The organism is Bartonella sp. HY406 (assembly GCF_025449315.1).
GTDB lineage: Bacteria > Pseudomonadota > Alphaproteobacteria > Rhizobiales > Rhizobiaceae > HY038.
On sequence record NZ_CP104893.1, the window covers coordinates 230,686 to 288,356 of the forward strand.

General features: G+C 40.7%; 55 protein-coding genes, 2 pseudogenes and 1 riboswitch (1 of these 58 running past the window's edge). Of the genes and pseudogenes, 36 read left to right on the forward strand and 21 right to left on the reverse strand.

Features of this window, described 5'->3' with window-relative positions; all coding sequences use genetic code 11:
- The first annotated feature begins 301 nt into the window (after nt 1–301).
- From N6B01_RS00855 to argE, 4 genes are all read left to right on the forward strand, one after another.
- On the forward strand, nt 302–1,570 hold the full coding sequence (locus N6B01_RS00855) for a flavin-containing monooxygenase (RefSeq protein WP_262079473.1): 1,269 nt from the start codon (nt 302–304) through the stop codon (nt 1,568–1,570).
- Nucleotides 1,571–1,651: 81 nt separating this feature from the next.
- Nucleotides 1,652–2,074 carry a RidA family protein gene (locus tag N6B01_RS00860; RefSeq protein WP_182418468.1) on the forward strand — a complete coding sequence of 141 codons (423 nt, stop codon included), beginning with the start codon at nt 1,652–1,654 and terminating at the stop codon, nt 2,072–2,074.
- Between the two features lie 9 nt (nt 2,075–2,083).
- The gene (locus N6B01_RS00865) at nt 2,084–2,758 is read left to right on the forward strand and encodes a DUF1028 domain-containing protein (RefSeq protein WP_262079474.1); all 675 of its coding nucleotides are present in this window, start codon (nt 2,084–2,086) and stop codon (nt 2,756–2,758) included.
- The gene (gene argE, locus N6B01_RS00870) at nt 2,751–3,899 is read left to right on the forward strand and encodes an acetylornithine deacetylase (protein WP_262079475.1); all 1,149 of its coding nucleotides are present in this window, start codon (nt 2,751–2,753) and stop codon (nt 3,897–3,899) included. The genes N6B01_RS00865 and argE overlap by 8 nt, the downstream gene beginning before the upstream one ends.
- A gap of 156 nt (nt 3,900–4,055) precedes the next feature.
- Here argE and N6B01_RS00875 read toward each other — a convergent pair whose 3' ends face one another.
- The 7 genes from N6B01_RS00875 to N6B01_RS00905 all read right to left on the reverse strand — a co-directional run bounded on the left by N6B01_RS00875 (nt 4,056) and on the right by N6B01_RS00905 (nt 11,419).
- Nucleotides 4,056–4,982, reverse strand: a complete 927-nt coding sequence (locus N6B01_RS00875; protein WP_182418471.1) for a LysR family transcriptional regulator — start codon at nt 4,980–4,982, stop codon at nt 4,056–4,058.
- 611 nt (nt 4,983–5,593) lie between these two features.
- Complete coding sequence (gene ptsN / locus N6B01_RS00880) at nt 5,594–6,055, reverse strand: PTS IIA-like nitrogen regulatory protein PtsN (RefSeq protein ID WP_182419577.1); 462 nt, start codon at nt 6,053–6,055, stop codon at nt 5,594–5,596.
- A gap of 68 nt (nt 6,056–6,123) precedes the next feature.
- Nucleotides 6,124–6,711, reverse strand: a complete 588-nt coding sequence (gene hpf / locus N6B01_RS00885) for a ribosome hibernation-promoting factor, HPF/YfiA family (RefSeq protein WP_182418473.1) — start codon at nt 6,709–6,711, stop codon at nt 6,124–6,126.
- A gap of 151 nt (nt 6,712–6,862) precedes the next feature.
- Nucleotides 6,863–8,362 (reverse strand): RNA polymerase factor sigma-54, encoded by a 1,500-nt coding sequence (rpoN, locus tag N6B01_RS00890; protein ID WP_262079476.1) that lies wholly within the window; start codon nt 8,360–8,362, stop codon nt 6,863–6,865.
- Nucleotides 8,363–8,572: 210 nt separating this feature from the next.
- On the reverse strand, nt 8,573–9,790 hold the full coding sequence (rlmN, locus tag N6B01_RS00895; RefSeq protein ID WP_410007217.1) for a dual-specificity RNA methyltransferase RlmN: 1,218 nt from the start codon (nt 9,788–9,790) through the stop codon (nt 8,573–8,575).
- A gap of 493 nt (nt 9,791–10,283) precedes the next feature.
- Nucleotides 10,284–10,796, reverse strand: a complete 513-nt coding sequence (locus N6B01_RS00900; protein ID WP_262080695.1) for an invasion associated locus B family protein — start codon at nt 10,794–10,796, stop codon at nt 10,284–10,286.
- A gap of 233 nt (nt 10,797–11,029) precedes the next feature.
- A complete protein-coding gene (locus N6B01_RS00905; RefSeq protein WP_262079477.1) occupies nt 11,030–11,419 on the reverse strand; it encodes a YkvA family protein in 390 nt (129 codons plus the stop codon).
- A gap of 504 nt (nt 11,420–11,923) precedes the next feature.
- On the opposite strand from N6B01_RS00905, the gene N6B01_RS00910 reads away from it, so the two are divergent.
- Both N6B01_RS00910 and N6B01_RS00915 read left to right on the forward strand, forming a co-directional pair.
- Entirely contained in the window at nt 11,924–12,844 is a 921-nt protein-coding gene (locus N6B01_RS00910) for a sulfite exporter TauE/SafE family protein (protein ID WP_182418476.1), read from the forward strand.
- Between the two features lie 3 nt (nt 12,845–12,847).
- On the forward strand, nt 12,848–13,672 hold the full coding sequence (locus N6B01_RS00915; protein ID WP_262079478.1) for a TIGR02186 family protein: 825 nt from the start codon (nt 12,848–12,850) through the stop codon (nt 13,670–13,672).
- Nucleotides 13,673–13,744: 72 nt separating this feature from the next.
- On the opposite strand, the gene mutS is transcribed toward N6B01_RS00915, so the two are convergent.
- Complete coding sequence (gene mutS, locus N6B01_RS00920; RefSeq protein ID WP_262080696.1) at nt 13,745–16,408, reverse strand: DNA mismatch repair protein MutS; 2,664 nt, start codon at nt 16,406–16,408, stop codon at nt 13,745–13,747.
- Between the two features lie 280 nt (nt 16,409–16,688).
- Nucleotides 16,689–17,129, reverse strand: coding sequence for an RT0821/Lpp0805 family surface protein (locus tag N6B01_RS00925; RefSeq protein ID WP_262079479.1), 441 nt, complete (start codon nt 17,127–17,129; stop codon nt 16,689–16,691).
- Nucleotides 17,130–17,272: 143 nt separating this feature from the next.
- Here N6B01_RS00925 and pdxH point away from each other — a divergent pair, with 143 nt between their 5' ends.
- Both pdxH and thiC read left to right on the forward strand, forming a co-directional pair.
- Entirely contained in the window at nt 17,273–17,896 is a 624-nt protein-coding gene (pdxH, locus tag N6B01_RS00930) for a pyridoxamine 5'-phosphate oxidase (RefSeq protein ID WP_262079480.1), read from the forward strand.
- A gap of 114 nt (nt 17,897–18,010) precedes the next feature.
- A riboswitch (TPP riboswitch) is annotated at nt 18,011–18,128 on the forward strand.
- 99 nt (nt 18,129–18,227) lie between these two features.
- Nucleotides 18,228–20,036: a phosphomethylpyrimidine synthase ThiC gene (gene thiC, locus N6B01_RS00935; RefSeq protein WP_262079481.1), complete on the forward strand. Its 1,809-nt coding sequence runs from the start codon at nt 18,228–18,230 to the stop codon at nt 20,034–20,036.
- A gap of 60 nt (nt 20,037–20,096) precedes the next feature.
- Here the strand turns inward: thiC and N6B01_RS00940 are convergent, their stop codons facing one another.
- A complete protein-coding gene (locus N6B01_RS00940) occupies nt 20,097–20,633 on the reverse strand; it encodes an invasion associated locus B family protein (RefSeq protein WP_182418480.1) in 537 nt (178 codons plus the stop codon).
- A 602-nt stretch (nt 20,634–21,235) separates the two neighbouring features.
- On the opposite strand from N6B01_RS00940, the gene N6B01_RS00945 reads away from it, so the two are divergent.
- The 8 genes and pseudogenes from N6B01_RS00945 to dut all read left to right on the forward strand — a co-directional run bounded on the left by N6B01_RS00945 (nt 21,236) and on the right by dut (nt 27,632).
- On the forward strand, nt 21,236–22,420 hold the full coding sequence (locus N6B01_RS00945; protein WP_262079482.1) for a Re/Si-specific NAD(P)(+) transhydrogenase subunit alpha: 1,185 nt from the start codon (nt 21,236–21,238) through the stop codon (nt 22,418–22,420).
- A gap of 110 nt (nt 22,421–22,530) precedes the next feature.
- Nucleotides 22,531–22,827 (forward strand): annotated as a pseudogene (locus tag N6B01_RS00950) (proton-translocating transhydrogenase family protein); the annotation flags it as partial.
- Nucleotides 22,828–22,837: 10 nt separating this feature from the next.
- Entirely contained in the window at nt 22,838–24,244 is a 1,407-nt protein-coding gene (locus N6B01_RS00955; protein WP_262079483.1) for an NAD(P)(+) transhydrogenase (Re/Si-specific) subunit beta, read from the forward strand.
- Nucleotides 24,245–24,454: 210 nt separating this feature from the next.
- On the forward strand, nt 24,455–25,117 hold the full coding sequence (locus N6B01_RS00960) for a hypothetical protein (RefSeq protein ID WP_262079484.1): 663 nt from the start codon (nt 24,455–24,457) through the stop codon (nt 25,115–25,117).
- A complete protein-coding gene (locus N6B01_RS00965) occupies nt 25,117–25,614 on the forward strand; it encodes a hypothetical protein (protein ID WP_262079485.1) in 498 nt (165 codons plus the stop codon). Before N6B01_RS00960 ends, N6B01_RS00965 begins: the two co-directional genes overlap by 1 nt.
- Nucleotides 25,611–26,087 carry a hypothetical protein gene (locus N6B01_RS00970; protein ID WP_262079486.1) on the forward strand — a complete coding sequence of 159 codons (477 nt, stop codon included), beginning with the start codon at nt 25,611–25,613 and terminating at the stop codon, nt 26,085–26,087. Before N6B01_RS00965 ends, N6B01_RS00970 begins: the two co-directional genes overlap by 4 nt.
- 128 nt (nt 26,088–26,215) lie before the next feature.
- Nucleotides 26,216–27,136, forward strand: a complete 921-nt coding sequence (locus N6B01_RS00975; RefSeq protein WP_262079487.1) for a hypothetical protein — start codon at nt 26,216–26,218, stop codon at nt 27,134–27,136.
- A 31-nt stretch (nt 27,137–27,167) separates the two neighbouring features.
- Nucleotides 27,168–27,632: a dUTP diphosphatase gene (dut, locus tag N6B01_RS00980; RefSeq protein WP_262079488.1), complete on the forward strand. Its 465-nt coding sequence runs from the start codon at nt 27,168–27,170 to the stop codon at nt 27,630–27,632.
- Between the two features lie 74 nt (nt 27,633–27,706).
- Here the strand turns inward: dut and secB are convergent, their stop codons facing one another.
- Nucleotides 27,707–28,186 (reverse strand): protein-export chaperone SecB, encoded by a 480-nt coding sequence (gene secB, locus N6B01_RS00985; RefSeq protein ID WP_182418487.1) that lies wholly within the window; start codon nt 28,184–28,186, stop codon nt 27,707–27,709.
- Between the two features lie 120 nt (nt 28,187–28,306).
- Nucleotides 28,307–28,834: an FxsA family protein gene (locus N6B01_RS00990; protein ID WP_262079489.1), complete on the reverse strand. Its 528-nt coding sequence runs from the start codon at nt 28,832–28,834 to the stop codon at nt 28,307–28,309.
- Between the two features lie 519 nt (nt 28,835–29,353).
- On the opposite strand from N6B01_RS00990, the gene ugpB reads away from it, so the two are divergent.
- From ugpB to N6B01_RS01015, 5 genes are all read left to right on the forward strand, one after another.
- Nucleotides 29,354–30,679, forward strand: coding sequence for a sn-glycerol-3-phosphate ABC transporter substrate-binding protein UgpB (ugpB, locus tag N6B01_RS00995; RefSeq protein WP_262079490.1), 1,326 nt, complete (start codon nt 29,354–29,356; stop codon nt 30,677–30,679).
- A 104-nt stretch (nt 30,680–30,783) separates the two neighbouring features.
- Nucleotides 30,784–31,668: a sn-glycerol-3-phosphate ABC transporter permease UgpA gene (gene ugpA, locus N6B01_RS01000; RefSeq protein ID WP_262079492.1), complete on the forward strand. Its 885-nt coding sequence runs from the start codon at nt 30,784–30,786 to the stop codon at nt 31,666–31,668.
- Between the two features lie 11 nt (nt 31,669–31,679).
- Entirely contained in the window at nt 31,680–32,531 is an 852-nt protein-coding gene (ugpE, locus tag N6B01_RS01005; RefSeq protein WP_262079493.1) for a sn-glycerol-3-phosphate ABC transporter permease UgpE, read from the forward strand.
- Between the two features lies 1 nt (nt 32,532).
- Nucleotides 32,533–33,576: a sn-glycerol-3-phosphate ABC transporter ATP-binding protein UgpC gene (gene ugpC, locus N6B01_RS01010; RefSeq protein ID WP_262079494.1), complete on the forward strand. Its 1,044-nt coding sequence runs from the start codon at nt 32,533–32,535 to the stop codon at nt 33,574–33,576.
- Between the two features lie 378 nt (nt 33,577–33,954).
- Nucleotides 33,955–35,061 carry a substrate-binding domain-containing protein gene (locus tag N6B01_RS01015; protein ID WP_262079495.1) on the forward strand — a complete coding sequence of 369 codons (1,107 nt, stop codon included), beginning with the start codon at nt 33,955–33,957 and terminating at the stop codon, nt 35,059–35,061.
- A 153-nt stretch (nt 35,062–35,214) separates the two neighbouring features.
- On the opposite strand, the gene N6B01_RS01020 is transcribed toward N6B01_RS01015, so the two are convergent.
- The 4 genes from N6B01_RS01020 to N6B01_RS01035 all read right to left on the reverse strand — a co-directional run bounded on the left by N6B01_RS01020 (nt 35,215) and on the right by N6B01_RS01035 (nt 37,661).
- Nucleotides 35,215–35,469, reverse strand: coding sequence for a hypothetical protein (locus N6B01_RS01020; protein WP_262079496.1), 255 nt, complete (start codon nt 35,467–35,469; stop codon nt 35,215–35,217).
- A gap of 148 nt (nt 35,470–35,617) precedes the next feature.
- On the reverse strand, nt 35,618–36,784 hold the full coding sequence (zapE, locus tag N6B01_RS01025) for a cell division protein ZapE (protein ID WP_262079498.1): 1,167 nt from the start codon (nt 36,782–36,784) through the stop codon (nt 35,618–35,620).
- Between the two features lie 228 nt (nt 36,785–37,012).
- Nucleotides 37,013–37,375 (reverse strand): cell division protein ZapA, encoded by a 363-nt coding sequence (locus N6B01_RS01030; RefSeq protein ID WP_182418496.1) that lies wholly within the window; start codon nt 37,373–37,375, stop codon nt 37,013–37,015.
- A 13-nt stretch (nt 37,376–37,388) separates the two neighbouring features.
- Entirely contained in the window at nt 37,389–37,661 is a 273-nt protein-coding gene (locus N6B01_RS01035; RefSeq protein ID WP_182418497.1) for a DUF4164 domain-containing protein, read from the reverse strand.
- A 456-nt stretch (nt 37,662–38,117) separates the two neighbouring features.
- On the opposite strand from N6B01_RS01035, the gene tkt reads away from it, so the two are divergent.
- The 4 genes from tkt (at nt 38,118) to N6B01_RS01055 (ending at nt 43,895) form a co-directional block, all read left to right on the forward strand.
- Nucleotides 38,118–40,100, forward strand: a complete 1,983-nt coding sequence (tkt, locus tag N6B01_RS01040; RefSeq protein WP_262079501.1) for a transketolase — start codon at nt 38,118–38,120, stop codon at nt 40,098–40,100.
- Nucleotides 40,101–40,386: 286 nt separating this feature from the next.
- Nucleotides 40,387–41,394 (forward strand): type I glyceraldehyde-3-phosphate dehydrogenase, encoded by a 1,008-nt coding sequence (gene gap / locus N6B01_RS01045; protein ID WP_182418499.1) that lies wholly within the window; start codon nt 40,387–40,389, stop codon nt 41,392–41,394.
- 156 nt (nt 41,395–41,550) lie between these two features.
- A complete protein-coding gene (locus tag N6B01_RS01050) occupies nt 41,551–42,741 on the forward strand; it encodes a phosphoglycerate kinase (protein ID WP_262079503.1) in 1,191 nt (396 codons plus the stop codon).
- 125 nt (nt 42,742–42,866) lie between these two features.
- Nucleotides 42,867–43,895, forward strand: coding sequence for a class I fructose-bisphosphate aldolase (locus N6B01_RS01055; RefSeq protein ID WP_262079504.1), 1,029 nt, complete (start codon nt 42,867–42,869; stop codon nt 43,893–43,895).
- A 125-nt stretch (nt 43,896–44,020) separates the two neighbouring features.
- Here the strand turns inward: N6B01_RS01055 and N6B01_RS01060 are convergent, their stop codons facing one another.
- Nucleotides 44,021–44,527 (reverse strand): GNAT family N-acetyltransferase, encoded by a 507-nt coding sequence (locus N6B01_RS01060; RefSeq protein WP_262079505.1) that lies wholly within the window; start codon nt 44,525–44,527, stop codon nt 44,021–44,023.
- Nucleotides 44,528–45,151: 624 nt separating this feature from the next.
- Between N6B01_RS01060 and lptC the strand changes: the two genes are divergently transcribed.
- From lptC to N6B01_RS01105, 9 genes and pseudogenes are all read left to right on the forward strand, one after another.
- Complete coding sequence (lptC, locus tag N6B01_RS01065; RefSeq protein WP_262079507.1) at nt 45,152–45,817, forward strand: LPS export ABC transporter periplasmic protein LptC; 666 nt, start codon at nt 45,152–45,154, stop codon at nt 45,815–45,817.
- Nucleotides 45,818–45,892: 75 nt separating this feature from the next.
- The gene (locus N6B01_RS01070) at nt 45,893–46,465 is read left to right on the forward strand and encodes an LptA/OstA family protein (RefSeq protein ID WP_262079509.1); all 573 of its coding nucleotides are present in this window, start codon (nt 45,893–45,895) and stop codon (nt 46,463–46,465) included.
- Nucleotides 46,466–46,553: 88 nt separating this feature from the next.
- Nucleotides 46,554–47,285: pseudogene (gene lptB / locus N6B01_RS01075) on the forward strand (LPS export ABC transporter ATP-binding protein); the annotation flags it as partial.
- A 521-nt stretch (nt 47,286–47,806) separates the two neighbouring features.
- On the forward strand, nt 47,807–48,094 hold the full coding sequence (locus tag N6B01_RS01080; RefSeq protein ID WP_182418506.1) for an integration host factor subunit beta: 288 nt from the start codon (nt 47,807–47,809) through the stop codon (nt 48,092–48,094).
- Nucleotides 48,091–48,402, forward strand: a complete 312-nt coding sequence (locus N6B01_RS01085; protein ID WP_262079513.1) for a LapA family protein — start codon at nt 48,091–48,093, stop codon at nt 48,400–48,402. The genes N6B01_RS01080 and N6B01_RS01085 overlap by 4 nt, the downstream gene beginning before the upstream one ends.
- A 205-nt stretch (nt 48,403–48,607) precedes the next feature.
- Entirely contained in the window at nt 48,608–49,801 is a 1,194-nt protein-coding gene (locus N6B01_RS01090) for an RsmD family RNA methyltransferase (RefSeq protein ID WP_410007244.1), read from the forward strand.
- A complete protein-coding gene (locus N6B01_RS01095; RefSeq protein ID WP_182418508.1) occupies nt 49,798–50,649 on the forward strand; it encodes a TrmH family RNA methyltransferase in 852 nt (283 codons plus the stop codon). The genes N6B01_RS01090 and N6B01_RS01095 overlap by 4 nt, the downstream gene beginning before the upstream one ends.
- Entirely contained in the window at nt 50,646–51,125 is a 480-nt protein-coding gene (gene lspA, locus N6B01_RS01100; RefSeq protein WP_182418509.1) for a signal peptidase II, read from the forward strand. Before N6B01_RS01095 ends, lspA begins: the two co-directional genes overlap by 4 nt.
- An 85-nt stretch (nt 51,126–51,210) precedes the next feature.
- Nucleotides 51,211–51,768, forward strand: a complete 558-nt coding sequence (locus tag N6B01_RS01105) for a hypothetical protein (protein ID WP_262079515.1) — start codon at nt 51,211–51,213, stop codon at nt 51,766–51,768.
- 17 nt (nt 51,769–51,785) lie between these two features.
- Here the strand turns inward: N6B01_RS01105 and N6B01_RS01110 are convergent, their stop codons facing one another.
- Nucleotides 51,786–52,583, reverse strand: a complete 798-nt coding sequence (locus N6B01_RS01110; RefSeq protein ID WP_262079517.1) for a putative antibiotic biosynthesis monooxygenase — start codon at nt 52,581–52,583, stop codon at nt 51,786–51,788.
- Nucleotides 52,584–52,740: 157 nt separating this feature from the next.
- Between N6B01_RS01110 and N6B01_RS01115 the strand changes: the two genes are divergently transcribed.
- Entirely contained in the window at nt 52,741–54,054 is a 1,314-nt protein-coding gene (locus tag N6B01_RS01115; protein ID WP_182418512.1) for a dicarboxylate/amino acid:cation symporter, read from the forward strand.
- Nucleotides 54,055–54,143: 89 nt separating this feature from the next.
- Here N6B01_RS01115 and N6B01_RS01120 read toward each other — a convergent pair whose 3' ends face one another.
- The gene (locus N6B01_RS01120) at nt 54,144–55,034 is read right to left on the reverse strand and encodes a LysR family transcriptional regulator (RefSeq protein WP_410007218.1); all 891 of its coding nucleotides are present in this window, start codon (nt 55,032–55,034) and stop codon (nt 54,144–54,146) included.
- Between the two features lie 124 nt (nt 55,035–55,158).
- On the opposite strand from N6B01_RS01120, the gene N6B01_RS01125 reads away from it, so the two are divergent.
- Nucleotides 55,159–56,148, forward strand: a complete 990-nt coding sequence (locus N6B01_RS01125) for an aldo/keto reductase (RefSeq protein ID WP_262079518.1) — start codon at nt 55,159–55,161, stop codon at nt 56,146–56,148.
- A gap of 142 nt (nt 56,149–56,290) precedes the next feature.
- Here the strand turns inward: N6B01_RS01125 and N6B01_RS01130 are convergent, their stop codons facing one another.
- Both N6B01_RS01130 and N6B01_RS01135 read right to left on the reverse strand, forming a co-directional pair.
- Nucleotides 56,291–56,965 (reverse strand): methionine ABC transporter permease, encoded by a 675-nt coding sequence (locus tag N6B01_RS01130; protein ID WP_182418514.1) that lies wholly within the window; start codon nt 56,963–56,965, stop codon nt 56,291–56,293.
- Nucleotides 56,958–57,671 carry the 3' portion of a methionine ABC transporter ATP-binding protein gene (locus N6B01_RS01135; protein ID WP_262079519.1) on the reverse strand. The gene runs 321 nt beyond the window's last position, so 714 of the gene's 1,035 nt are visible here — the last part of the coding sequence; the start codon falls outside the window, past its right edge; the stop codon is at nt 56,958–56,960. Before N6B01_RS01135 ends, N6B01_RS01130 begins: the two co-directional genes overlap by 8 nt.

Genomic DNA, 57,671 nt, shown 5'->3' on the forward strand with positions numbered 1-57,671 from the left:
AATGAAAAAAGCAAATTTGTTCCTCATATTTCGCCCTGTTATGACAGGTTTTTCAACAAATCATCATATTTAGAATGTGTTTCACTTAATCAATGCAGACCCTTGCAGTTGTAGCGGGGTCTCATGGCGTATAGCTTGGCGGAAAAATGAACATGCTATTTGTTTCATCAGCAATAAGAACCAGTGAAAAACTAATTTCTAACCTCAGTATTTTCTAGCTTCGTCCTAGGTTTATTATATTTTACCTTTTGAATGCAAATTTATAACCTCTCTAGTTATAGCAATAATAGGAGAGGAACTCATGGCTGAACAAAAGCGGGTTATTGATACGCTTGTCATTGGTGGAGGACAGGCAGGAATTGCAGCAAGTGAACATTTAAGCAATAATCATATTGAGCATATCGTACTTGAAAAAAATCGCATTGCCGAAGCTTGGCGCACCGGACGCTGGGATTCATTGGTTGCCAATGGTCCTGCTTGGCATGATAGTTTTCCTGATATGGAATTTAAGGGTGGCGATCCCGATGCTTTTATCCCCAAGGATGATATTGCCCAATATATGGAAGATTATGCCAGCCAAATTAACGCACCAATTGAAACAGGTGTTGAAGTCACCCGTGTCATGCCCAATGAGGGACGCTATGGTTATACTGTACAGACTACCAATGGCGTTATTGAAGCGAAAAATATTGTTATCGCAACCGGGCCTTTTCAAAAGCCAATTATTCCAGCTATTGCCCCACTTGGCTCTGATCTTTATCAAATTCACTCTGCCGACTATTATAATCCGCAACAATTACCTGAAGGTGCGGTATTGGTAGTTGGCGCTGGCTCATCTGGTGTGCAAATTGCCGATGAATTGCAAAGAGCGGGCAAAAAAGTATATCTTTCAATTGGCGCCCATGATCGCCCACCGCGTTCCTATCGTAACCGTGATTTTTGCTGGTGGCTTGGCGTTTTAGGGCTTTGGGATGCCCCTGCTAATGCGCCGGGTAAAGAACATGTAACCATTGCAGTAAGTGGCGCGCGCGGCGGTCATACGGTAGATTTTCGTAATCTTGCCCATCAAGGGATTACTTTGGTTGGCTTAACGAAATCCTTTGCTGATGGTGAAGTGTTTTTTGCGGATAATCTTAATGAAAATATCCGCCTTGGTGATGAAAGCTATTTGGCTTTGCTTGATGCTGCCGATGCTTATATCAAAGCCAATGGACTTGATTTACCCCAAGAGCCGCAAGCAAGGCAATTTTTGCCCAATCCCCCAGAGATGGATGAACCTATCTTATCGCTAAATCTCAAAGAGGCAGGTATTACCTCAATTATCTGGGCAACGGGCTATGGAATTGATTATAGCTGGGTAGAGATTGACGAATTTCAAGGACAACAACGCCCTAAACATCAACGTGGTGTTTCTAATTACGAAGGCATTTATTTCCTTGGTCTACCATGGTTATCACGGCGCGGATCATCTTTTATCTGGGGTGTTTGGCATGACGCCAAATTTGTTGCCGATCATATTGCTAACCGAAAAAAATATACGCAATATAGGGATAAGAGCCAACGAGCTTAATGCTTTTAACCATAGCAATAAAGCATTTTTGCAAAAATAAAAATCTTTAAATGTTATTTTCCAATTTGTTAGGAGCATTAAATGCCAACTCACACCCGTATTCGTATGTTTAATACTAAGGAAACTTACCCAAATCAAAACTTGGATAATGATTTATGTCAAGCAGTTCGTGCCGGCAATACTGTTTATGTGCGTGGGCAAGTTGGGACTGATTTTGATGGCAATCTTATAGGCTTGGGTGATCCACGCGCTCAAGCCGAGCAAGCAATGAAAAATATCAAACAATTGCTAGAAGAAGCAGGTAGTGATTTATCGCATATTGTTAAAACAACAACCTATATTATTGATCCTCGTTATCGGGAGCCTGTTTATCAAGAAGTTGGTAAATGGCTTAAAGGTGTGTTTCCCATTTCAACGGGTCTTGTTGTTTCTGGTCTTGCGCAACCCCAATGGTTGGTGGAAATTGACGTAATTGCCGTTATTCCTGATGAAAGTGCTAGTTAAGGAGCGATCATGACTTTTTCAATTACAGCACGCTGCGCACAAACGGGTCAGCTTGGCATTGCTTTGAGCTCTTCAAGCATTGCAGTTGGCGCACGCTGTCCTTGGCTTCAAGCGGAAATTGGCGCGGTTTCCAGCCAAAATATCACTCTGCCTTCTTTGGGACCGCGCGGTCTTGTCTTTTTAAAAAATGGCGACACCGTTGATATTGCTTTGCAAAAAGCCTTAGCCGAAGATCCTTTTGCCGATTATCGTCAAGTTGCAATGATTGATGCCGAAGGGCAAACCGCGTCTTTTAGCGGTAAGCAAACCTTGGGTATTTATCATGTGGTGAGTGGCAATAATTGTATCGGTGCTGGCAATATGTTGGCAAATACTGCAGTTATTGATGCCATGGTGCAAGCATTTGAAAACAGCGATGGGTTACTGGCTGGACGTTTGATAAAGGCCTTGCAAGCAGCGATAATTGCAGGGGGAGAGGCTGGTCCCGTGCATTCTGCAGCCGTTAAAGTTGTTGGTGAGCAAGCTTGGCCGATGGTGGATTTAAGAGTGGATTGGCATGATGATGCGCCAATTAGCGCGCTTCAAAAACTTTGGCTAGATTATGCACCTCAAATGGATGCCTATATGGTTCGTGCGCTTGATCCAAGGCAAGCACCAAGTTATGGAGTTCCGGGGGATGAATGAAAATGTTAAGGCGATATTGGCGCAGCTTGTTGCTTTTGATACAACCAGCTATAAATCCAATCTTGATCTTATTCATTACATCAAGGAATTATTACAATCTTATGGTTTAGAGCCAAAGCTTATTCATGATGCGAGTGGCAAAAAGGCTAATCTTTATGCCTGTCTACCGGCACAAACAAAAGGCGGTATCATATTGTCGGGGCATACGGATGTCGTGCCAGTTGATGGGCAAGCATGGACATTTCCGCCGTTTGAATTGACCGAGCAGGATGGCCGCTATTATGGGCGCGGCACCACCGACATGAAAGGTTTTATTGCCTGTGTGTTAGCGTCATTACCATTGTTTTTAAGCGCAGATCTGAAAATGCCCCTGCATTTTGCTTTTTCTTATGATGAAGAAGTTGGGTGTCTTGGTGTTGGTCATCTTATTGATCAGTTAAAGTTAATGGATGATAAGCCAGATTTTTGTATCATCGGTGAACCAACTCAAATGCAAGCGATTTATGGGCATAAGGGTAAGGTTGCTATGCGTTGCCAAATCCATGGACATGCTTGCCATTCTGCTTATGCGCCACAAGGGGTGAATGCGATTGAATATGCAGCTAAAATGATGAGTAAAATTATTTCGGTTGCTGATGGCTTAAAAGCAACGCAAGACAAAAATTTTGATCCACCTTTTAGCACGATGCAGGTGGGGGTAATCCGTGGTGGCAGCGCACTTAATATTGTACCACAATTATGTGAATTTGATTTTGAAATTCGTCATTTGCCAAATAGTAAGCCAGATATTGCATTAACTGAAATTGCAAATTACGCATCGGATATTTTATTGCCAGAAATGCAGGCAGTCCATCAGGCAACACATATTGAATTTAGTCAATTAAGCCGCTATCCTGGGCTTTTAACCGATGTAAAATTGCCTTTTGCACAAAACTTGGCAAAATGGAGTGACAGCAAGGATTTTTCTACTGTGGCATTTGGAACAGAGGGTGGATTATTTCAAGATGCTGGCATTACCACATTGGTTTGCGGCCCCGGTAATATGGAGCAGGGGCATAAGCCAGATGAATTTATTGCTATTGAACAATTAGAAAAATGTCAAACCATGCTTACCAAATTGCATCAATGGCTGAAAGCTTAGGTTTTTATGCTCGTATTTTTCCCAATAATGTAGCAATCAAACATTTATGCCTTGCTGCTAAGATTATGGAAGTGGGTGATATAAAACAAATTTTTTAGCAGCTTGGCTTTTTCCAGTAAGGTGGCATTGCGTTAAATTAAAATTTTAGGATTGAAGTTAATAAGGCGCATCCATTCCGGGGATAACTTCATTAGAAATCATTTTATAACAATGATCATAAAATAATTGTACGAGCCGTGTTTTTTTTGTGCCAGCCAACGCAATAAGACCGATATTCATTGGTTTTAAGCCTTTTTCAAGTGGAATATGAATGAGTTTGCGTCCGTCCATGGAAATATGAGAGCGTGGACGCACATTGGCAAGAGTATAACCATAACCATTGGCAGCCGTTGTTCGTAATACGTCTTGGTGGGGAGAGCGCATGGCAATATTGGGGTTAAGACCTTGATTAAAGAACAATGATAAAAAATATTCAGTACTTACGGGTAAATCGAGCAGTAATAATGGCTCGCGTACTAGGTCAGACAATTGTAAAGATTTTGCAGTTGCTAATGGGTGGGTTTCACCCATTACGACATAAGGCGGTAATTCTGCCAGTTCAATAAATTCAAAGCCGTCAGGAATTAAAAGGTCATAACTGAGTGCTACGTCAATTTCGCCATTTTGTAGCTTCTGGAGAAGACCATGATGATCGCTAACAACATTATTTATAATGACTTCATCATATTGCGATGTAAAACTATAGGTAAGTTCGGTCATTACCATTGAGGCAAGGGTTACCATACAACCTAGTGTGAGTTGTCCGCGTGCGCCATTGGCTGTTTCAGAGGCAACAACATAAAGACTTTCTGCCTGCTCTAGCAATAATTTTGCCTGTATTAATAGGGTTTTGCCGGCTGGGGTAAGCGCTAGGCCTTGGGCATGGCGGCGAATAAAAAGCTGAACTTTTAATTCTTCTTCTAAATTGGCAATAGCGGCAGAAATAGAAGGCTGCGATATATGAACCCGCTCTGCTGCAAGGGTGATGCTTCCAGTTTCTGCAGTTGCAATAAAATATTGAATTTGACGTAATGTATAACGCATTATCCCCCCAATAAGTTGTTATTTTGCATTTTTCTTGCAATGACATCGCTTGATAAATATCAGCGCCCGCAATTAAAAATGTTAAGCCGTCATTATGATTATGTCGAGTCCTTAAAAGTAAATGATTTTTGATTATGAATATTCTACTGGCTTTTGCGCAGCTTTATCACTTAGGTCGGTTGGTCTTTGGCTGTAATATCAGTGGTATTATTTTTTTATACGCAATGCATTATAAGCTTGGCAATTTTCGCAAACCATATGGCGTTCTATATCATTTGAATTAAAATTGCTTTTTACATCCCAAACTTTTAAATTTTGCTTTTGACATTTGGGGCATAAAACCATCGCATCTTTGTTTTGACTAATAACTATCCCTGCTTGTATCCATCGATTAGATATATGCCTTTCAAGTACCATAACATACCTTATAAAATAAGCCTTTTGTCAGTATTATTAAGCCGCGTTGATGGAATTATATGAAACCCTATTGTTATGTATATTTCATAGCAGTGTGGGTTTTTCATTATGGTCTAATTTTTATAAATTTGTATTGATATTTAAACAATAAAAAGCCCGCATAAAGCGGGCTTTTCCATAAGTTTTTTAAAATACTATGCGGCTGTCACAGCGTGATCAGTTAAAAGCGAATAAAGGGCTTGCGAATCGTGGCTATTGCGCAATTTATTGACCATGTCGCAATCGCGTAATAGGCGTGCAATCCGTGATAGTGCTTTCAAGTGATCCGCACCAGAACCTTCTGGAGCAAGAAGAAGAAAAACGAGATCAACAGGTTGATCGTCAAGCGCTTCAAAATCGACCGGATTTTGCAATCGAGCAAAAACACCGACAATTTTATCAATGTCTGGCAATTTACCATGGGGAATAGCAATACCATTACCCACAGCTGTTGAACCAAGTTTTTCACGTTGCAAAATTGTGTCGAATATATCGCGCTCCGGTAAACCGGTTAATTCTGCAGCTCTTTCGGCCATAATCTGTAAAAGCTGTTTCTTAGAACTCGCTTTTAACGCCGGAATAATAGCTTCCGGCGCTATCAGATCACTTAAACCCATCATATTTGCTTCCCTTCAGTCAGCATAGCTACTGGTTAAAGTATAATTTGCACCATATAGGGCTAAATTTAATTACTTCCAGTATGTTTTACATTTGATGGATCAATCCAACCAATATTGCCATCGGCACGGCGATAAACAATATTAACTTTTTCACTTCCCGCATTGCGGAAAACAAGGACCGGATTATCCATCAAATCAAGTTCAATAACGGCATCTGCAACCGATAATAGGCGCAGCGCCATGGATGTTTCAGCAACAATTGTTGGTGCATAATCTTCTGGAAAATCGTCCTCTTCATCAGGGACAGGTTCCATAACCCGATAAGCAACATCAGCAAAAGCCTGACTGGTAGACTCGTTCTTGTGTGACTTGATGCGGCGCTTATAACGGCGTAGGCGCTTTTCAATGCGTTCAGCAGCGGCGTCAAATGCGCCTTGCGGATCCATTGCGTCACCGGTGGTTTGCAATACCGCACCAGTGCTTAAATGTAATACGCAATCGGCAGAATATTTTGCCCCTGACTTTGTTACAGTTATATGCCCTGTAGTGCCATCAGCAAAATATTTAGAGATTGCATCATTGATGCGCTCTTCAATTCGGGTGCGGAAAGCATCACCGATATCCATATGCTGTCCTGAGATGCGTAGCGACATTGTGAACCTCGTTTATTATTTGTTACAAGACCAATGTAGCCCTAACCGATGAATAGCGCAAATACTATCCGCATCTTCCACAAACAACTTGATTTGAGCACCAGTTTTGCGGGGTTCTAGTCACAAATTATGCAAATGTCAATCGTCGAATTTAGGCTTTTGTGGACAAAATTCGTGCTTTTTTCTCACGCCGACGTGCAACAGAAGATGGAATATTCATTGCTTCGCGGTATTTGGCAACGGTTCGCCGTGCAATATCCATGCCCTCTTTTTTTAGCAAATCAACCAAATTATCATCGGATAATATAGCATTGGCCGGCTCGTCTTGGATTAATTGCCTGATGCGGTGGCGCACAGATTCTGATGAATGCGCCTCACTGCCATCTGCGGCGGCAATCGCCGTGGTGAAGAAAAAGCGCAAATCAAGCGTGCCGCGTGGTGTTGCAACATATTTATTGGTAGTAACTCGGCTGATGGTTGATTCATGAATACCAATTTTTTCAGCTAAAGCAGTCATGCTTAATGGCTTTAAATGACTAATGCCGTGGCGCAGGAAGCCCTGTTGTTGGCGCACGATCTCGCTTACCACTAGCAAAAGCGTATTCGCACGCTGGTCTAATGCTTTTAACAACCAATTGGCGCTTTGTAATGCATTGCTTAAAAACTCTTGATCGGTTTTGTCACGGCAAACAATATTGCTGTAATTTTCATTGATTAAAATTTTGGGTAATAGATGTGGGTTAAGTTCAACTCGAAAATCATCGCCACTATGCGTAATAAAGACATCCGGCACTATGATATCAGTGGGGCTTGAGCTAAAGGCAAGCCCCGGTTTTGGATCAAGCGCGCGAATTTCTCCAAGCATGTCTATTAAGTCTTCTTCATCAACCCCGCAAATCCGCTTTAATTTAACAAAATCTCGTTTGGCAAGATCTTCTAAATGGGTAAGAAGCTTTGCCATTGCTGGATCATAGCGATTTTTGTCTTTAAGTTGTAGGGCAAGACAGCCGGCTAAATCCTTCGCAAAAATACCAATAGGATCAAATCCTTGCAGGCGATTTAAGATATTTTCTATCCTAGCAATTGATTGATTAAGCCGCAAGGCGGTTTCTTCTAGATCTCCAATGAAATAACCTGATTCGTCAATCTGATCGGCAAGATCACGGGCAATAAAGCGATCAACCGAATCATGAAAACTATAAAGAATTTGTTCATCAATATGGGCGCGAAGGCTAATCGGTGCGTTGATAAATTGTGCAAAATCGTCAATATTACCGTTAGCACTATCTTTTAAGCGAAAATCTGCCCTTATATCGGGCTGTTTTGGATCTTCGATTCTTGGAGCGCTATCATAGATATTATCGTTAAGCACTGCACTATCGGTGGCGATATTTTCACTTTGACTAAAGGCCGATTTTTGCAATTCCTCAGTGGTGAGGCTTGGTGTTTCATCGCTATTTGGGCGAGTATCTTTAATATCATTATCATTTTTATTGACAAGATCAAGCAATGGGTTGCGTTCAATTTCCTCGTTAATAAAACGTTCAAGCTCAATACCAGTCATAGCCAATAATTTAATTGACTGCACCAATTGCGACGTCATCACTAGCTGTTGGGAGTGCCGCAAATGTAATTCTGCTGATAAAGCCATTTACCTCCTCCCTTCGCTGCAAAATATTGATCAGTTTTTAATAATCCAAGTCTTTTAAAACCTAAAAAGGTCTTTTCATAAAGCTTTTTTTATTCTTTTCTTGATTTGTTGTTTATTTTTTGGCTTTCCCAAGGTCTTTTGCCATTATTGTAAATAAAAAAGCCCTGAACTTTATTCAGGGCTTTGATAATCGCAATTTAAAAACAGCTTTTATGCATTGGCTGCAGCAAGCTTTTCGCGGTCTGCTTTACGCATGCGCTCAGATGCTGATTTTAATTGACCGCAGGCAGCAAGAATATCACGGCCACGAGGCGTGCGGATAGGTGATGCATAACCGGCACGATTAACAATATCGGCAAAAAGTTCGATCTGTTCCCAATCTGAACATTGATAATTGGTGCCAGGCCATGGATTGAATGGAATAAGATTAATCTTTGCTGGGATGCCTTGCAATAATTTAACTAAGCGCTTTGCATCCTCAACGCCGTCATTAACATCTTTGAGCATCACATATTCAAAGGTAATACGCCGTGCATTGGAAAGGCCGGGATAATTACGACAGGCTTCCATTAATTGCTCTAGTGGATATTTTTTATTGATTGGCACAAGCAAGTCACGCAAATCATCGCGCACTGCATGGAGCGATATAGCAAGCATTACGCCAATTTCATCACCGGTGCGATAAATTTCTGGCACAACACCCGACGTTGATAGGGTTATACGGCGTTTAGATAGAGAAATTCCTTCGCCATCGGATGCAATCAGTAAAGCTTTTTTGACGCTTTCAAAATTATAAAGCGGCTCACCCATACCCATCATGACGATGTTGGAAATTTTACGCCCTTCTTCAGGTACAATCGCGCCATCAGGCGTATCCTTATCTGGAAAATCACCAAGCTTGTCACGGGCAACCAATAATTGCGCCAAAATTTCTTCCGAGGTTAAATTACGCACCATGCGCTGTGTGCCAGTGTGACAAAATGAGCAAGTAAGGGTGCAGCCAACTTGACTTGAAATACAAAGCGTACCGCGCCCTTCTTCAGGTATATAAACGGTTTCGATCTCGACTGGCCGCCCCGCACCGCGCGGTGGGAAACGCAATAACCACTTGCGTGTACCATCGCTTGAAATTTGCTCGGTTACAATTTCTGGGCGTGCAATTGTAAAGTTTTGTGCAAGCTTTTGCCGCAATTCTTTAGAAATATTAAACATATCATCAAAAGACGAAACACCACGTACATAAAGCCAATGCCATAATTGCCCAACGCGCATACGTGTTTGACGTGCAGGAACACCGATTTTTTCAAGCGCCTCGGCCATTTCTTCGCGGCTCATGCCAATAAGGGCTGGCAGGGCTTCACTCATGCCAACAAGTGGGGGTGCTTTGTGACATGCACCAACAGGGGCTAAATCATAAGAAATGCTCATTAATAGGCTCGATTATCTAAAGGCTTTATGGTTGGTTTCATTATGGCACTTATTCATTGCACAAAGACGTAAGGAGTTTTCAATTTTTAAATTGAAATGTTTAATCCATATTATCCAGATAGGCCACCCTTGTGATTGCTCATTTTAAGCATCATTAGTCAAGTTAAGGCAAATAAGTGCAAATATCTCTATTCCATTGATGAAAATCTATATCTCATTAAAGGAGGCTTATATCATAAAAATTCTAAAAGGTCACGTTTTTTATAATAGTGATAAATGAGCCAGTTTTATTAACATGCAATATGGAACTTATAACTAAGATGTTGGCCATCTATTTTGTAAATTGCAAGATGTCTTAAAGTGAAAAACCCATGTGAAGGCACATGGGTTTATGAGTTTAATAGGCTTATAAATTCAAAATAAACCATTAAATCAAAAGAATAGCTAATGTTTAATGTTTTATCCCGTTTAGTGAGCCATCAATTAAAGCAAATTATTTGCAGTTTTTCATGGAGTTTAATGCAGCGGTAATGCCTTTAAGCGAGTAAGTATACGTTGTATTGGTACCGCGTGCTGATACCGCCTTCACCACCATAGTCGTACCCGAACGCAATGCTGCGATTAATTTTGTTTCGTTTTGCGATGATTCAATCCAAGCCGATTTTTCTTTGGTGAAAAGTGTGAAACTACCTTTACCATCAATTGTCACCGTTACATTGGCGCGCAAATTGTAGCCCGCCATGAATTGCGGTTCAAAACTTGTCGATCCATCAGGACGCTTGGAAATAAGAAAGAAATTATCGCCATGATTGACACTTGATGGCTCTTGTTTTGTAGGTGCCGACAAGACATAGCAAACGGTACCCGTTCCAGCTTTATAGGAGTAAGCGCCCCAGTAATCAAACTGATTTAACCGTGTTGGGCTCTGTGCCATGGCGGCAGTTGCCAAACCAATGGTCAATCCAATGGTCATGATTGACGCTGCAACAAAAGTTTTTCCAAACATCATTATACCAGCTCACTTTTTTGTTTCATTTTTGTTTATCTTTAGTCTTTTGGTTTTAGTGCATTAACAGCTACATCATAAATTTCCAAAATGACTATTACTCAAATAATTTTTGTCTTTTAATTGTTTAAGCCCAAATTAGCAAATAGCAATTTAATGGCAAATTCTATAAAACAAATCAATAATGGCTTAAATAGGGTTACTAAAAAGTGAATAAGTGCATATTTTTCTGCTTAATACGCATTTTTTTTCACGTTTTTTGCTTCCAATGCCTCATCAGCAAGGTCAAAATGCTGTTCATTGATATAAGGTTTAATAGTTGCAAGGGCCGCAGCTAATACGGTTATATCATCGCTAAAGCCAATAATTGCCAAAAAATCAGGGATGATATCAATAGGCATAACAAAATAAGCAAGCGCTGCAAACAGCGTTGCCTTGACATGTTTTGGAGTGGCTGGATCAAAAGCACAATAATATGCAGCAATGAGTTCACGGGTAAATGGAATATATTGTGCTGCTTTTTTGAACGTAGACCAAAATAGTCTCTTAACACGTGTGGCACGGGCTTGTTGTTGGCGTTCACTACCTGCAGCTAAAATTTTACCCAATTGTTTTTTATCCAATACAATCGTCCTATAATTAAAAAGTTCAAGCAACCATTTTAAAATTGGTTTACGCTTATTTATGCGAATATTATCGTTTAAATAGGGATTAAATGCGGCGTTTTCTAATTAACTGCTAAAAAATTAACCATTTCTAATTTTATTGATTATATTGATAATGCGTGCTTTTGATCTATTATAGATTTCAAATGAGACATTAGTGATGATATTTTGATATATTTTGTGGTCTCAACCGCTATATTCAACAAAATATATTGATTAATTGAGCTAGTTTAGAAGATTATTATCCTTACCGCATAAAAGCGCCTAAATCATTGTTCTATAATAGAACAAAAGTTTTATAAAATGGACAGTTAGCGCTTTTTTCATTACCCATACATCATATGCTTATGAGGTATGGGTTTGAAAATATAAGCTTCATTCAATCTGGCTAACAGGTTCGCCCTATAGTTATATTGAAATATAAGACAGATGAACGTTAAAAGCCTGCTTCGGATTTAAGAGATGAGTATTTATCTGCCCATTGCTGAAATGTCTTTAAATATGCTGGTGTTAATTGGCATGGGAGCAGTTGTCGGTTTTTTATCTGGTCTTTTTGGCGTTGGCGGTGGCTTTTTGATTACGCCACTGTTAATTTTTTATAATATTCCGCCAGCAATTGCCGTTGGTACAGGTGCCAATCAAGTTATTGCTTCATCGGTTACTGGCGCATTGTCACATTTTAAACGCCGTACTCTTGATATAAAGATGGGTACATTTTTAGTTGTCGGTGGTTTGGTTGGCTCGGCAATCGGTATTGAGCTGTTTTCACTCTTGCGACGTATTGGTCAACTTGACCTTATTATCTCGTTGCTCTACGTGGTTTTACTTGGTGGCATTGGCATATTAATGACCATTGAAAGCGTGCGCTCTATGCGTCGTGCGCGTGGTGGCATGTCGCCAACAGTCCGCCGCCCTGGACATCAAGGTTGGATTCACCGCCTGCCATTTAAAATGCGTTTTAAAGCGTCAAAAATCTATGTCAGTGTGATTCCTGTTTTAGGTATTGGTTTTGTTATTGGTATTTTGTCATCCGTGATGGGTGTTGGCGGTGGCTTTATTATGGTGCCAGCTTTAATTTATCTTTTGCGAGTACCAACCAATGTCGTTGTTGGAACATCGCTTTTTCAAATCACTTTTGTCACCGCCTTTACCACTGTTTTGCAATCAATCACCAACCAATCGGTTGACGTGATTTTGGCATTTTTGCTGATGCTTGGCGGTGTTGTCGGTGCACAATATGGCACCAAGGCTGGTCGCAAGTTAAAGGCCGAGCAGTTACGTCTTTTATTGGCTTTATTGGTATTAATTATGGCGCTTTGGCTAGCATTCCAGCTATTTATTCGCCCAAGCGAGCTCTTTAGCTTAACCATTGTGACGGGGTAGGTGATGAAAAATCTGTTTCCCTATCTTTTAAACAAAATAGCTGTTTGTGTTTTAGCAACAATGGTAGTTGCTGCCAATGCTCAAGCGCAGGATGCTACATCAACAGCGCCAGTTGCGACCCAAATACCCGAGCAGGTACAAATTATTGTCACCACTGATACCATCACTATTGGCACAAACTTTACCGGTACTGATCTTTATATTGCTGGAGTTGTGCAGCATGCCGACCCCTTGGTTGCGCGCCAAAATCGCTATAATATTATTGTGACCCTTGAAGGTCCCGCACGTGAAATGACCATGCGCCAAAAAAAACGCCGCTTAGGTGTTTGGGTTAATGCTGACGCGCTCACCTTTAAGTCTGTACCACTTTATTATAATCTTGGTGCAACAAGTGAGCTACGGGATATTACCGCGCCGCAAACCTATCGTGATCTTGGTTTGTCTATTGATTATATGCCCTTGCAGTCAGATAGTTTGGACCAGGAAAAAGTTCACCAATTTCGTGAACAGCTCATTGCTTTGAAGAAAAAACAACATCTTTATACCGAAAATCCGGGAACAGTTATGCTTGATCCGTCTTCATTGTTTAAGGCGCGTTTTGAATTGCCTGCTAATTTGCCCGTTGGTAATTATCAAATCAAAGCGTATTTATTCCGCGATGGCGCCTATGTTAGCCATGCTGAAACCCGTATGGATATTATGAAAGCGCATTTTGCCTATTCTATCTATCATTTGGCTCATGCCCATGCTTGGCTATATGGCTTATTGGCGGTTTTTATAGCAATTTTTACCGGTTTTGCAGGACGTTTCATCTTGCGCAAGGATTAAAAAGGCGATTAGCATAAGCATTGGTTTTAGAAAAAGCGGTAAGGATTATGCGATCCTTACCGCTTTTGAAACTCAATGACGATCAGCTTGTTGTTTTTTCCATAGGGCCTTTAATTGATATAATTCGTCTAAAGCTTCACGGGGCGATAAATTATCAGGGTTAAGGCTTTTAAACGCTTCGTCAAAAGCAGAATCAATGCTTGATTTTTCTTCATGCTTTAAAGCAACAGAAAACAGTGGCAAATCATCAATAAGCTTATTGGCTTTGCCAGAAATTTCACCATCTTCCAATTGCTTCAAAACATCACGCGCGCGGTTTACTACCTGTTTAGGTAAGCCGGCAAGCTTGGCAACTTGTACCCCGTAAGAGCGGTCGGCCGCACCTTCACCCACTTCATGCAAGAAAATAACATCGCCTTTCCATTCGCGCACTTTCATCGTGTGATTGCGCAAACGTGGCAGTTTTTCGGTTAAAGCGGTCATTTCGTGAAAATGGGTGGCAAATAGCGCACGGCAATGATTAACTTCATGCAAATATTCAACACTTGCCCAAGCAATAGAAAGACCATCAAAGGTTGAAGTACCTCGGCCAATTTCATCAAGTATGACCAAAGAGCGTTCACCTGCTTGATTTAAAATAGCAGCTGTTTCGACCATTTCCACCATAAAGGTTGAGCGGCCACGGGCAAGATCATCAGACGCGCCAACACGGCTAAATAAGCGATCAACAGTACCAATATGGGCAGAGCCTGCCGGCACAAAAGAACCCATTTGCGCCATAATCGCAATAAGAGCATTTTGCCGCAAAAAGGTAGACTTACCACCCATATTGGGACCGGTGAGCAACCAGATTTCACCAAATTGCGCATTTTTATGCGGAGATAGATTGCAATCATTGGCAACAAAGGGATCACTTGCTTGTTTGCGCAAAGCTTGCTCAACAACGGGATGGCGGCCAGCAACAATATTAAAAGCAAGACTGTCATCAATTTGTGGGCGGCAATAGCCTTGTTCATCAGCCAAAATAGCAAGGCTGCTGGTAACATCAAATAAGCTTAAGGCATTGGCACCATTGCGTAAAAGGTCGGCTACTGCAATAACTTCATTTTCGAGCTGACTAAAAATATCAAGTTCTATGGTCAAAGCTTTATCGGCTGCATTGGCAATGCGGCTTTCAAGGTCTGCAAGTTCAGTTGTGGTAAAGCGCATGGCATTGGCCATGGTTTGGCGGTGGATAAAACGGGCTTTAGCGTCAGCCCCTTCGGTCATTGCGCCAGATTGGTTGACGGTTACCTCGATAAAATAACCCAAAATATTATTGTGCTTAATTTTTAAGGTCTTAATGCCTGTTTCATCCATATAACGCGCTTGTAAGGCTGCAATAACTCGGCGCGACTCATCACGTAATGCGCGCATTTCATCAAGCTCTTGATGGTAGCTTGTGCGTACAAAACCACCATCGCGTTTTAACAAGGGCAGTTCATCGGCTAGGGCGCGTTCTAAATGGGCGTAAAGTGGAAGGGGTAAGGTTTTTAAGGCTTCTAAAGCTTGCGCCAATTCAATAGGTAATAAAGTATTTTCTAGTATTTCCGTTAGCGAAAAGGCGGCGGACATTGCATTTAAAATTGCGGCAAAATCGCGTGGACCGCCGCGCTCAACCCCAAGGCGTGATACAGCGCGCGGCATATCAGCTATGCCTTTTAAAATTGCTCTTATGCCATCACAAATTTGCGCATTACCAAGGAAAAAAGCCACTGCATCTAATCTTTGATTTATGACATTGGGATTGGTAAGAGGGGTCATTAAACGTTCAGCTAACAACCTTGCTCCGCCATTGGTTACCGTGCGGTCAATGGCTTTTAATAAGCTGCCATTGCGATCCCCCGATAAAGTACGGCTTAATTCAAGGTTTAGACGCGTTGCTGGGTCAATAAAAAGGCTGCAGCCTTCAAACTCGCGCTCCGGCCGCATCAAGGGTGGACGTTCGCTAATTTGGGTTTTTTCAATATAAGCAATTGCACCGCAAATAGCAATTAATTCTGGCTTAGTAAAATTGGCAAAACCGCTTAAGGTTGCCACTTTAAAATAATTACAAATTCGGGCTTCGGCAGTTGCACTATCAAATAGGCTTTGTGGTTGTGTTGTAACACTGCGCCCTAAAATTTCAAAAACGGGCCGTAAGGATTGGTCGTGGAATAGCTCATCACTGACCAAAATTTCCTTAGGGTCAATACGCATAATATCGCCCAAAAGTCGTTCAAGACTGCTTTCAATGACTTTGAAAACGCCGGTTGAAATGTCAATCCATGCCAAAGCAAAGCCGTTGTCGCCTTGTCCTTTAACCCGTCCCAAAGCCATAAGATAATTGGCCGATGATGGATCAAGCAATTTTTCTTCGGTGAGTGTTCCTGGTGTTACAAGACGAACAACGTCGCGCTTCACCACCGATTTTGCACCGCGCTTTTTAGCTTCTGCAGGGTTTTCAATCTGCTCGCATACGGCAACGCGGTAGCCCGCAGTAATCAGGCGTTGCAAATAATCATCTGCGGTATGAACAGGCACACCACACATGGGAATGTCTTCACCAAGATGCTTACCGCGTTTTGTGAGCGTTATGCCAAGCGCACGCGAAGCATCAACTGCATCATCAAAAAACAATTCGTAAAAATCACCCATGCGATAAAACAACATATAATCGCTATGGGCCGCCTTGATTTCGATATATTGTTCCATCATTGGCGTTGGGCGATCAACTACAGGCGTTACGGGCTTATTGTCAGTGGCGCTTGGTTGCAAGGCTTGTGTTCCAGTCGTTCTTAAGCGATGATTTAAAAATTGGCAATTATCATCATGTCACCATAGGCGATGGCACTTTGACAAAAAGCATATTGCGGCAATGGTCAAAAATTGCAACGCTTACAACGCAGTATTACACATGATAATGCGCCATTCCTTCAATGCAGACTTTCGCTCAAAACTCAACTAAAATTTCAAGCTAAATTTATTTTTGATAAAATTAAAGCGCTTTTATTTGCGATACATTCCACGAAGTATCATTTTGCTGGCAGGCTTTGCCTTGATAAATCATAATACCGTTGAAAGATTCGCGCGTGGTTTTAAATGAGCGACATTGGCTGCCATTTTCAACAAAACTGTTAAGGATAGACATGGTTCCGCGGCTACCTGTTGCGTCATTTTTCCAGTTAACGATTGAGGAATCAGGCTGCGCTGCTATTTGTTCACGCATGATTTTTTCGTCGCCGCCTAAATCAACCTTGGGTAAATTTACGCTATTCCCACCAATTGATCCGGTAATAATGCTGTTATCAGGCATGATTTGCGGTGTTTTGGGTTGCACAATAACGCAAGCTTGCAGGCACGACCCTAGCACTAATAGGCTAAAACCAAGCATTATGGGGCGAAAATAACAAGAAAATGCGTTTTTAAATTTAATCATCAAAAGCTTTCCGGTACTTTATAAACAAAGGTTTTGATGTAACCAATGCTTGAACTCTTTACGCAATACTAATAGGCTCATATCAAGCCGGACGACTTGAGCTTAACTTCTATCTCAGAATTTCACAAGCGCTAGGATATATTATGACAAATGATACATTAACAGAAGATGACTTTACCAAGGAGGAATCTCCTTTTGATCTTTTTACAAAATGGTTAGATGACGCAAGCGCTAGCGAAATAAATGACCCCAATGCGATGGCTTTAGCTACAGTGGATAGCCAAGGTCTCCCCGATGTGCGTATGGTTTTGCTGAAAGGTTTTGATGATGATGGCTTTGTTTTTTACACCAATTTTGAAAGTCAAAAAGGTGTGGAAATCTTAAATAGCATGAAAGCCGCATTATGTTTTCATTGGAAAACCTTAAAGCGGCAGGTGCGTGTTCGCGGTATTGTGGAAATTGTTAGTGATGAAGAAGCCGATGCCTATTATAATAGCCGAGCACGCGGAAGTCGTATTGGTGCTTGGGCATCTAAACAATCACGACCGCTTGAAAGCCGCTTTGCACTTGAAAAGGCAGTCGCTGAATATGGCTTGCGCTATGCTGTTGGTTCCATTCCGCGCCCGCCTTATTGGTCTGGCTTTCGCATTCGTCCAACTTATATTGAATTTTGGCACGATAGGCCATTTCGCCTTCACGACCGTTTGGTCTTTAAACGAGATAATATTGATGATGAAAACTGGCAAACCGTGCGGCTTTATCCGTAATTATCTTTAAATTATTGTTTAACTTAAAAAGGTCATTATTCATTTAATGGCCTTTTGCTTATTTTAGAATGATTTTATTCCTCATTGACAATTGATTATATTTAGCTAATGATCGGCTTGTACCTGGGGTGTCTTGACAAGAGGCTGAGATATTGCTGGCTTTAAAGCAGCGCAATGACCCGTTGAACCTGATCCAGCTCATACTGGTGGAGGGATGGTCTGATGTCTGCTGCTTCTCGTCTTTATCTTTAGACTTATCGCAAATAGGCATTTTTCTCCTTTACCTTTGGCGAGAGGGATTTTCCTTTAAATAAAGCAAGGAGAATTCACCATGTCAGAAAATTGTTTTAAAGTAACAACTGGCGCACTTCCTTCTTCTAAAAAAAACTATAAATCAGGCACTATTTATCCGCAAATAAAGGTGCCTATTCGCTATATAAAATTGCATCCTTCTAGTAATGAACCAGATTTGCCTGTCTATGATTCGTCTGGCGCTTATAGCGATGAAAATACGGATATTACGATTGATAAGGGGCTTGCGCCTATTCGTGAATCTTGGATATTGGCGCGCAGCGATGTTGATACCTATGAAGGGCGAACCGTCAAGGCTGCAGATAACGGTTTTGTATCGGAGGCAAAAAAAACACCAGAATTTTTGCAATGTCGCCAACCACTTCGCGCCAAAAATAATGCAGCCGTCACGCAAATGGCTTATGCACGCGCTGGTATTATAACGCCAGAAATGGAATTTGTTGCGATACGAGAAAATTTGGGGCGTGAAAATTTAGAGCATGAAATATGCACCATTGGTGAAAGCTTTGGTGCAGCTATTCCACCATTTGTAACGCCCGAATTTGTCCGCAATGAAATTGCGCTTGGTCGAGCGATTATTCCCAATAATATCAATCACCCTGAAAGTGAACCAATGATTATTGGTCGTAATTTCAGTGTAAAAATTAACGCCAATATTGGCAATTCAGCCGTGACGTCTTCAATGGAGGAAGAAGTCGAAAAAATGGTATGGGCCATTCGCTGGGGAGCGGATACAGTGATGGATCTTTCAACTGGGCGCAACATTCATAATATTCGTGAATGGATTATTCGTAATTCCCCAGTCCCTATTGGCACTGTGCCAATTTATCAAGCCTTAGAAAAAGTTAATGGCATTGCCGAAGATCTAAACTGGGAAATTTTTCGTGACACTTTGATTGAGCAAGCTGAGCAGGGGGTTGACTATTTTACCATTCATGCTGGCGTGCGTCTTTCCTATATTCCATTAACCGTTGATCGTGTTACTGGTATTGTCTCACGCGGTGGCTCGATCATGGCGAAATGGTGCTTATATCACCATAAGGAAAGTTTCCTTTACGAGCATTTTGATGAAATATGCGATATAGCCCGTGCTTACGACATTGCCTTTTCATTGGGGGATGGTTTGCGTCCAGGTTCGATTGCTGATGCCAATGATGCGGCGCAATTTGCCGAACTTGAAACTTTGGGAGAGCTTACAAAAATTGCTTGGGCAAAAGATTGTCAAGTGATGATTGAAGGGCCAGGTCATGTGCCCATGCATAAGATTAAGGATAATATGGATAAGCAGTTAGCCTATTGTGGTGAAGCACCTTTTTATACTTTGGGGCCGCTTACTACCGATATTGCTCCGGGCTACGACCATATAACATCGGCAATAGGTGCGGCGCAAATTGCTTGGTATGGCACTGCTATGCTGTGTTATGTTACACCAAAAGAGCATCTTGGCTTGCCAGATCGACAAGACGTTAAAACCGGAGTTATCACTTATAAGATTGCAGCTCATGCCGCCGATCTTGCCAAAGGATTACCAGCTGCTCAATTGCGCGATGACGCGTTGTCGCGTGCACGGTTTGAATTTCGCTGGGAGGACCAGTTTAATTTATCATTGGATCCAGAAACTGCCCGTTCTTTTCATGATCAGACCTTGCCGAAAGAAGCTCATAAGCTTGCGCATTTTTGTTCAATGTGTGGTCCCAAATTTTGCTCTATGAAAATTTCGCACGAAATTAAAGACGAAATGGAAAAGGAAAAGCAAAAAAATGAAGGTATGGCGACCATGGCACAAAAATATAAGCAAAATGGTGATCTTTATATGGAAGTTTCATAAATAATAAAAAGCACCTGTGTTTTCACACAGGTGCTTTCAAACTTTAAAGAAATTAAAAGCTTATTGCTGTAAGGCAACGGCGCGGTCAAGACCTGCGCTAAAGCCTTTTAGCGAAACAGTGAGCGTTACATCTTGGCCACCATCAAAAGCCTTGCCAACGAGAATGAGGTTTTGTCCACTTTTTAGACCAGAAACCAATTGGTTGGTAAGTGGAAGATTTGCAACGCAACCACCTGGATAGCAAGTATTGAAAGCTGTGGTCGCTGGTGCGCCATTATCAATGCGATAGGTCATGCCTTCAGCTAAGCGAAGACCAAAAGGCAAAACAAGGTTGATTTTGCTGTCGGTTGCACTTGGAATAACCTCAATAGCCATGACGCGCTGACCATTATTTTGCATTTGCTGTTGTGATACACTACAGATTTTTTTGGAATTTTGCACGCCGCAAGATACAGTCCAATCTTGGAATGTTTCTTGTACGGTACTTGCACCGCCGGAGAAACTAACTGAATTTGCGGCAGGAGCTGCATCTTGTGCAGAAGCAACCCCAAGTCCAGCGATGCTCAATACAGCTGCGATCAACAGTTTTTTCATCATATTTCTTCCTGTTTCATAGTCATAGATTGTGGCTTTATATTTAAATCTAAAGCTTATTATTCTCATAATTTCTAATTTTCTTAAATAAAAATTCTAATACAAATAGAATTAAATTTTGAAATTTTATATTATGACATTCTGTCGAAACCAATTAATCATTTCTTGGCTCATTAAAATACTGCAACACAAGCTGTGTAAGTTACTGAGCTTAGGTGACCTTCCATTTCAATATAAGAGTTAGAGCAATTTTGCAAAGAGTAAATAGTTAATTAAAAAATCAACAAGATTTATAAAATATTTCACCACTTTTTGGGCTAAAATTTTTATTAATTCTAATATCTTGTACAGATCCAAACAGAGTTCTGGGCAATTCTAAAGGCTGAAAAAAATAGCTAATAGATCAAAATATCTAAACATAAAAAAAAATTATATTAAGTAATTAATTTTTTTTGCCTCATAAGGTTAAAATAGCATTGCAATCACCTTGATAATGGTGCTGTTATGGGGCAACAAAAATGTGTCAAAGAAAAATATTGTATCACCTTATTTAGGTGAAGCATTTTTTAATGCTTTGGTTGGTTCTAGTTAAAAGGAGAGATGACTTGGGCGAGATAATCTTCGTTGCCAAAGAAACGGCAGAGGGGGAGCCGCGTGTTGCTGCGTCTCCTGAAACAGTAAAAAAATATATAAGTCTTGGTTATAGCGTGCTTGTTGAAAAATCAGCTGGTGATCGCTCACGTATTCCAGATAGCGAATATGAATCAGCAGGCGCTACCCTTGCAAGCGCAAGTCAGGCAAAAAATGCCGATATTATTTTAAAGGTTCGCCGGCCTAATGAAAAAGAACTGTCATCCTATAAAAAAGGCGCGGTGCTCATTGCCATGCTTGACCCCTATGGTCATGAAGGTGATGTGGCAGCGCTTGCCAAAGCTGGCATTAGTGCGTTTACAATGGAATTTATGCCGCGCATTACCCGTGCTCAGGTGATGGACGTACTTTCTTCGCAGGCTAATCTTGCCGGCTATCAAGCGGTGATTGATGCAGCTAGTACCTATGATCGCGCCATGCCAATGATGATGACTGCCGCAGGTACTGTGCCGGCTGCTAAATTATTTGTCATGGGCGCGGGCGTTGCCGGCTTGCAAGCTATTGCGACAGCTCGTCGTCTTGGTGCTGTGGTAACTGCCAATGATGTGCGTCCCGCCGCCAAAGAGCAAGTGGCATCACTTGGCGCAAAATTTATCGCTGTTGAAGATGATGAATTTCGTGCCGCTGAAACATCTGGTGGTTATGCCAAGGAAATGTCCAGCGAATATCAGGCAAAACAAGCAGCTCTTACCCAAGATCATATTGCCAAGCAAGATATTGTTATTACAACGGCGCTTATTCCAGGCCGTCCTGCACCGCGATTAATTACCAAAGACATGCTTAAAACCATGCGTCCTGGCTCAGTTGTTGTTGATCTTGCGGTTGAGCGCGGCGGCAATGTTGAGGGCGTGGTTGCCAATCAAGTGGTGGATGTTGAAGGAGTTCAAGTTGTAGGCTACACCAATATGCCGGGCCGTATTGCTGCCACAGCGTCTCAACTTTATGCGCGCAATCTTTTTGCTTTCCTTGAAAGCATGACAAATAAGGAAGCCAAAGAGTTGAAGATCAATCTAGATGATGAATTGGTAAAGGCAACTTTACTTACCCATGATGGGGCGATACTTCATCAGGCTTTTGCCCATGTAGAAATTGAAGAAAAACCAGCTGCCAAAAAGGCCGCCAAGAAAGGGGCTGAATGATGGAGACCACTGCTATTGAAAATATAATTCAAAGCCTTGATCAAGCTAAAAACAGTTTAGAACAGATTGCTGCAAATCAGAGCGAGACTATTATAACTATCACCCAAACAACAACGGGTGGCTCTATGGATTTTGTTTACCAATTGGCTGTTTTCTTTTTGGCTATTTTTGTTGGTTATTATGTTGTTTGGTCGGTTACGCCCGCGCTTCATACGCCGCTTATGGCGGTTACCAATGCTATTTCATCGGTTATTGTGGTTGGTGCACTTTTAGCTGTGGGTTGGTCTGCTTCTGGTATGGCGACAGCCTTTGGTTTTATTGCTCTTGTCCTTGCCAGTATTAATATTGTTGGTGGGTTTTTAGTGACACAGCGCATGCTTGCCATGTATAAGAAAAAAGAAAAGTGAGGCTTAAATAATGAGTGTTCAATTTGCTGCCTTCCTTTATTTGGTGTCAGGCATTCTATTCATCATGGCCTTGCGCGGTCTATCGCATCCAACCACCAGCCGTAAAGGTAATATTTATGGCATGGTTGGTATGGGCATTGCCATTGTAACAACCCTATTATTAACCACTCCCGGATTTTTGGGTATAACCCTTATCATTGCAGGTCTTGGTATTGGCGGCGTGATCGGCGCTAGAATTGCAGATCGCATTGCCATGACCTCCATGCCACAATTGGTCGCGGCTTTCCACTCCTTAGTCGGACTTGCAGCTGTTATGGTAGCTGCTGCCGCGCTTTATTCACCTAGTTCGTTTAATATTGGCGATGTTGGCTCAATTCATGGCCGCGCGTTGGTTGAAATGGCGATTGGTGTTGCTATTGGTGCTGTAACGTTTACCGGTTCTATCATTGCATTCTTGAAGCTTGATGGCCGCATGTCTGGTAAGCCAATTTTATTGCCAGCCCGTCATCTTATCAATATTGCCCTTGGCGTTGCTATTCTTGTTCTCATTATTGTTTTGGTGGCGAGCGAAAGTCATTTTGTTTTCTGGCTTATTGTTGTTTTGGCATTGGTGATCGGTGTTACCATGATTGTGCCAATCGGCGGGGCTGATATGCCTGTGGTTGTGTCAATGCTTAATTCCTATTCCGGTTGGGCTGCAGCCGGTATTGGTTTTACTTTGCAAAATATGGCGCTTATTATTACTGGTGCGCTGGTTGGCTCATCTGGTGCAATTTTGAGCTATATCATGTGTAAAGGCATGAACCGCTCATTCATTTCTGTGATTTTGGGCGGCTTTGGTGGTGAAACAGCTGCTTCTTCTAGTGGTGGTTCTACTGAACAACGCCCGGTTAAGCAGGGGTCTGCCGATGATGCTGCCTTTGTGATGAAGAATGCTGCTAAAGTTATTATCGTTCCAGGCTATGGTATGGCGGTTGCACAAGCACAGCATGCCTTGCGTGAAATGGCTGATAAGTTAAAGGCAGAAGGCGTTGAAGTTAAATATGCCATTCACCCAGTTGCTGGCCGTATGCCCGGCCATATGAATGTGCTTTTAGCTGAAGCAAATGTGCCTTATGATGAAGTCTTCGAGCTTGAGGACATTAATTCAGAATTTCCAACCGCTGATGTGGCCTTTGTTATTGGTGCAAATGATGTTACCAATCCGGCAGCCAAAACTGATCCAACCTCGCCAATTTACGGTATGCCTATTCTTGATGTTGATAAGGCAGGAACAGTGCTATTCTTAAAACGTGGTATGGGTTCTGGCTATGCTGGCGTTGAAAATGAACTTTTCTTCCGTGACAATACAATGATGTTGTTTGGTGATGCCAAGAAGATGGTTGAAGCAATTGTTAAATCGCTTGATACTGACTAGTCTTAAGGCTTATTAAGGCAAATATTAACGGCGATAGGATTATTAATCTTATCGCCGTTTTTTATTGCAATTTATTATAAATATACCAAATTGCAAAGAACTTACATATTATAAAAAATAATTTATTAATGTCTTTCCATTTGTTGTTTACATTTTTCTTAAAGTATAATTTATTATATTTTGAAAATATTTAAAATAATCAAATGGTGGATGATGAAAAAAGCTCTTTCAGTTATTTTGGCAGCGGGCCTATTGGCTAGCTTATCAACAATTACATCAACAATCGTAGTGGCTGCGCCAATACCAGATGCGGCAATTCAATCTGCCCATGAAGTACCACCACCCGTGGCAAAAAATGATGCTGATTTTGATAAGGCATTATTGGATGATGTTGATGGTGTATCGCTACAGCTTTATACGCGTATTTCTTATAATGGGTTTTATAAAAAAATGCCCCTTGATAATGATGATGCGTTAAAGGCTGAATATAATATTACCAAAGCGCAGTTTGATAAGGCCAACGAAGTTTTTAGCAAGCGTATGCAGGATGATAAAAGTTTTAAATTCATCAACCTTTTTGGTGCCTATTTCTGGGATCAAGCTGGCGCTGGCGGCAAAAACAGCGAGTTTGCCAAGGATTATGTCCAATCGGTTTTAAATGATGGTCCTCTTTATCTTGATCCCCCGATGACAATGACTGAATATAGCGATCTTATGCGCTATTATGGCAATAAAATTGCTTTTGAACCTGATATGGGTGAGCTAGCCGCATCTGACCGCGTGCTAAAGGATAAGGGCTATACTTTTGAGGAGTTACAGATTATTGGCGCGTGGCTTGGGCGTGCTACTGCGCTAGGCATGGGTATTCGGTAATGGTAATAAAATGGAACCGTCTATTGATACTGGCAATTTTAAGCTATCTTTTGTCAACCTTTCAGGTCATGGCGCAAGGTGCTCCCAATTATGTGCCAGGAACCCGCCTTGAAGGCGAGTATCAATCTTTTGGTAAATGGCAATTTACCGTTACCAGCCTTACGCGTGATGAAACATCTATTCATCCGCAAACAAATACGGTTGAAGTGTGTTTGAAAAAGGGTATGGATCAAGCGGCAATTCCGTTCACGCCCAAGCCTTTAAAGGGTCGCTGCGTTCTTCGTGGCAATCGATTTGCTGCAGATAATATTGACATTAATTATATTTGTGATGAAGGACAAGATATTTATAGCCACCTAAGTTTCAGCCTAGATCATAAAGGAGATGGCATTTATGAGGGGCCACTTAATTATGGAGTTGCGCCGCAAGATTTAGCTTATCAACTTCATTCCGTTGCCTATGTTACAGCAAAACGTATGAGTGATTGTGAGGAATGATGTTGCGTATATTATCTGTTATTTTATTGGTCATATTTTCATTTATGCCAATCGCTCATGGAGCTAGTGGTTTGCTTGATACAGATCGGCTCATAGAAGGCAAAGCTCGCGATGCGATTGCTGAAACCTTTACCCCCGGCCTTTACAGTATCACTTGGTTTGAACCGATGCTAACGCCCAATTTAACAATTGAGAAAAGAGAGTTAAATCGTTGCTATAGCGCAGAAGACGCTAAAAATGGCGTTAATATTGCACTGCCGCCAGCCCAACAAGCATCTTGCAAAAGCCGTACAACGATGGTGCATGATGATATTGTATTTGATACAGATTGCACCAATAAGGCCTTTCAACAATTACGTGTAATGGAGTGTGGGCACCGCCTTTGCGGTACTTATCGTTATTCAGACAAGGATGATGATCGCATTTTTGAGGCAACTGTTTTTATTGATAAAATGTCGGAAGATTGTCCTTGATTGAATTTTTTAAATATTTCATAGTATTATTGAAATAATAAAAATTAAATTTATTGACATATTTTTATATCTATATTTAATATTTAATATTTAAGCTTTATTTGAATTTAAATTATGAGGTATAGAATATGACTTTAATTCATGCATTTTCTTTAGATTTAAAAGAAAATATATCGATAATATCTGCAAAGAAAAAATTTGCAGAAGGGTTTATTACATCAAAGCAAAATTTTCAGTGCCCAGATCCGAATTGCGATGCTCGTGTTACATGTGCTAATCTTGGACGTCCTGTGAAAGGAATAAAGGTATCCCCTCATTTTAGAGTGATAGGAATGCATAGCAATGAGTGCAAAATAGCAAAAGATTTTACCAAAAAGGAAAATTTAAATGCAAAAAAGCATAATGTTGGTACTATTAGCCAATATGAAAGCGATAGCTACTCTTTAAATTTAGATATAAATTTAAAAGCTAATAATGATCCTAAAAAAGAAAATGAAGGTGACGGATTTTCAAATGGATTTTCAAAAATTAAAAAAAATAAAATAAACAATATAATAGTAAAAAAGCGTAATCTTCGTTTAAGTGTAGTTGTTGATAAATATTTAGGCAATTGTAATGATGAAATTTCAATGCCAGATGGTACTATTATTAGTACTGATGATTTATTTATTAAAATTGATGGACAAGATATTACTCGTCTACCAAAATCACTTCGGATTTATCATGGTTTAGCATGGGTTAATAATGTTAAAAATAATAATTTTAGTATTCGCTTTAACAATTGTTTGAGAGTTGATGATAGGGAAATAAGGCCTAGTTTCCTAATTAATAGCAGGATAATTGAAAACCTGGACAAAAAGTCAAGCCTTTATGAAGATCTGCTTACAAATTCCGGTGGACTTGAAGGAAAAAATAAAGTCAAGCCAATAACTGTTTATATTGTTTCTACACCTCCTTCGGTTCTAAATAATGAAAATAAAAAAGGTAAACAAACTACAATTTTTCTAAATTTTCAACTAAAAGGACTACAATATTTGGAATATAGGTGATATTTACCTTTAATTTTAAAAAGGATTGATGATGTCTGCTCACCTCCCTAAACTTGGTATTATCCGCCTTGATCATAGCAATGGTTTGGATCTACCTGCCTATGAAACGGCAGGTGCGGCAGGAATGGATTTACGCGCTGCGCTCCCAAAAGACCGTCAGATTATTTTAAACCCAGGCCGGCGCATTTTGGTGCCAACTGGTTTGATTTTTGAAATTCCATTGGGTTATGAAGTGCAGATCAGACCACGCTCTGGTCTTGCTTTAAAGCATGGCATAACCTGCCTTAATACGCCTGGTACTATTGATAGCGATTATCGTGGTGAAATTCAGGTGCTTTTGATTAATTTAGGTGAAGAAGAATTTAGAATCACCCGTGCTATGCGTATTGCACAAGCGGTAATTGCGCCTGTTGTGCAGTTACAGTGCGAAGAGCGACAAGAAGTTTCGCAAACAGAGCGCGGCGAAAAAGGCTTTGGCTCAACTGGACATCATTAGGGCACTAGCTAATTTTAAAGTAAATTAAAAAAAATGCCTCAAATTTTCATTTGAGGCATTTTGCATTTTAAAGATTAGTTTGTTTGCACCTGTTGACGTGCATTTTCTTCAGCCATGCGCTGTTGGAAAATTGCTGCAAAGTCAATTGGGTCAATCATCAATGGTGGGAAGCCGCCACTGCGAGTAATGCCAGCAATGATTTCACGCGCAAATGGGAAAAGCAAGCGTGGGCATTCAATGAAAACAACCGGCATTACATGTTCTTGCGGGAAGTTTTGCACGCGGAACACGCCGCCATAAACGAGTTCAATATTGAACATAACGTCTTTTTCATCGCCTGCACGTGCATTTAATGAAAGCACAACGTCATACATGTCATCGCCCATTTCATTGGCGTTAACATTTACAGCAATATTGATTGGCGGAGCATTATCACGCAAGCGCAATGAATTTGGCGCATTTGGACTTTCAAAAGAAAAATCGCGGATATATTGCGTTAAAATATTAAGACTAGGTGCAGTTGCACCATTATTGTTTGCATCTGTTTCAGACATAAACACTACCTTCTTTTAAAGGCGAACAACGGCCCGCCAGCGTTGGAATATATTATTCGCTATCACGTAAGTACAATTATGGCAAGAAAAGCTGGAAATAGTTTTACGTTTTTTTTAGGATTATCGCAAGTTATCATCGTTTTTAGTGTCACTTATGTATTTAATGTCACGCTTTTCATCATTTTCACTGCGATAATCATTACTATCAAGATCAATGATTATTTCGCCATCCTCTGTTGATGAATAACCTCGACGATTACTTGTTTGATGGTCTGCGTAATATTTTGTGTTAAGTTTGGTGTGGTTCTTCATGAATTTTAGCAATTTTTCTTGCACAAAAGGAATGAGCAAAATAATTGCCAAAATATCCGTTACAAAGCCCGGAATAAAAAGCAAAATACCGGCAATAAAGGTCATTAAACCTTTAACCATGTGTTGGTCGGGATTTCTTCCTGCTGTAAGCTCTATTTGAACTTGCGTTATCATATCGCGGCCTGATTTTGCGATCAATGATCCCCCAATTACCATTCCCAAAAACAATAGTAATAACGTCCAAAGTACGCCGACTTGTCTTCCAACAACTATAATGCTTGCAACTTCAATAAAAAAAGCTGCAAAAAATACAAATCCAAATAAACGCAGCTTCATTAGTAATGCCTTTTAATCAACAGCGCAGTCGCCTCTAAACTTAACAAAATTATAGCTAGCTAAGATTTTACAATCTATCTTATAAAATAAAAGCTAATACCCGCTTAAATTACCAGCGGCTGAAGTTTTAATATAATTATTAAATATATAATTTAAAGTGCAGCTTTGCCTTTTGATGCTCACCGATTGAGGGGTGGGTAATGTTTATATAATCTAATGGTTGGATATTTGCATTTGGCAGTGATGTTATCAGTATTTAGCGCAATGCCAACTGCGTTAACCCTTTTTGATATTTCAATAGCTAAAGATTTGTATTTTCTTAAAAATATTGCTACAAATTTTTTGTTGAATAAAGTTGCAGTTTGAGGAAACAGTTCAACTTGGAGGAGCCATTTTTTAATTCAACAAAATGTAATAAATTTGCAATAAGCAAGCGGTAACTCCAAGAGATTGAATGAGCCAAAATACATGGCTGGTCATATATTTTATGAGAATTTGGATCTAACTTTGGAGTAGGTTATGGGTTTTTTGGTTAAATTTGGTATTGCCGCAATTGTATCAGCGCTTTCAATGAGTACTGCATTTGCGCAAACAGAAATTACTTTTTGGCATTCAATGAGTGGTCAGCTCGGGCAGGAAGTTGAAAGCCTTGCCAATGATTTTAATAAAAGCCAGACAGAATATAAGGTTGTGCCATCTTTTCGCGGTGAATATGAAGAAAGCATGATTGCAACGATTGCTGCCTTTCGTGCTAAGCAACAGCCAGTACTCGTGCAAATTTACGAAGTAGGCACTGGCACGATGATGGCAGCTAAGGGCGCTGTTTATCCTGTATATAAATTGATGGAAGAAACCAAAGAGGCTTTTGATCCATCTGCTTATCTGCCTGTTGTTAGTGGCTATTATACCGATACTGACGGCAAAATGCTGTCTATGCCGTTTAATTCTTCAACACCTATCCTTTATTATAATAAAGACGTTTTTAAAAAGGCTGGACTTGATCCGGAAAAAGCACCAACAACTTGGGAAGACATTGAAGCTTTTTCTAAGAAAATTCTTGATTCAAAGGCAGCAAGTTGCGGCTTTACCATGACTTATGCTGCTCATTGGATTGGACTTGAGAATTTCTCGGCCTTGCATAATGTTCCTTATGGCACCAAAGAAAATGGCTTTGGTGGATTAGATGCAACTTTAACTTTTAATGGTGACTTGCAAGAGCGCCTATGGAAAGACCTGAAAAAATGGTCGGATAATGGCACTTTCCGTTATGGCGGTCCTGCTGGCGCTCTTGATTCTGCACCAATGTTTGTTGCACAAAATTGTGCCATGTTTATGCAATCATCGGGTTCGCGCGGCGGTATTGTCAAGCAAGCTAAGTTCGATGTGGGCTTTGGCATGTTGCCTTATTATGCTGATGTAAAAGGCGCTCCGCAAAACTCGATCATTGGTGGTGCATCGCTTTGGGTATTGCAAGGACATAAGGATGAGCAATATAAGGGCGCAGCCAAATTTTTAAATTTCTTGTCCTTGCCAGAAAATCAAGCGCGTTGGCACCAAAATACCGGCTATTTGCCAATTACCAAAGCAGCTTATGAGCTGAGCAAAAGCCAAGGTTTTTATGAAAAAAATCCCGGCACTGAAATAGCTATCAAGCAAATTAATTTAAATCCACCGACAGAAAATTCAAAAGGCGTGCGTTTTGGTAATATGCCACAAATTCGCTCTATCCTTGATCAGGAATTAGAAGCTGTCCTTAATGGGTCAAAGCAACCAAAGGCAGCGCTTGACGAGGCCGTTTCACGCGGCAATCAAATATTGCGTGAGTTTGAAGCTGCTAATCAATAGCTAGTAAGCGCATTTTAAAACCGAGGAAATGGCCATTTAAGGGCATTTCCTCTTTCATTTTTTTAGGCTGATTGGCCATACTTAAAATTTGGAAAAAAAGCACTATGCAAGAAAAACGGGTCTATTTTAAAAACAATACGCTGCCCTATTGGCTATTGGCACCGCAATTAGCGGTAACGTTTTTCTTCTTTTTATGGCCGGCTGCACAGGGTATAATTTCATCTTTCCAGCGTGAAGATCCATTTGGCTTTAAAACTGTATTTGTCGGCTTTGATAATTATATTCGCATTTTTTCAAGCCCTGCCTATTTCCATGCCATTTATGTGACTGTTATTTTTGCCGTATCGGTGACGGTACTTTCCATGGGAATATCGCTATTGCTTGCTGTTGCCGCCGATCGGGTTATTAAAGCAAAATCATTTTATACGACAATGCTCTTATGGCCTTATGCAGTTGCGCCGATCATTGCGGGTGTTTTGTGGTTGTTTCTTTTCCATCCAACCATTGGCACAATACCCTATTTATTACATTTTATTGATGTTAATTGGAACCATCGTGTAAATGGTACTCAAGCGATGATACTCATCATTATCGCTGCAAGTTGGAAGCAAATTTCTTATAATTTTTTGTTTTTTCTTGCCGGCTTGCAATCCATACCAAAATCTCAAATTGAAGCTGCTGCAATTGACGGGGCTGGGCCAATAAAACGTTTTTGGACTATTGTCTTTCCACAATTATCGCCAACAACTTTTTTCCTTTTAATTATTAATATAAATTATGTGATGTTTGATACTTTTGCAATTATCGATGGCACCACTCAAGGTGGACCGGCACAGGCAACCAATACTCTTGTCTATAAGGTTTTTGATGATGGTTATAAAAATCAAATGATCGGCGTTTCTGCTGCGCAATCAACCGTTTTGATGATTTTAGTTATTGCGCTTACTATTTTTCAATTCCGCTTTGTTGAGCGGCGTGTGCAGTATTAAGGAGTTCCATCATGGTAGAAAATCGACCTTTTATGGTGTTCCTTACTTATTTTATCCTCATTGTAGGTATCATTATTACCTGCTTTCCCGTTTATATTGCCATCATTGCGTCAACCCATGGTTCCGATGCATTTTCTACTGGCACATTACCGCTTTTGCCCGGTGGTCATGCTATTGAAAATTATACATTGGTGCTTGGCGACGGCATGACAAAAATGGGTTTACCAGCGGTGGCACCGCTATTAACGAATTCATTTATTATGGCAATGGGAATTTCAATTGGTAAAATTGCGATTTCGATCATTTCCGCCTATGCTATCGTCTATATGCGTTTTCCATTTCGTAAAACCGCTTTTGCATTGATTTTTGTAACTTTGATGCTGCCAGTTGAGGTGCGTATTGTGCCCACATTTAAAGTGGTTGCCGATTTGGGGCTGATTAATTCTTATGCGGGTATGATTATTCCGCTGATCGCTTCGGCTACAGCTACCTTTTTATTCAGACAGTTCTTTTTAACGGTACCCGATGAATTATTGGAAGCGGCGCGAATTGACGGGGCAGGACCATTTAAATTCTTTAAGGATATTTTATTGCCGCTAAGCCGGGTTAATTTGGCGGCATTATTTATTATTCAGTTTGTTTATGGTTGGGTGCAATATTTATGGCCGCTTATTGTCACTACTGACGCTAAATATCAAACAATTTTGGTGGTGATGCGCCAGCTTTTTGTGGAATCGGTACAATATGACCCCAAATGGAATATTTTAATGGCAGTTGCAGTGCTTGCCATGTTGCCGCCTATTATAGTGATTGTGTCGATGCAACGCTTGTTTGTTAAGGGCCTGATTGAAACGGAGAAATGAGATGGCTTCGATAAAGCTTTCTAACATAAAAAAACAATATGATAATGGCATTACCGTGATTGAAGGACTTAACCTATCAGTTAATGATGGTGAGTTAGTGGTTTTGGTTGGGCCCTCTGGCTGTGGCAAATCCACCTTATTGCGCATGGTGGCAGGTCTTGAGCAAATTAGCGGCGGTGAATTATATATTGGTGACAAGCTGGTTAATAATATCGAGCCAGCCGAGCGTGATATTGCGATGGTTTTTCAAAATTACGCGCTTTATCCGCATATGAGCGTGCGCGGTAATCTTGAATATGGTCTAAAAAATCGCAAAACGCCAAAGGATGAGCGTGATAGACGCATTATGGAAGCCGCCAAGATGCTAGAAATTGAACCGTTTTTAGATCGTAAACCCCGGCAATTATCGGGTGGTCAGCGTCAACGTGTGGCGATGGGGCGCGCTATTGTGCGCAAACCTAAATTATTTCTTTTTGATGAACCATTATCTAACCTTGATGCCAAATTGCGCGGTCAAATGCGCGTAGAGATTAAAACCTTGCAAAGGCGTTTAAAAACTACGAGCCTTTATGTAACCCATGACCAATTAGAAGCTATGACCTTGGCGGATAAATTGGTGGTGATGAATAAGGGTAAAATTGAGCAAATGGGCTTGCCAGTTGATATTTATGATAAGCCTAAAACCTTATTTGTGGCTAGTTTTATCGGTTCGCCGCAGATGAATTTTTTAGATCGGTCAGTGTTAAGCGCCATTGGTGGAGATGGCATGGTGTTTAGTAAAGAGGCCGATTATATTGGCTTTAGACCCGGCGCTGTGTCATTGGGTGAGCCCCGTCAAGATTGCCTCAATTTTAATGTTAAAATTTTGCTGGTGGAATTAATCGGTGCAGGTTGTCAAATTCTGGTTGAGTGGCAAGGGCAACAATTAACCATTGAATTGCCGGATCGTTTACAGCAAAATAATGAAGGGAATTTACAGTTTTCTGTGTCGCTCAAAGATCTTCACCCCTTTAATAAGCAAAGCGGTTTGCGGGTGGAGGATTAGGGGTAGAACCTATTAATTAAAAGAAACAAGCACATTAAACAGCAAAAATATATTCATTTTAAATTCAAAGGGGGGGAAGCGAAAAGTGGGTGGTATACCCATTTGAGCTTTCTGATGTAGTAGATTACAGCTGTTTTTGTGTCCTTTCAGGATATGTTAAATTTTTGCGATAACTTTGTCGAAGAGCCTTGATAATATTTATATTTCTCGGCGGCTCTTTTCGCATTTAACCTTTGGGTTCTCACAAAAATTTTCACCATCATTTCGTTTAAATTAATAGGCCCTGACCATAAGTCCCATAAATATTGCTTTCTAACCTTAATCTTATGATGAATATTATTCGAGTATTAAATTTATTGTATTTAGCGGGAGTATAAAATGCGGCATTATTTATTATTCATATTATTTATTCTATTATTAAGTGGTAATTTTGCAAATGCGGGAACCGAAAATAAAAAAATTGCTCTGTTCAACATATATGCAGGTGACGCTTGGCATCAGGCCATGCTTGAAAGTTTTACAAAAACTACAAATGAAGCGATTAAAAGTGGTATCATTGCAAAGGCCGATGTTTTTACAGTGCTTGCGGATAAAAAAAGTGAGCAAAAGGCGAAATTTCGGGATATTATTGCACAAGGTTATGATGCTATCATTATTGATGCGACCGCGCCTAGTTTTTTAAGCAAACCCGCCTCTTTGGGTGAATTAGTCACAGAAGCTTGTGCTGCTCATATAATTATTGTTTTTTTGGGTGCTACAATCAGTGAACCATGTGCATGGCAGGTTGTTTCTGATTTTGATGAAATTGGAGAGAAGCGTGTTGAATATTTTCGACAACACTTTTCTAATCACTTTAATTTTGTGTTTGTAACTGCTCCGCTCAATGATCCTATTGCCGAAGAAATTGAAAACGGTAGCATAGGTGGATTATCGAGATTTGTTCATTTTAAACCGGTCGCATCTGTCTTAGCAAGACAAGGTGAAGGTGAGACGCAAAAAGCAGTTAGTAATATTTTAACGGACTTGCCTTCTATTGACGCTGCACTTGTTTCGGGGGATTATGGCTATGAAGTTGCACAAGCCTTTCTTGCAGCAAAACGGCCACTACCAACTATCGTTATGTCGGGCAATCAAAATGAATTACAATTGTGGCAAGAGCAGCATAAACTCAATGGTTATGAAACAATTTCTATAAGTGCACCACCGGCGATTGTTGATGCAGCATTTTGGCTGGCTCAACATATTCTAGATGGTAAAAGCGCCGATAAGAAACGTTTATTTATTCCATATCTTAAAATTACCAGTGATGAATTGGACAATGTGTTAAAAACTATTCCAAAGGGTGGGGTTGCGAGTGGATCTTTTAGCCATAAAGAAACAGTTGAAATTATTGATGATGCAAATTCTTATGAAAAAGCCAAATGTTTTATGACGCGCACGTTTAGTAAAACACCAATGCGTGATCTTTATCGGTATTGCGATTAAAAGTTTTTCCAATATCTAATATCAATGTTTGTTGTTTCAATAGAATTAAGTACTTCTTGGCCTGACCCTAAGTCTCATATTTTTAAAATACCATGTTTACAATTTTCACCAATCAAAATTTTTTGGTAATATTTTTACGTGATGTTATATTACCTAAAAATATGCTTTACCAATTTCTACGCTTGTCGTGAGTGCATTTGTATCAATGATTGTATGGTGACTGTCTTTGATAATTTCTTCATCACCCAATAAAATAAGATTGTTTTCTATTTGTAAATATTGGGTTGGTTTTAAATGGATGGCACTTACTAAGCTACCTGATATTGTTAAGTAAATATCAATCGTGCGCCAACCTTGGTCAAAGATAAGTTCAACTTTACGATCATTATTGCTAAAAACAATAACCATTTGTAAGAGATCTTGATTAAAATAGAAATCTTACAAATGGGCGCAATCAAAAAATAGTGTCTCGTCTATTTTCCATAAATCAAGCGCGTGTAAAGCCATGATGGATCCTTATCAAGATAGGGCGAGGGAATATAACAGGACAGTCATTTTACTCTGCTTCATTCTTTTGCTTCTTCCTCGGGTCGCCCTCTGCCCACTCGCGCAAATATTCTTCACTTTGCATTTCAAAGAGGCGTGATGCGGTGCGCTCAAACTCGAATGTTTCAGTTGTATTAGAACGTCCTTCATAAAGCTTGTCAGCCGTAGCCGCCGCTGAGATAAAAAGCCGCGCATGATGGTCATACAGCGTATCAATAAATAAAATAAAGCGCTTGGTTTCATTGCGGCGCGTATCATCAAGTATTGGTACATTATCCATGAAAAATGTGCGATATTGTGCTGCAAGTGCCATATAGTCAAAGGCAGCAAGGGGCTTTGAACAAAGATCGAAAAATTCAAATCTTGCGCAATCCTTGGTCGCTTTGGGTATTTCCACCAAGTGGCCACGTACTGATATTTCGCTCGCCTCTGCTTTTTCATCACCGATGACATTTTGCCAAGCCGCATCCATTAATTTTTGCGCTTCATTGCCAAGTGGCGAAACATAAACTGGCTCACGGCCATTTTTTTCAAGGCGATAATCAGTTGGCGCATCAAGATTATAAACCTCGACTTGTTTTTTTAAAATTGCGATAAATGGCACAAATAATTGCCGATTTAAGCCATTGCGGTAAAGATTATCTGGCGCAACGTTTGAAGTTGCAATAAGGGTTACGCCCTTATCAAAAAGTGCAGTGAATAGGCGCCCTAAAATCATTGCATCGGCAATGTCGGTTACGGTAAATTCGTCAAAGCACAAGATATGAGCTTCTTTTGCCAAAGCATCAGCCACCACAGGAATTGGATCATTTTGTTTGGTTTCACCACGATTTAAAGCTTGGCGATGTTGGTTGATGCGGTCATGGACATCATTCATAAAGTCATTAAAATGGGCGCGTCTTTTATCACCTTGGGGCAAGCAGGAAAAAAATAAATCCATAAGCATGGTTTTACCGCGCCCAACTTCACCATAAATGTAAAGACCTTGAATGGGTTCTTGTGCGGCTTTGCGTTTGCCGAATAGCCAACCAAGTGGACTTGATTTGCGAGAAAGATTTTTTTCGCGCAAACGATCAATCAACTTATCAAATTCAGCCACCAACTTGACTTGCGCAGGATCTTCATTAATTTCCCCAGATGCAATAAGTGCCTTATAGCGATGACTAACCAAATCCATAAAATTCGACTCCACTAAGCTATTTTTGCTCACTTTAATTAACGCATTATGCGTTTTATTGTGTCAATCTATATATGAGCTAAAAAAACGTCTAAAGGCAAGTGTTTATAAGGTTTTTTGTTGCAAATGGTAAACATTCGCATCTCCCAGTAGCTTTTTTAAAAAATAGTCAAAACTGGTTTTAGCACAAAATGTCTTTGTTAATTGTTATGAGCTGTCGTTTAAAACCTACTTTGTTGGCGCAATCCGCATGGCAAGACCTTCAATGCGCTTGGCAGCTTCATCAATAAGTGTGATAAAAGCTTGTTCCTGCTGCGAAATATTGGAAGAAGTGTTTTCTTGCTCAGCAGTGAGCTGGGCATTCTGGTCTTCTAAATATTCGACACGCTTTTCAATTTCAGTCATTTCATCCATGACCATAATACCCGCCATGACCGATAGGCGATGATCGCCAATTTCACCAAATGATGATTTTAAATGGCTAATATAGCGATCAAGTCGGGCAGCTAAGCCCGCTAAATGTTCCTCTTGTCCCTCATCGCATGCCATACGATAGGTTTTGCCATCAATTGTGACCATCACTGTTGCCATGGTTTTAACTTTCCTATCGCTCGATAACTGCTCTAATGGTCTCCATTGCCGTGATCAGGCGGCGGGACACTTCCTTATTGGCTTGTTCAAGGCGCTCTCCGCGCGATTCAGCCCTGTCGAGTTCTTGCGCCAAGCGCGAGCGGTCGGCATTTAGCCGTTGCACTTCTTCCTCAAATTCTTGCATGTCGCTTTGTGCTTCAATACGAGCCTCGACGGCATTTTCAAGCATGTTAAGGGCACGCGACATATGCTCAAGCGCCTGTTCTAACGATGTATTGACTGCCATTGGCTTTTATACCCTATCTATTAAAGCATATGGATAAAAATCCATCTACCCTTTATTCTCGCTTTTATCACAATGTAATTTAAGTGATTTGCCCAATTTAAAATCACCTAAAGTTCTTTCATAATCGAATCATGCAAATTACGAAAGATGTTAATTTATTTTATTCCACTTATCTTTCAAATTGTCCGATATAATAATGGACTTTCATTGATTGTAGACGTTTTCTTATGAGTTTGGCATGAGTTTTTAAAACCGGCAATTGTGTTTTGCCAAAGGTTTAAAATAATTATTGAACGAAAGTTATAGGAGCAAATAATACACAAACTGTTATTGAAATAAGGTATATTTGTCGTTAATGTTGACTTAACCGCCCTAAGTGATATTTGTGGTTAAGTCTTTTTAAAAGGCGTGTTTACACCCATCCCGTCAATGCCAGATTAAGCGAAAAATAAGCTCATGACAAATTCAGAGAAACAAAACCAGATGGCCAATGCCATCCGCTTTCTTTCCATCGATGCCGTACAAAAAGCCAATTCTGGCCATCCCGGCCTACCAATGGGTGCGGCTGATATTGCCACCGTGCTTTATACCCAATTTATGTCACATGATCCTAAAAAGCCTCATTGGCCTAATCGCGATCGCTTTGTGCTTTCAGCCGGACACGGCTCTATGTTGCTTTATTCATTGCTTTATCTAACTGGCTATGAAGATATTTCAATTGAAGAAATTAAAAACTTCCGTCAATTGGGCGCTCGCACCGCTGGGCATCCTGAATATGGTCACGCTGCTGGTATTGAAACAACAACCGGCCCATTAGGTCAAGGTATTGCCAACGCCGTTGGCATGGCCCTTGGTGAACGTTTGATGAATGCGCGTTTTGGTGATCTTGTCGACCATTACACTTTTGCATTAGCAGGCGATGGCTGTTTGATGGAAGGTATTTCGCAAGAAGCAATTGCCCTTGCCGGTCATTTAAAGCTCAACAAGCTTATTTTACTATGGGATGATAATAATATTACCATTGATGGTAATGTAAATGTTGCTGACAATACTGATCAATTAGCGCGTTTTGCGGCTGTTGGTTGGGATACATTCTATGTTGATGGTCATGATCAACAGGCAATTGCTGATGCTATTGCAAAAGCTAAACAATCGGATAAGCCGAGCTTTATTGCTTGCAAAACTACCATTGGTTTTGGCTCGCCTCATATGGCTGGCACCAATAAGGTGCATGGTTCACCCCTAGGCGCAGAAGAAATTGCAGCAACTCGCAAAGCGCTTAATTGGACTGCCGAACCATTTATTGTGCCTGAAGATGTTTTGGATAGTTGGCGCTTGTCAGGTCTTAACTCGGCAAAGAAACACGTTGAGTGGACCAAGAAATATGAAGCGCTTGACGCCAATACTCGTGCAGAATTTGACCGTTTGATGCGTGGTGACTTGCCGGGCAATTTTGATGCGGCAATTGATGCTTATAAGCAAAAGCTAGCTAATGATCAGCCAAACGTTGCAACGCGTAAAGCGTCTGAAATGGCATTGGAAGTCATTAATGGTGTTGTGAATGAAACCATTGGTGGTTCGGCTGATTTGACTGGTTCAAACAATACTAAGACCAGCCAGACCAAAAGCATTACACCCGATGATTTTTCTGGCCGTTATATGCATTATGGCGTGCGTGAACATGCAATGGGCGCAATCATGAATGGTTTGGCACTATATGGTGGTATCATTCCTTATTCAGGCACATTCTTGTGCTTTGCCGATTATGCGCGCCCTGCAATGCGTTTATCATCACTTATGGGTATCCGCGTTATCTATGTGATGACCCATGATTCCATTGGTCTTGGTGAAGATGGTCCAACCCATCAGCCAGTTGAGCATCTTGCTTCCTTGCGCGCTATTCCAAATCATTTGGTTTTCCGCCCTGCTGATGTGACTGAAACGGTTGAATGCTGGCAATTAGCATTAAAATCCCACAAAGCTCCATCAACTATCGCGCTTACTCGTCAAAATTTGCCAAGTTTACGGAAAGAGTTTGATAGCGACAACCTTTGTGGTCTTGGGGCCTATGAGTTGGTAACTGCAAGCGATGAAGCAAAAGTTACCATTTTTGCCAGCGGTTCGGAAGTTGAAATTGCGGTTAATGCCCGTGATATTCTCGAAAAGCAGGGCATTGCAACTCGCGTTGTATCGGTGCCATGTTTTGAATTGTTCGAGCAACAATCACCATCCTATCGCAAGGCTTTGATTGGTTCAGCGCCGGTTAAAATTGCAGTTGAAGCGGCTATTCGCCAAGGTTGGGATAGCTTCATTGGCAATGATGGTATCTTTATTGGTATGCATGGCTTTGGTGCCAGTGGTCCAATTGAAGAACTCTATCCGCATTTTGGCATTACCAGCGATGCTGTTGTTGCTGCTGCAAAAGAAAAGCTTCAATAATTTCATCAAGCCGGCGGTTTTTTCCGCCGGCTTTTTTCTTATCCTTTATTAAAAGATATATTTTTTCAAGAATAGGTATAAATATTTGTTGCTAAAAAGAAATCGTCATTAATTGGCAAAGATTGGGCGTTAAGTTTAGATCATGCGTTCCAATGCCACAGATTAATATGGGATTATCGCTTTTAAAATTACCTTTTTTTGTATAAAATCACTATCGTATAAATTCACTTGGTATAGGCTTTAAAAGCCATATATTTAAATTATGCCAATAATCAGGAGAATACCCATGGCAGTACGTGTAGCTATTAATGGATTTGGCCGTATCGGACGCAATGTTTTGCGCGCAATTATCGAAAGCGGTCGTACCGACATCGAAGTTGTTGCCATTAATGATCTAGGTCCAGTTGAAACAAATGCCCATCTTCTCCGTTACGATTCTGTGCATGGTCGTTTTCCTGGTACTGTGACTGTTGCCGGCGATACAATTGATGCTGGTCGTGGCCCAATCAAGGTTTATGCCGTTCGTGACCCAAAAGAACTGCCTTGGGCTGAAAATAATGTTGATATCGCTCTTGAATGCACTGGTATTTTCACCGCACGCGATAAGGCTGCTATGCATCTTGAAGCTGGCGCAAAGCGCGTTCTTGTTTCGGCTCCTGCTGATGGTGCTGACCTTACGGTTGTTTATGGTGTAAACCATGATAAGCTAACAGCAGATCATAAGGTGGTTTCTAATGCATCTTGCACCACCAATTGCTTGGCACCTGTTGCTAAAGTGTTGAATGATGCAATTGGCATTGAAAAGGGTTTCATGACCACCATCCATTCTTATACGGGTGATCAGCCAACCTTGGACACAATGCATAAGGATCTTTATCGCGCTCGTGCGGCTGCCTTGTCAATGATCCCAACCTCAACTGGTGCTGCTAAGGCTGTTGGTCTTGTATTGCCTGAACTTAAAGGTCTGCTTGATGGCGTTGCTATTCGCGTACCAACTCCTAATGTTTCTGTAGTGGACCTTACTTTCATTGCTAAACGTGCGACATCAGTTGAAGAAATCAATGATCTTATCCGTAATGCAGCCAATGGCCAGCTTAAAGGTATTTTAGGCTTTACTGATGAAAAATTGGTAAGCCATGATTTCAATCATGATCCACATTCTTCAGTGTTCCACACCGATCAGACCAAGGTAATGGAAGGTACAATGTGCCGTATTCTTACTTGGTATGATAATGAATGGGGCTTCTCAAACCGTATGAGTGATACAGCTGTTGCTTTGGCAAAGACCATTTAATGCTGATGCGCTTATCCTTTAAGATTAGCGCGTGAATATTATAACGCCATGCATTTTCAGCTGGAAAATGTGTGGCGTTTTGTTTTTTAAAGTGTTTTAGGGCGGCGTGCCCAAGCTATTTAATGCATTTAACTAAATGCAATGAGGAGAAGATAAGTGGCATTTAAAACTTTAGATGATGTTGATGTAAAATCAAAACGCGTTCTCTTGCGCGTCGATTTGAATGTACCTGTAAGTGATGGCAAGGTAAGTGATGTTACCCGTATTGAGCGGGTTAAACGCACGATAACCGAACTATCTGACCATGGTGCGAAAGTGATTTTGCTTGCTCATTTTGGGCGTCCCAAAGGTAAAGTCGTTGCTGAAGATTCCTTGAAGCAGATTATTTCTGCCGTTGAAGGTGTTTTAGGACAAAAAGTTGCTTTTGCAGATGATTGCATTGGCGAGCAAGCTAAAAAAGCCGTAGATGCAATGAAAGATGGCGATGTTCTTTTGCTTGAAAATACCCGCTTTCATGCCGGTGAAGAAAAAAACGATCCTGAATTTGTTAAAGCTTTGGCAGCTAATGGCGATATTTACGTCAATGATGCGTTTTCCGCCGCTCACCGTGCCCATGCTTCCACTGAAGGTCTTGCCCATGTCTTGCCAGCCTATGCGGGCCGCGCAATGCAGGGCGAATTGGAAGCCTTGGAAAAAGGTTTGGGGCAACCTAAAAAGCCAGTTGTCGCAATTGTTGGTGGAGCCAAGGTTTCAACCAAGATTGACCTTTTGAACAATCTTATTGATAAGGTTGATGCGTTGGTTATTGGCGGCGGTATGGCCAATACATTTTTGGCAGCCCAAGGCTATAGCGTCGCAAAATCTCTTTGCGAACATGAACTTGGTGATACGGCGCGTGCTATTATGGTTAAGGCCGAAAAGCAAAATTGTGCGATTATTCTACCGATTGATGCGGTTGTTGCAAGTCGGTTTGAAGCTAATGCTGACCATCACAATTACGGCATTGATGCAATACCAGCAGGCGGCATGATTTTGGATGCTGGCGATAATTCGATTGAGCGTATCAATGCGGTTATTGATGAAGCCTCCACCGTGGTGTGGAATGGCCCACTTGGTGCGTTTGAATTAACGCCTTTTGATCATGCAACCGTTGAAGTTGCAAAACGCGTTGCCGAGCGTACGAAACTAGGCAAGCTTGTTTCGGTGGCGGGCGGCGGCGATACAGTGTCAGCACTTAATCATGCTGGCGTTGCTGATAAGTTTACCTATATTTCAACCGCTGGCGGAGCTTTCCTTGAATGGATGGAAGGCAAGCCGCTTCCAGGTGTTATTGCGCTAGAAAAATAAAGATTAAACACCAAGGCAATGCTCGTTACCAAGTTTTTTGGTATCTAGGCATTGCCTTATGAAAGCATATTTGTTCTGCCTATCATTACCAAAATCATATAATTAACTCTTATAGGAAGCCGTGAATGAGCGAACGTATAGCCGATATTGCCAAAAAATTGGTGGCCACTGGCAAGGGTATTCTTGCGGCCGATGAAAGCAACAGCACAATTAAAAAGCGCTTTGATGCTATTCATCTTGAATCAACAGAAGAAAATCGCCGTGACTATCGCGAAATGTTATTTTCCGACAAAGATGCGATGGAAAATTATATTTCTGGCGTTATTCTTTATGATGAAACTATTCGTCAAAAGGCTTCAAACGGTCAAATGTTGACCGATCTCATCAAGGCAGCGGGATCAATTCCTGGCATCAAGGTGGATGAGGGGGCAAAGCCACTCGCACTTTTTGCTAATGAAACGATTACCGAAGGGCTGGATGGTTTACGCAATCGCTTGCAAGAATATTATCAATTGGGCGCGCGCTTTGCCAAATGGCGAGCGGTAATTGCTATAGATAGCAAAAGCCTACCAAGCCGTGGAGCAGTGTTACAAAATGCACAAGCTTTGGCACGCTATGCAGCACTTTGCCAAGAAAATAATATAGTACCAATCGTCGAGCCAGAAGTGCTCATGGATGGCGTGCCGGGGGATCACTCGATTGAACGCTGCTATGAAGTAACCAAATTTGTACTTCAACAAGTTTTCATCGCTTTAAATGACGCAAATATTGCCTTAGATGGTATGATATTAAAACCTAATATGATTATTGATGGCAAAAAAGCCCGTAAAGCATCGGTTGAAGATGTTGCGCTAAAAACCGTGCAGTGTCTTAAAGAAACCGTGCCAGCGAGCGTTGCAGGTATTGCGTTTTTATCAGGCGGGCAGGGTGACGTTGAGTCAACAGCCCATCTTAATGCCATGAATGCAATTGGAAATTTACCTTGGCCACTTAGTTTTTCGTATGGTCGCGCTTTGCAAGCAGCAGCAATTAAAGCTTGGGATGGAAAGGCGCAAAATGTGTTTGCTGGTCAAAACGCCTTTACCCACCGCGCCAAAATGAACTCCCTTGCTTCATTGGGTAAGTGGAGTGAAGCAGCTGAAAGTGATAAATAAGCAAAAATAACTGGGTTGAATTTTGGAAATACAGTGTTTAGCTTTTAAAAGCGCTGTTCTCAAACGGCGCTTTTTATTTAAAAAATCGTATTTTTGAGGGGGTAAACTAAACGCAGGACTTATTTTTACTCTCGGAAAGGATCCTCTTTTACCAATACAAGCCAATCAACATTGTCCAATTTGAAACGTCCTGCTTCACTAAAACCTATCTTTTCGTGGGCTTTTAATGACGCAATATTGTCAAGATTAATAAATGCTATAGGCTTTCCCGTATTTAAAGAGCAAATCTTGTCGCATAATTTGGCAAGAAGTCCTTGGCCACGATAATTTTCGTCAATACAAACAGGACCGTAGAACCAATCATCTTGGGTTAAATTAGGATAAAGCTCTACAATTTTTTTAGCAACAGGTGGCAAGCTTTCAGAACTTACCGAGAAACTAAAAACAACACCGGCAACCTTATCACTTTCTTGCGCGATAACTGTGTTTAGGCTGGTTTTGAACATGCCTTCAACTTTTTTTAGTGGATATTCGCCAAAAAGCCCACCATGATTGGATTGGGCATTTTTTTGCAATAATGGTGCCACATGCTCGCAATCTGCAAGGACCATTTTACGTGTAGTAATATTCATTTTTTGCCCTCATTGTAATTTATGATATTTAAAAACAATATATGGATTGTACAAAATATATTTACATTACCTTGTTTATACACCACTCACTCCAGAAATTGAAATGGTAAAGCTATAGTTATGGGCTGTGGTTGTTTTTGATTCATATTGTGAAAAAACAAATGCGCTGATTTTTAAAAAAATATCTCTAAATTTTATGCAAGTTTTTAAAATAGCGGCAGTAAAAATCAAAATATGGAATGAGGCGAAGATAAAAATTTCGCATATATAGGCGTGTAGAACGAAGCCTATCCATCATTATTGATCTTTAAATTCCAATTAATTTATCACTCAAAAATGCCGCTTTTGTGTTATACAACTTTAGCAAGAACATTATTCATATTAATATAGTTTCAAGTTTTTATTGTTACATGAGCGTTACAAAAATAGCATTGGCTTATGCCCCAAATTTATCCCTTGCTGTTTGGCAGAGCACTATTGATAATAGGGGCGCTAACTATAAATATAAAGAAAGGTTTAATTGAGTGAATTATTAATATGGAGCATGAGCAATTAATAATTCCTTGTTAAAGAGATTATAATTATTATATCATAATATATAAAATTAATATGTAAGAGGACCGCGTGGACGATCGTCAAAATAGCGATAGCAGTATTTTTTCAACAAGTGTCAAAAAGGATAGTGTCTTTTTGGCAGCTATGAAGCATTCCAGTAGGGTAAAATATATTAAAATTCTTTTACCGATTATTGCTGTGATGATTGCTGCGGTTTTTGCATGGTTTACATTTTTTGCCGCCCGTCCAACAGCGGATGTTGTTGCGCTTAATACTGATGGCAACGACAAACTTGTCATGACTAGCCCAAAAATTGAAGGCTATTCAAAAAGCCAAAAGCCTTACTCATTCAATGCTAGTCGCGCAGTGCAAGATCCACTAAAACCAGGCCTGATTGAGCTTGAGGATATTACCGCTAAAATGCCACTTGGCGAACGGGCCGAAGCTGAGGTATCTGCCATTGGTGGGATTTATGATAGTATTAATGGTCGTATGGTGCTTGAAAAACCTTTTACGGTTACAACCAGTGATGGTGTCAATGCAAGTTTTAAGTCAGCGGATATCAACATTGAAACAAGCCAATTAACCACAAATGAACCAGTGGAAATAATTCGCGACAGAGAACATTTGACGGCTGATAGTTTAAGTATTAAAGAAAATGGACAGGTCTTTATATTCAACGGCAGAGTCCAACTGGTTATTGCGCCGCAAGAAGCAGATAATAAAACACAATAACACTAAGTTATGGAACACCAAGTTATGGAACATCAAAATATGGGTGGTTCGTGCCCAGTGAAGGAGCGTCAAAGAATGCTGAATATTTGCACTCGTTATCACCTGGGTCGTTTGGCTCTAATTGTGGGATGTCTTTTTACGCTTGCGCCAGCTGCAATGGCTCAGCAAGCTAATTTTGGTCTTAATCTGTCTGGTGGCAAAGAACCTATAAAGATTGATGCTGACAACCTTGAAATGCGCGACAAAGAAGGCCTTGCTGTATTTACTGGCAATGTCACGGTTATCCAAGGTGATCGCTTGCTTAAAGCTGGTAAAATGATTGTCTATTACGCTAAGCCCGATGGTACAAAGCCACAGCAAGCAGCAAGCGGTGGACTTGGATCGAGCGGCATTGAAAAAATGGAAGTGTCAAACAAGGTCTATATCAAGCAAGGCACGCAAATCGCGACGGGTGATCAAGGTGCTTTTAATGGTAAAACCAATGTTATGATTTTAACAGGTAGCAATGTTGTTTTAACCGACGGTGATAATGTTGCGACCGGTTGTAAATTAACTGCCCATATGGATAGCGGCAAGGCTTTTCTCGAAAGCTGTTCCAGTCAACAGAAAAAAGGCCGTGTCTCTGTTATCATGAACCGCGCGGAATAAAGTTATAGTAATGCAGCAAATTGTTGAAGAAACAATCGAAATCGAACGCAGTGATGAGCCCGTTGAGCAAACAGATAACGCCAGCGTTAATCGCTATAAAGGCACACTGATTGCGCGTAATTTGAGTAAAACCTATCGTGGGCGCGCGGTTGTAAGTGATGTATCTTTTGGTGTGCGCGCCGGCGAAGCTGTTGGCATTTTAGGACCTAATGGTGCAGGTAAAACTACTTGCTTTTATATGGTAACTGGTCTTGTTCCTGCTGATGGTGGCTCAATAGAAATTGATGGCTTTGACGTTACCACTATGCCCATGTATCGTCGCGCTCGATTGGGCATTGGCTATTTGCCTCAAGAAGCATCGATTTTTAGAGGGTTGAGTGTTGAAAATAACATTAAAGCCGTTTTGGAAGTTGTTGAAAAAGACAAGAAAAAGCGGGCGCTGCAATTAGACGAATTGCTTGATGAATTTAAAATTTCGCATTTGCGAAAATCCCAAGCAATTTCCTTGTCAGGTGGTGAAAGACGCCGTCTTGAGATCGCGCGTGCGTTAGCTTCAAAGCCGAACTTCATGCTGTTGGATGAGCCTTTTGCCGGTATTGATCCGATCGCAATTTCTGATATCCAACAATTGGTCCGTCATTTAACGCGTCGTGGTATTGGTGTTTTGATTACTGATCACAATGTGAGAGAAACATTGGGGCTGGTTGATCGCGCTTATATTATTCATTCAGGTCAAGTGCTCACTCATGGTTCTCCTGACGAGATCGTGGCAAATGCTGACGTGCGTCGCCTCTATCTTGGCAATACATTTTCTTTGTAAAAGCTAAATCATATTTTACGATGCTTCAATTGCTTAGACAGTTTGCTTAGATTTGGCAAACTGTTTGACTTTTGTCAATTTATCAAGCGTTGCATTGATTGAACATTAGAAAATATTGCCGAAATATATCAAAATTTTAATAAAGGCATTGACGGATAAACACCTTGTCTTCATAAGTCATCCGCAAAGTTTATTTTGTTTTGAATACAAAATAGTTTATCAATTTATGTAAGTGGATCATCTCGAAAAGATTTTTAAATTTTTGCAGTTTAAATTGCTGTAAAGCTGTTACTTTTTGTGGTTTTTAATTCAGGTACTTCACAGTGCCGGCAAATTGTTTTAAAAGAAACATACAAAATTATTCATTGGTTAAATTGCTGATTCACATTAATGTGATATTTGGCAAGTTGATGCCAGGCCATGATCGTACAAAAAAGTTAGACTGAAACACTTAACATTTTACTTAAGCATTTATGCTAGAATAACATGAATATTATAATTCGCTGAAACGGAGATTAATTGTGATAAAATCGGAACTCGTGCAAATCATTGCCAGCCGTAACCCGCATCTTTTCCAGCGCGATGTTGAAAACATTGTCAGCACAGTGTTTAACGAAATTTCCGATGCCTTGGCTGAAGGAAACCGCGTCGAACTAAGAGGCTTTGGTGCTTTTTCCGTAAAAAATCGCCCATCACGTGTGGGGCGCAATCCGCGTACCGGCGACGCTGTTGAAGTTGAAGAAAAATGGGTTCCATTTTTTAAAACTGGTAAAGAATTACGCGACCGTTTGAATAGCGAAGACGAATGACTTTTAAACGCATCATAGCAGCAATTATCCTTATTCCATTAGCCATTATTGTTGTGGCCTTTATGGTTGCCAATCGAGCTGCAGCCACATTGGCGCTTAACCCTTTTGATAGCACTACATGGCATTTTACTTTGCCATTTTTTATCTGGCTATTTTTGTTCTTAATTATCGGTATGATCATTGGTGGGTTTGCAGTTTGGTTTGAACAGCATAAATACCGCAAAGCCTTGCATGAATGCCAAAATGAATTAGCAGCACAAAAGGCAAAAAATCGCAATCATGATCTTGATATTGCTGTTAAGTCATAAAATATAGTCGCAGATAGGCAGTGTTGAACACATTTTTGCTATTTAACGAGTATTTAAAGTAAGCGCTTTGGCTTAGACATAATCGGGCTTTTATTGACGTTAAACTATCATGCGGGCCTATGCCCGCATCATTCATTTTAAATAAGTTTTTAACCATCCAACTACAGGCAATATTCTGGTGAAATCTAAAAAAGCCCGACCATCAATGGCAAAGCAAAAAGTGGCAAAAGATAAGCCAAAGTCTTGGGATAAACAACGCCCTTCACAGGCTAATTCATCTGCAAAAACAAGGTTATTTCAAGAAGGCTCGCAAAAGCCCCGCGATAGACGCGATCAAGCTAGCTTGAGTGAGGATAATAAGAACCAATCACATAGCGGTAAGCCGAGACGAGCAGAAAAGCCTGTCGAGAGTGGTGACAGCGCAACCACTACCGCACTGCCATTTGATAAAGCAACACTCTTTAATGCATTATCCAACATAGAGATTGCCAAGGTGGAAGGTGAGCGACCATTAGGAAGTGCACCGCTTATTCTTGAAACCCTTGCCGATAATGATTACGCATTGCTGGATAGTGGCCATGGTTTAAAGCTTGAGCGTTATGGTCCTTATAAGATTATCCGCCCTGAAGGCCAAGCCCTTTGGCAGCCAAGCCTTGATATCAAGGAATGGGAACAAGCCGACGCCATTTTTACCGGCAATACCGATGAAGAAGGTTTGGGACGGTGGAATTTTCCCAAAACCCCACTTGGTGAAACATGGCCTATGGCATGGAATGGTATGCCATTTTTAGGCCGTTTCACCTCATTTCGCCATGTTGGTGTTTTTCCTGAACAAGATGCCCATTGGCGTTTTATGGAACAGCAGATTATTGATGCTAAACGGCCAGTAAAAGTGCTTAATCTATTTGGCTATACGGGTATTGCCTCATTAATTGCCGCGCGCTCCGGCGCTGAGGTTACTCATGTCGATGCGTCAAAAAAAGCCATTGGTTGGGCACGCGAAAATCAAGAAGTTGCCGGTCTTAATGACAAGCCAATCCGTTGGATTTGTGAAGATGCGATGAAATTTGTCGAGCGTGAAGCAAGGCGCGGCAAGACCTATGATATTATATTACTCGATCCACCGGCCTATGGCCGTGGGCCACATGGCGAGGTTTGGCAATTATTTGACCATTTACCGCAAATGGTTGCGGGTTGTCGCGATATTTTATCTGATAGACCTTTGGCTGTCGTACTCACTGCCTATTCCATCCGTGCGTCATTTTATGCGATTCATGAATTAATGCGCGACCGTTTTCGCGGCCTTAAAGGCGAAGTTCAATCAGGTGAGCTTATTTTACGTGAAGAACAGGCAAAACGCGCCCTATCAACCTCATTATTTAGCCGTTGGATTGCATGATGAATAATTCAAGACCAAGAACCGGACAAGTAAAAGAAATTACCAGCCTTGCCAATCCAATTATCAAGGATTTAAAAGCGCTTTCTTTGAAAAAATTCCGCGACCGTGAAGGTATTTTTATAGCTGAAGGCTTGAAACTGGTTATTGATGCGCTTGAACAGGGTTGGCAAATTCGCACATTGGTATTTGCAAAATCTGGGCTTGGTAATCCAGCGATTGAAAAAGTGGCAGCACGCACCGTTGCAAGTGGCGGACTTGTTATTGAAGCAAATGACAAGGTTATAACATCAATTACGCGGCGCGAAAATCCGCAAACGGTTATTGGTGTTTTTGAACAAAAATGGCAGCCATTAGATCAGTTGAAAGCTGGCCGTGATGATCTCTATATTGCTCTTGACCGTGTCCGCGATCCTGGCAATCTTGGCACAATTATTCGTACTGCCGATGCAGTTGGGGCACGTGGTATCGTCTTAATTGGTGATACAACCGATGCTTATTCTTTGGAGACAGTGCGTGCGACTATGGGATCAATTTTCTCAGTACCGCTTTATCGTGCTAAAGAGCCAGAATTTCTTAATTGGCGCAAAAGCTTTAATGGCGACATTATCGGCACCCATTTAAAAGGCTCGGTGGATTATCGCACTATTTCCTATAAAAAGGGGCCAATCATGTTAATGATGGGCAATGAGCAACAAGGATTGCCCGACAGTCTTGCTCAAAGCTGTGATAAGCTTGCACGTATCCCACAAGCAGGACGTGCAGATTCGTTAAATCTTGCGGTGGCAACGGCGGTAATGCTTTATGAAATGCGCCGCAATGTTTTGGTATTGGATGAGCGTATAGCATGAAGAAATCAGCATTATGGGGTGGGATAATTTTTGTCGCCATTTTAGTCGCGCTTGATCAAGTGATAAAACATCTTGTCGTCACCCATATGGAGCTTTATCAAGCTATTGATGTTTTGCCGTTTTTAAAGCTTTTTTACACGCAAAATACCGGTATTGCTTTTTCAATGTTGGCATCTTTCCATGATTGGGGGCTTATTGCCTTAACTATTGTGGTTATTATTTTCGTTATATTTTTATGGCTCAAGGGCGATAAGAATAAACAGCTCGCTAATATTGGTTATTTGCTGGTGCTCGGTGGTGCCTTTGGCAATTTAATCGACCGTGTGCGTTTTCATTACGTGGTGGATTATATTCTTGTTTATGCCTATGGCTGGTCTTTTGCAGTTTTTAACGCCGCAGATGCTTTTATCACCATTGGCGCTGTGCTGATTATTCTCAATGAATTATTTGGTTCAAAACCAGTTAAAAAGACTTAATTTTTTTTAAAGTGAATTTTATACCGCTTGTTATTTGGGTCCTAATTGTTATCCTCAAAAGGATAGGTATTTAGGGGATGCATCTATGCGTAAAATTTTAACAGCGATAATTCTTTCAATTTCCTTTTTTACCTTTAGCATTATTGCCCCATGTGCCAAAAGCCATGAATGCACTGACCATGAACGACTAGCCTTTTATGATGATGTCATGCTGAGCCGTTGGCTTTTTAAAGGGCAGATTATTGCTGAAAATAGTGAAACTACAAATACAGACATCTATCTGGAAGCAAATGAAAAACAGCGCCTTAAATTTAGCTATGCCGGGTGTGCCTCATATTATTGCATTAATGTAACAGCCGTGAAGGGTGAAAAAACATCTATTGTTGTCTTTGTAAACTATTTTATTCCTCCAGCTATTATTGATGAAAATTCAAAGGAATATATTTATGAGGGCAGCAGCACTATTTTTATTACAGATAACGATTTTTGTACCTTTCAAAATACTATTGATGAGGAAAATGGCCAATCAGTCCATATGATGAACTTGAATAAAGTAGTTCAAATGGCAAGAGTAGATGTTGAAGACGTTTATGAAAAATACAAAAGCGGTAATTTAAAAAAATTTGAAGATTTTACTGACTGACATTTACGAAGAAAAAGTCATTCATAAATAAAACTGCCATCATAATCGCGGCGCCAATTTCTTGAAATCGCCTGATAAAAACTTATGCCCCACAACCAAAAGAATATAATGAAAGTTAATAAGAAATAATGAAAAGAAAGTTTTTCATCTATCACTTCCAGCATTGCATGAAATGCCTCAACGTTGCTTCCAGAAATATCAAGATCATTATTGCTCATAAAATCAGTTGTTTCCGATGATACGAACTGTGCCTGATATAGATCTAAAGGGGCCAGTGACGAATAGCTTTGCTGATAAACACTTAAAAATTGATCAAAAGACAAAGGTTTGCCCAGTTTGTCAACAATTGGTTGCGCCACTAGCTGATTGTCAATTTTATGATAAGTAGGTAAAAATAAGAAAATATAAAAGCCAATATAAACAACAATGCATGGTAAACTTACAACAAGCATTATGTCACGGATGAACTCTCTTGTCATGCGTTGTTTAAGTTTTAAACACCGCGCTTCCAAATAAAGCAGTAAGACAAGGTATGCCATTAAAGCGCAAAAGACCAAAATAAAGAGGCGAGACCACGGCTGATCGGGAAAGGGATTTAAAACATACGGCAATAATAGGCCAAGTGTCAAAATTGCAAAGACTAACCAGCCGATAATCAATACAAACCGTTTATAAAAAGGCACAGGCAATTGGTTGGTGCGTTTAAAGCCGATGAATAGCCAGAACGCAAATAAGAGTATAAGATAGATCAATAATTCTAGCCCCCATTTACTGACAGCCTTGAATAGCGGCCCACCAAGCGATGTTGTCCACATTATTCATGGCGAATAAGTGGCGAAATAATGGATAAAATTTGATTTCAATCAATAAGCTGCTATGCGACTTTTGATCAAATTGCTTTTTTCTTGTATTTTATTGATAAAAATGTCAATTGAGGAAAATTTTGCATTTCAGTTGGATGAGGAGATTTATATGGCAATTGAAATTGAACATCTAGTTTCAACAAAACCAAAGCCGAAAATATACAACCATCTTTATGTTCAAGTGGTTTTTGCTATTGCTCTTGGTATTGCAATTGGTCTTAAATGGCCAGATCTTGGCAAATCACTCGAACCATTAGGCACTGTATTTATTGCTTTGATTAAAATGATCATTGCTCCCGTTATCTTCTTAACCATTGTTGTTGGTATTGCTGGCATGAGCAATCTTGCGAGTGTGGGGCGGGTTGCTGGTAAAGCGTTCATTTACTTTTTAACTTTTTCTACCCTTGCTTTGATCATAGGCTTAATTGTCGCTAATGTGTTTCAACCAGGTCATAACTTTCCAACTGCCATTTCAGATGCTGATAAAGTTAAAGCATTAAAATATGCGGCCGATGCGCAAAGTATTTCAATTATTGATTTTTTTAAAAGCATAGTGCCTAAAACATTAGTATCGGCATTTACTGAAGGCAATTTACTACAAGTTCTTTTGGTTGCTATTTTATTTGGTATTTCGCTTGCATCAATTGGCGAGCGCGGCAAGCCCATTCTTACGTTTTGCCAAAACCTTATACCACCTGTTTTCAAACTAGTTTCAATCATCATGCGCGCTGCGCCAATCGGTGCATTTGGTGCTATCGCCTTTACTGCAGGTGCATACGGGTCAGAGGCTATTTTCCGCCTTGGCTATCTAATTTTATTATTTTATTTAACTTCGGTTTTATTTGTCGTCATTATTCTTGGTGCTGTCTGCCGCTATAATGGCTTTTCAATTTTCAAACTTGTGCGCTATATCAAAGATGAGCTTTTACTTATTCTTGGCACATCGTCATCGGAATCGGCACTTCCATCTTTAATGGATAAAATGGAAAAAGCTGGCGCAAAAAAATCAGTGGTTGGATTGGTTGTACCAACGGGTTATTCGTTTAACCTTGACGGCACCAATATTTATATGACTTTGGCTGCCTTATTTATCATTCAAGCCTATGGTGTTCCTGTTGACATTTGGCATCAGCTTGCTCTTTTGGGGGTTGCTATGGTGTCATCAAAGGGTGCGGCTGGTGTATCTGGTGCTGGCTTTGTTACCCTAGCTGCAACGATTGCCATGTTCCCAACCATTCCTGCTGAAGGTCTTGGCCTTATTCTTGGTATTGACCGCTTCATGTCAGAATGCCGTGCGCTTACCAATTTTACTGGTAACGCCGTTGCTTGTGTTGTTGTTGCCAAATGGGAAAACGCTTTGGATCAAGAACAGCTTCATGCAACTCTTGACCGCAAAACTGCCCCTGATGCAGTTGCATCATAAGCAATTTAACTTTTTATAAAAACAATCATTAAAAAAAGCGGCAGCCTTAAACCAAAGGCTGCCGTTTTTTTAGGTAAAATCAATTATTATCATCTGGGACGATAACGAATATGGTCAATAAAAAGATTAAAGGCCTGCATATGCTGACGCTTGCTAGGATAATAAAGATAATAGCCCTCAAATGGCTCACACCAATCATCTAATACCCGAATAAGCCGCTTTTGCTCAATAAATTCCAATACGAGATCTTCAGGAATATAAACAAGGCCTGCGCCATCGAGTGCAGCATTTACCCGCAACTGCAATTGGCTTAAAGTTAGTTGACCATCAATATGAACATTTAAAGCACGACCATTTTTTTCAAATTCCCATTGAAAAAAGCCGCCCGTTGTTGCTGAGCGCATATTAATGCAATTATGGTGGACAAGCTCGCGCGGGGTAACAGGTTTGCCATAGGTTTCAAAATATTGCTGTGTTGCAACAATTGCCATGCGTTGTTTTGGGCCGATTTTAACCGCTACCATATCTTGATCAATTGCTTCGCCAAAACGTACACCAGCATCAAAGCGATCTCGAACGATGTCAATAAAGCTATTGTCAACAACGAGCTCTATTTTAATATCAGGATATTTTTTTAAAAATGCTGTTATCGCCGGCTGCAAGATTGTCATTGCTGGATGCTCACCTGCTGAAATTCGAATTGTACCACTTGGTTTATCGCGCATTTGCTTTATATTATTAAGCTCTTGTTCAATATCGTCAAAACGTGGCACCAAGGTTGCCAATAATTTTTCTCCTGCTTCGCTTGGTGATACGCTGCGTGTGGTGCGCATAAGCAATCTAATGCCTAATCGCTCTTCAAGATTACGTATTGTTTGACTAAGCGCCGATTGCGACACTCCAAGCTTTGCGGCGGCTTTAGTAAAGCTTTTCTCATGAGCAACAGCAATGAAGGCCACAAGGTCATTTAAATTTTCCATATTAATAAGTACGCCTTATAAGCTCTATCCAATTATACCCTATTATAATTAATCATAGCATCATTTATATCTTAGTCATAGAGCAGCTAAAAATAAAGCTGCACCAACCTCATTGGAGAAAATCATGCAAAAGCGCTATTTAGGAAAAAGTCGATTAGAGGTTTCGGCCCTTGGTCTTGGTTGTATGGGTTTAAGCTTTGGCTATGGTCCTGCCACCGATAGAGCAGAGGCGATAAAACTTATTCGTGCAGCTTATGACAAAGGCGTCCGTTTTTTTGACACCGCCGAAATTTATGGGCCATTTTTGAATGAAGATGTTGTTGGCGAAGCCTTACAGCCATTTCGTGAAGACGTAGTCATTGCCACTAAATTTGGCTTTGATACTGAAAATGCCAATGCTTTACAAAATATGGATAGTCGGCCAGAACATATTAAACGTGTAGTAGAACAGTCATTAAAGCGTTTAAGAACTGATTATATTGATCTTTATTACCAACATCGTGTTGACCCCAATGTGCCGATTGAAGATGTTGCCGGCACAGTAAAAGACTTAATTGCACAAGGCAAAGTGTGCCATTTTGGTCTTTCCGAAGCAGGATGTGAAACCATACGCCGCGCCCATATGGTGCAAGAAGTAACCGCATTACAAAGCGAATATTCCATGTGGTGGCGTGAACCAGAAAATGAGATCATTCCATTATTAGAGGAGCTAGAAATTGGCTTTGTACCTTTTAGCCCATTAGGCAAAGGCTTTTTAACTGGCAAACTCAATTCACCAGATGATCTTAAAGAAAATGATTTCCGCTTATCGGTACCGCGTTTTGCCAAGGAAGCTATGGAAGCCAACCAAGGATTGCTTGATGCTATTCAAAAAATTGCACAAGATCATAATGCCACACCCGCGCAAATCGCCCTTGCATGGTTACTAGCCCAAAAGCCTTGGATTGCACCTATACCCGGTACAACAAAAATATCGCGCCTTGAGGAAAATATTAAAGCGGTTGACGTTGTATTATCCCCCGCAGCCTTAAGCGATATTAAAACCGCCCTTGATGCGATTGAAGTTGTTGGCGCGCGTTATCCTGCCCATTTACAAGCACGTGTTGGTAAATAGGCCTTATTTCTGACCCTAATCAAACCAATTACCCAAAATAGGGTAATTGGTTTTTATTGCTTTAATAATTAAACTGCAACAAAGTATGTTTATAGCAATATTGTTCAACGTATTTTAAATTTGCTAAAAGCCCTTTGCAGCTTTAACGTTTGCTATGATCATATTTGCGCGAAAGATGATCACCAAACCACTGCACGGCTACATTTAATGCAATGAGTATAGCGACTACAACCGTCATAACGTCACTCATATCGCGTTTATAACCATAACTAATGGCAATTCTACCCAAACCATTACCGCCAACAAAGCCAGTAATAGCACTGGCGCTAATAATAGCAATGATTGTAACAGTAAGGCCGGTAATCAAGCTAGATTTTGATTCTGGAATGATCACTTCACGGATAAGCTGCATACGTGTTGCGCCCATCGAGCGTATTGCATCAATAAGGCCTTTATCAATATTGCGGAATGAAAGCTCGGCCATTCTTGCGTAAAATGGTATCGCTGATATGGCAAGCACGAAAATAGTTGCTTCATTACCAAATGGCTTACCTACAACAAACCGCGATACAGGCATCAAGTAAACAAATAGAATTATCCAAGGAATGGCTCTTACCGCATCGACAAGAGCACTCACGGGTCGATTAAGCCAAGCATTTTCAAAAAGACCATCCTTACTTGTCACATAAAGATAAAGTCCAAGCGGTAGTCCAAATAAAAGCACAAATAGACCTGACCAACCAGTCATCCAAAAGGTATCAAGAATGGCTTTAGGAACTTCGTCATAAATAATCGAAATATTTTCACTATTAAACATAGCCCAAAACCTCGCAATGGTCTGCTCTTTGCTTTAACCAATTCATGGCAAGGCTAAGTCGATCTTTATCTTTTGCATCCGCTGCAATGAAGAAAAGGCCTATAGGCTCATCTTGAATTGTATCAATACCACCTTGCAAAATGCGGGTTACCATGCCAGTGTCATTGGCAAGATTATTGAAAAACGGTTTGCGCGCTTCATCACCGGAAATATGCAATTCTATAATCGCATCGTCTCCACGGGTTTGATGTAATTTAGCCGCAATGCTGCTTGGTAATTGTGGCGTTATGACTTGTAAAAGAGATTGTGTCGTTGCATTTTGTGGGCGAGCAAAAATATCTTTGACAAAGCCTTGTTCTACAATTTTTCCGCGATCAAGTACAATAAGGCGATCAGCGATAGAGCGAACAACTTCCATTTCATGGGTGATGAGAATAATAGTAAGTTGCATTTTGCGATTAATTTCGCGCAAAAGCTCAAGGATTGATTGGGTTGTTTCAGGATCAAGGGCAGAGGTTGCCTCATCGGATAATAAGATGCGAGGATTACCTGCAAGTGCGCGGGCAATACCAACGCGCTGCTTTTGACCGCCGGATAATTGCACCGGATACATTGTGGCTTTATCAGCAAGTCCAACAAGTTCTAGCAATTCATTAGCGCGAGCAAAACGTTGTTTGCTATTCATGCCAGAAAATTTCAGCGGTAA

Excerpts from the sequence above, each read along its gene's own strand:
- ptsN (WP_182419577.1), bottom strand. The coding sequence starts at position 6,055 with ATGGGTTTAAGTGATCTGATAGCGCCGGAAGCTATTATTCCGGCGTTA.
- lspA (WP_182418509.1), top strand. The coding sequence starts at position 50,646 with ATGAAGAAATCAGCATTATGGGGTGGGATAATTTTTGTCGCCATTTTA.
- pdxH (WP_262079480.1), top strand. The coding sequence starts at position 17,273 with ATGACAAATGATACATTAACAGAAGATGACTTTACCAAGGAGGAATCT.
- N6B01_RS01020 (WP_262079496.1), bottom strand. The coding sequence starts at position 35,469 with ATGGTTATTGTTTTTAGCAATAATGATCGTAAAGTTGAACTTATCTTT.
- N6B01_RS00960 (WP_262079484.1), top strand. The coding sequence starts at position 24,455 with ATGATGAAAAAAGCTCTTTCAGTTATTTTGGCAGCGGGCCTATTGGCT.
- N6B01_RS01095 (WP_182418508.1), top strand. The coding sequence starts at position 49,798 with ATGATGAATAATTCAAGACCAAGAACCGGACAAGTAAAAGAAATTACC.
- ugpB (WP_262079490.1), top strand. The coding sequence starts at position 29,354 with ATGGGTTTTTTGGTTAAATTTGGTATTGCCGCAATTGTATCAGCGCTT.
- argE (WP_262079475.1), top strand. The coding sequence starts at position 2,751 with ATGAATGAAAATGTTAAGGCGATATTGGCGCAGCTTGTTGCTTTTGAT.
- N6B01_RS01085 (WP_262079513.1), top strand. The coding sequence starts at position 48,091 with ATGACTTTTAAACGCATCATAGCAGCAATTATCCTTATTCCATTAGCC.
- N6B01_RS01105 (WP_262079515.1), top strand. The coding sequence starts at position 51,211 with ATGCGTAAAATTTTAACAGCGATAATTCTTTCAATTTCCTTTTTTACC.
- gap (WP_182418499.1), top strand. The coding sequence starts at position 40,387 with ATGGCAGTACGTGTAGCTATTAATGGATTTGGCCGTATCGGACGCAAT.
- N6B01_RS00875 (WP_182418471.1), bottom strand. The coding sequence starts at position 4,982 with ATGCGTTATACATTACGTCAAATTCAATATTTTATTGCAACTGCAGAA.
- ugpC (WP_262079494.1), top strand. The coding sequence starts at position 32,533 with ATGGCTTCGATAAAGCTTTCTAACATAAAAAAACAATATGATAATGGC.
- N6B01_RS00865 (WP_262079474.1), top strand. The coding sequence starts at position 2,084 with ATGACTTTTTCAATTACAGCACGCTGCGCACAAACGGGTCAGCTTGGC.
- N6B01_RS00910 (WP_182418476.1), top strand. The coding sequence starts at position 11,924 with ATGAGTATTTATCTGCCCATTGCTGAAATGTCTTTAAATATGCTGGTG.
- tkt (WP_262079501.1), top strand. The coding sequence starts at position 38,118 with ATGACAAATTCAGAGAAACAAAACCAGATGGCCAATGCCATCCGCTTT.
- N6B01_RS00975 (WP_262079487.1), top strand. The coding sequence starts at position 26,216 with ATGACTTTAATTCATGCATTTTCTTTAGATTTAAAAGAAAATATATCG.
- mutS (WP_262080696.1), bottom strand. The coding sequence starts at position 16,408 with ATGATGGAACAATATATCGAAATCAAGGCGGCCCATAGCGATTATATG.
- secB (WP_182418487.1), bottom strand. The coding sequence starts at position 28,186 with ATGTCTGAAACAGATGCAAACAATAATGGTGCAACTGCACCTAGTCTT.
- dut (WP_262079488.1), top strand. The coding sequence starts at position 27,168 with ATGTCTGCTCACCTCCCTAAACTTGGTATTATCCGCCTTGATCATAGC.
- N6B01_RS00990 (WP_262079489.1), bottom strand. The coding sequence starts at position 28,834 with ATGAAGCTGCGTTTATTTGGATTTGTATTTTTTGCAGCTTTTTTTATT.
- ugpA (WP_262079492.1), top strand. The coding sequence starts at position 30,784 with ATGCAAGAAAAACGGGTCTATTTTAAAAACAATACGCTGCCCTATTGG.
- N6B01_RS01110 (WP_262079517.1), bottom strand. The coding sequence starts at position 52,583 with ATGTGGACAACATCGCTTGGTGGGCCGCTATTCAAGGCTGTCAGTAAA.
- rlmN (WP_410007217.1), bottom strand. The coding sequence starts at position 9,790 with ATGAGCATTTCTTATGATTTAGCCCCTGTTGGTGCATGTCACAAAGCA.
- N6B01_RS00915 (WP_262079478.1), top strand. The coding sequence starts at position 12,848 with ATGAAAAATCTGTTTCCCTATCTTTTAAACAAAATAGCTGTTTGTGTT.
- thiC (WP_262079481.1), top strand. The coding sequence starts at position 18,228 with ATGTCAGAAAATTGTTTTAAAGTAACAACTGGCGCACTTCCTTCTTCT.
- rpoN (WP_262079476.1), bottom strand. The coding sequence starts at position 8,362 with ATGGCTTTATCAGCAGAATTACATTTGCGGCACTCCCAACAGCTAGTG.
- zapE (WP_262079498.1), bottom strand. The coding sequence starts at position 36,784 with ATGGATTTGGTTAGTCATCGCTATAAGGCACTTATTGCATCTGGGGAA.
- N6B01_RS00860 (WP_182418468.1), top strand. The coding sequence starts at position 1,652 with ATGCCAACTCACACCCGTATTCGTATGTTTAATACTAAGGAAACTTAC.
- hpf (WP_182418473.1), bottom strand. The coding sequence starts at position 6,711 with ATGTCGCTACGCATCTCAGGACAGCATATGGATATCGGTGATGCTTTC.
- N6B01_RS00955 (WP_262079483.1), top strand. The coding sequence starts at position 22,838 with ATGAGTGTTCAATTTGCTGCCTTCCTTTATTTGGTGTCAGGCATTCTA.
- N6B01_RS01130 (WP_182418514.1), bottom strand. The coding sequence starts at position 56,965 with ATGTTTAATAGTGAAAATATTTCGATTATTTATGACGAAGTTCCTAAA.
- ugpE (WP_262079493.1), top strand. The coding sequence starts at position 31,680 with ATGGTAGAAAATCGACCTTTTATGGTGTTCCTTACTTATTTTATCCTC.
- N6B01_RS01115 (WP_182418512.1), top strand. The coding sequence starts at position 52,741 with ATGGCAATTGAAATTGAACATCTAGTTTCAACAAAACCAAAGCCGAAA.
- N6B01_RS01120 (WP_410007218.1), bottom strand. The coding sequence starts at position 55,034 with ATGGAAAATTTAAATGACCTTGTGGCCTTCATTGCTGTTGCTCATGAG.
- N6B01_RS01015 (WP_262079495.1), top strand. The coding sequence starts at position 33,955 with ATGCGGCATTATTTATTATTCATATTATTTATTCTATTATTAAGTGGT.
- N6B01_RS00940 (WP_182418480.1), bottom strand. The coding sequence starts at position 20,633 with ATGATGAAAAAACTGTTGATCGCAGCTGTATTGAGCATCGCTGGACTT.
- N6B01_RS00900 (WP_262080695.1), bottom strand. The coding sequence starts at position 10,796 with ATGTTTGGAAAAACTTTTGTTGCAGCGTCAATCATGACCATTGGATTG.
- N6B01_RS00970 (WP_262079486.1), top strand. The coding sequence starts at position 25,611 with ATGATGTTGCGTATATTATCTGTTATTTTATTGGTCATATTTTCATTT.
- N6B01_RS01055 (WP_262079504.1), top strand. The coding sequence starts at position 42,867 with ATGAGCGAACGTATAGCCGATATTGCCAAAAAATTGGTGGCCACTGGC.
- N6B01_RS00965 (WP_262079485.1), top strand. The coding sequence starts at position 25,117 with ATGGTAATAAAATGGAACCGTCTATTGATACTGGCAATTTTAAGCTAT.
- N6B01_RS01060 (WP_262079505.1), bottom strand. The coding sequence starts at position 44,527 with ATGAATATTACTACACGTAAAATGGTCCTTGCAGATTGCGAGCATGTG.
- N6B01_RS01125 (WP_262079518.1), top strand. The coding sequence starts at position 55,159 with ATGCAAAAGCGCTATTTAGGAAAAAGTCGATTAGAGGTTTCGGCCCTT.
- N6B01_RS01070 (WP_262079509.1), top strand. The coding sequence starts at position 45,893 with ATGCTGAATATTTGCACTCGTTATCACCTGGGTCGTTTGGCTCTAATT.
- N6B01_RS00855 (WP_262079473.1), top strand. The coding sequence starts at position 302 with ATGGCTGAACAAAAGCGGGTTATTGATACGCTTGTCATTGGTGGAGGA.
- N6B01_RS00925 (WP_262079479.1), bottom strand. The coding sequence starts at position 17,129 with ATGATTAAATTTAAAAACGCATTTTCTTGTTATTTTCGCCCCATAATG.
- N6B01_RS01090 (WP_410007244.1), top strand. The coding sequence starts at position 48,608 with ATGGCAAAGCAAAAAGTGGCAAAAGATAAGCCAAAGTCTTGGGATAAA.
- N6B01_RS01035 (WP_182418497.1), bottom strand. The coding sequence starts at position 37,661 with ATGGCAGTCAATACATCGTTAGAACAGGCGCTTGAGCATATGTCGCGT.
- N6B01_RS01030 (WP_182418496.1), bottom strand. The coding sequence starts at position 37,375 with ATGGCAACAGTGATGGTCACAATTGATGGCAAAACCTATCGTATGGCA.